This is a genomic window from Nocardia ninae NBRC 108245, assembly GCF_007990755.1.
In the GTDB taxonomy this organism is placed as follows: domain Bacteria; phylum Actinomycetota; class Actinomycetes; order Mycobacteriales; family Mycobacteriaceae; genus Nocardia; species Nocardia ninae.
In genome coordinates, this window is sequence record NZ_BJXA01000014.1 from 113117 (window position 1) to 156233 (window position 43117).

Genomic DNA, 43117 nt, shown 5'->3' on the forward strand with positions numbered 1-43117 from the left:
CGTCAGTCGCGCGTCACGCCAGGGTGATTTGCCCGACGACCCGCTCGTTCAGCGTTCCTCGACACTCGATGCTGACTCGGCTCTCGCTGTGTTGAATACATTCGGCAGTTCCTGGTTCATAGAGCAGCTCGGGGATTGGCTCAATACCCCCCTGCGAATGCTGCGGCCACCGACGCCCTACCGCATGGACGTCGGGGACTACGTCGAACCACACGATGACCACCCTTCACCGGAATTCCGGCTATCGGTGACCTACAACCTGACCGCCAACTGGCAACCAGGCGATGGCGGTGAAACCGTTGTCGGCCTTGTCGAGGCGGTCACCGAGTTCGATCACCCCGATTTCCCATTCCCACTCAAGACATGGACCCTCGGCACTGGTGCGCAGTCACTTGAACCCGTCTTCAATTCCGTGTTGCTGCTCCCACTGTCAGACGAGCAGGCCCATGCCGTCCGCCCGGTTCGCCGAGCATCGCGGTACTCGATCACCACCCTCTACGGCGACAGGACCTCCCATTGACTGCGTCTCTGCTGACCGAGGACGAGCGACACCACTGGGACACCTTCGGCTACCTGCATTTCCGCAACGTGCTTGCACCGAACGAGACACATCAGCTGCATCGTTCATTGACAGCGGTGCACACCCGCTCCACCGACACTGCGGACCGGCACCAGCACTGGGAGGATCTGTTCGACGCTGGCAACGATCGGGATCTGAGTATCGCCAACGCCGTCTCACATTGTGACGAGATCGGTTCTCTCCTAGACCATCCCGGCGTCTTCGGGAAGATCCTCGGTCTCATGGGACCGTATGTGCAGGTTCTGGGATCCGAAGCGTTCTTCCGTTACCCCTACTCCGAGCCGTTGGTCGACTTCCACACCGACCAGGGGCCATCGCTACGCCAAGCCGCGCCCGCCGCAGGCAAAGAGATCCAGCTCAAGATCCAATTCTTCCTGACCGATCTAACCCAACCGGACCACGGAAACTTCACTGTCGCACCAGGTTCACACCGCGCAGACTTTCCCGGCAAAGTCGCCTACACCCAAGTGAACGACCCAGTCCAGATCCTGGCCAACGCCGGGGATGCGGTGATCTTCCCTTTATCGCTGGGTCACGGCGTCGCCCGGAACCATTGCCCGGCCACCCGAGTCAGCGTGGTGCTCAGATATGGCCAAATCTTCTGCCGCCCAGTCGATTACTGGAAGATGCCAGCCGAGGTTTTGAACCGGCTGTCGCCGCGCCAGCGACGACTACTCGGCGACCTCGGGGCACGTCAACGCCCCGGAGACGTCTACGGCCAGATACCTGACCAGCTGAAGCTGATCTACGGGCAGGAGTGGTTAGCCACCAGGGATGCGCAACTAGATCTTCACGCGGGCCACCATGACCAAGCTGCGTACGAGGACCTGTCGCGAGGAGCAAGTCAGCATGCCTGAAGTCGTACTGGGAGTGAATCTCACCCGGACCAGCGACGGCATTCCCCTCGACGATGGTGCCGCGGCACTACTCGAAGACGGCGTGGTGACGGTGGCGATCGCCGAGGAGCGCCTCGTGCGACGCAAACACGCAGGCGGCGTCGTCAACGCCGTGCGCTACTGCCTTGCCACTCGCGGACTGGAACTGCACGACGTCGATCGTGTCGCTGTCAGCCTGTGTTGTGACCTACCGCCCGAGCCTGCGATGGCGTTGTCTCAGCTGAGATCCGAAGGACTTGCCGTCCGCGAAGACCAACTGGTCGTCGTTCCCTCGCATCATCTTTCTCACGCAGCCAGCGCGTTCTACCCGAGCCCGTTCGAAGACGCCGTGGTGATCGTGGCCGACAACGAAGGCACCATCATCGGCGATCGAACACGAACCCACTACTGGCACAACCGACTCGAACGCACCAGCGTCTTCATCGGGCGCGGAACCGAACTACAACTCTTGCGCCGCTATGGTGACGAGCCCGGACAGCTCAGCCTCGGTGCAACCTACAACCACTTCATCAAGTGGCTAGGGTTCCGGACTCACCATGAGGCTGGCCAAGTCATGGCGCTGGCCGCGTACGGGAGCGGCAAGCTCAGCAGCGTCGAGATATTCACCTCGATCAACGATGGCTTTCGTTGCCTTCTACAGCCAGCCCTGCTTACCAACCAGGTCGAGGAGCATAAGACCGGTCCGCCTGACGAATTCGATATCGAGGCCGCACGACTCCTGCAGGCTGACGCAGTCCGAGCCCTGATCATGGAGCAGTCCGGCATCGATATCGGCGCCGGTCGCAGTTCCTGCTACGAGCCCGATCAGACCCAATGTGACGTCGCGGAGCTGATCCAATCCGAACTACAGCATGCCCTCGTCGAGCTCGTGCGGTCCACCATCGACGAGACCGGCATCCAGCGAGTCTGTCTGGCAGGAGGCGTCGCTCTGAACTGTGTGGCAAACACGATGATCGCCCAGTTGAATGAGATCGAGGAGCTCTACATCCAACCGGCCGCAGGCGATGTCGGGCAACCACTCGGAAACGCGCTGTTGGCATATCACCACACGAAAAGGCGTCCTCGGCACTGGACGATGCCGACATGCGCGCTGGGCCGCTCTTACCCCACATCAGAGGTCGACGCTGTCCTAGAGCGATGCTCAGACCGGATCGCTACCGAGACGATCGACGATCCAGCAGCGACCGCCGCCCTGCTTCTCACGCAGCAGTTGACTATCGGATGGTTCAGCGGAGGAAGCGAGTTCGGCCCCCGTGGGCTCGGACGCCGCAGCGTGCTGGGCGATCCCCGATCCGCCGAGACAAAAACCCGGCTCGACAACCTTCACAAACTTCGGGCACCGTTTCGTCCCTATGCACCGAGCGTCCTAGCTGAGGAAGTTTCCGCCTGGTTCGACGTCGACGATCGGTTCACCCGAACTGCGGCGCAACCAATGTCGGCCATGCTGGTGGCACCCAAGCTGCGGGAAGACAGATCCCATCTGGTTCCAGCAGTTGCCTTTACCGACGGCACCGCACGACTACAGGCCGTGACCGCCCATGAAAACCCGCTCTACTACAGACTCATTCGCCACTTCGCCAGGCTCACCGGTATCCCGATGGTCCTCAACACCTCTTTCAACGCCAGCGGTGATCCTGTTGTCGAGACCCCGGAAGATGCCATAGAAAGCATGCTCAAAATGCGGTTGGACGCGCTGATCATCGACCGTCGACTGGTGCGCGCGAAGGGATGACGATGTTCGATGCCGAGAACATCGCCGCGCAACGCGAGGCTGAGTACTACGACCTCGTCACCGACTGGCGCCACGATGCCGACTTCTTCACAGCTCTCGCCAAAGAACACGGCGGCCCCATCCTGGAACTCGGATGCGGGACCGGCCGAATCACCCTGCAGATTGCCCGGACAGGAATCACGATCGAGGGCCTCGACCTGGGAGTGGAACGACTCCGCATCGCAGAGGCCGCCAACAGCGCACTGCCTCCGCAGATGCAAGCCCGGTTCCATCACGCCGACATGCGGACCTTTGTCCTCGATCACACATTTCGCATGGCAATGTTTCCCTACCGAGTGCTGCAGGAGCTGACCACGGTCGCCGACAAGATGGATTGCCTTCGGCAGGTCCACGCTCACCTCGACCACGACGGGCTCCTTCTCATCGACAACTACTCTCCCTCCATCCCGTACCTAGCTGCCGACCCAAGTCACTGCACAACCAGTTGCGAGAAGCTCGGACCGGCCGGCGAAACGATCCGATACACGCAACTCGTGCTCTCCCGCGACTACAGCAACCAGACTCAACAACTGCAGGTCGTCTACGACATCAGCTATCTGGACGAGTCGACCGAGCACTTCGTCATCCCCTACGAAACGAGTTACATGTTCCGATTCGAGCTTGAGCACCTGCTGTCGCGATGCGGATTCACCGTCTGCTCTGTGTGGGGCGGGTACGGCTTCGAACCGTTCGCAGACGATTCCCCCGGAGAACTGATCGTGCTTGCCCAACGCGCCGACCAGCCGATGTAGGCCACCGCCTACCATCTCCGATGTACCGCGAGCATCCCCGCGGTGAGGAATCGAACGAGCGAAGGACCACTGGTGAAAGCCGACAACAGCCCCGCCCGCGGAATGAGGGACCTGCTCCCCGCCGACGTCGCGACCCGGGACCATGTGCTGGAGGCAATCACGAGGACCTACCGCGATTTCGGTTACCAACGCATCGAGACACCAGCACTGGAAGACATCAATCGGCTGCAAGGCGGCCAAGGCGGCGAAAACGAAAAGCTGATCTACCAGGTGCTCAAGCGCGGCCTGCCCGAGGAACCCGAGCCCGGTACGCAAATCCGGGACATGGTCGACCTCGGTCTGCGGTTCGACCTTACGGTCCCGCTGACTCGGTTCTACGGCAACAATCACGCTCAGCTGCCAACACCGTTCCGATCTCTACAGATCGGACCTGTCTGGCGAGCCGAACGACCACAAAAAGGCCGTTTCCGTCAGTTCTACCAATGCGACATCGACATGATCGGTGAGCCCACCGTCTTGGCAGAAGCCGAGCTCATCGAGGCAACAACCGCAGCCCTGGCCGCAGTCGGACTGGACGACCTCACCGTCCGTCTCTCCGATCGCCGCTTCCTGACCGCCCTCGCAGCCGATGCCGGACTACCCGAGCAGTCCTGGGATCGGTTCTTCATCGTGCTCGACAAACTCGACAAGATCGGCTGGGACGGAGTCCGTGCCGAACTCGATAACGCCGGAATGCCCTCCGACACAACCACAGTCGTTATCGACAAGATCGACAGCCTCAACGACGTCGCTGGCGACAAACTCGCCGATACGCTCACTGACACCCTGCCTGGTCTGTCGAGCGAAGTGATCGCCGACATCGCGACCACCACCGCGAGTCTGGATCGGCTCTCAGCACACCGATCACTGAAATGGCAGTTCGACCCCACACTCGTCCGCGGCATGGGCTACTACACCGGGCAGATCTTCGAGATCACCCACCCGGAGATGTCCAGCTCGGTTGCCGGCGGTGGCCGATACGACAAGCTGATCGGCCGTTCTCTCGGCAAGGACGTCCCGGCCTGCGGGTTTTCGATCGGATTCGAGCGCATCGTCGGCCTGCTGAGTAACGAGGCCCAGCGACATGCAACAGCCGTCCTCGCTGATCCCGACATTGCCGTCGCCGACGTCCTCGCGGTCGCGCGTGATCTGAGGTCTCAAGACCGCGTGGTCGAAGTCGTACGTCGAAGCGGCAAGCTTGGTGCGCAACTGAAGCGACTTCAAACTGCCGGGTTCGAAACATTCGTGACGATTGAGAGCGACGGAGGAACGATCGTCGTCAGCGAGGAACGAACCGTCTGAAGCAGGAAAGCGCAAAGTAGATAGGCCGGTTCCGAACGGACCGCCTATCTGTACTGTCTTCGGTCAGCGCGCGTCGAACTCGCCATCCGCGACGCCCTTCGTCCACGCTTCCATCTCGTCAACGTCGAACTCGAACTTGACCGGGTGGCCACGGGCGTCGACTCCATGGAAGGTCGCTGCGCTATCGGCGTGCAGTTCGATGGCGACCGCGTCCTGGACCTCGCCAGAAGCGGCGCTGAGGGCCAGATGCCGGACGGCAGGCCAATGCGAATCCGCGAAGGAGATGGTGGGCTGCCCCGCTGGGTTATCTGCGTACTCGGCGTCCTGCTTGCTGTCTTGGATGAGCACGAGGTTGCCTTCGCAGGCGATCGCTACACAGGTCTGCTCTCCACCGCTGTACGAACTGATCCGCCTCTTGATTGTGCTCACACTATTCACCCTATCTGACGTGCTATTTGCCCGATTAGATCCAAGGATCCCTCACGGTCGAGAGCAATCGCCTGCACCTGCTTGTACTTGTAAGCCAGCTTGTTCACGTCCTCTGGGTCTTCGACGATCTCACCCCAGATTGCAGACTCAATCCAGCCGAGGGTCGGCAATCGCCCGGACTCGAAGTCAAGCAGGTGATAGGTCGCCGAGTTGAGGCTCGCTACCGCTCCTCCGGCCTTGAACGGGACGATCCGCAGGTCCAGTCGATCAGGATGTTCGTCCACCAAGTCATGCAGATGACGCAGCTGTCCGCGATGAATTTCGGGGCCACCGACTTCTTGCATCAAGGCTGCCTGACCCATCACTACCAGCAACTTGTCGATCGGGTCTGGGCCGGTGAGTAGGTGTCCCCGTTCAGTACGAACAGCAACGCGCTGATCCACCTCGGTCGGGAGGCTGATCGTGACGGTCGAGCTGACCAGGTCTCGGGCGTAGTCCTCAGTCTGTAACAGACCAGGCACAACGTTGTTCTCGAATGTGCGGATGCTCTGTGCTCCAGCCTCCAGGCCGTAGAACCGCATGAGAGTGTCGGGGAACAGCCCCGAGTACTTCGCGTAAGGGCGCGGTCCTTTCGCGATCTCACGCAGCTCAAGCATCTCTGCCCGCTCGGCCTGGTCGAACTCCAGATACCTGATCGCAGTCTCAAGCTTGTCCTTCGCGAGAACGCCCCTGCCGTTCATGACCAGCGAGACGTACTGCGGAGTGAAGCCGAGCTCGCCTGCGAGGGATTTCGCGGTGACGCCTCGGAGCGCGGCCTGATCGCGGATGCGCTTCATCAGATCCCAGTTGGCGACCGTGGGAGATGTCGTTCGCATCCCGCTCCTTCTCGTCTTGGGCCGACCCCACCGTACAGCAAAAACACTTCCAGTCAGTTCAGCTGTATGTATTGGATACTTGAATCAAGCGTCGTATTCTCATGGTACGCAATATCACGATTTCGACCTTGCTTCGGCAGTTACTGCAATGGATCGGGGAACGATGGCGGTACACGTAATCGGCCATTCGATGAGCAGCGACCAGACCGACCACCAGGCGCGGAGCGTCGGGGACGGGGGATGGGTGGTCAGCTTTCTGCCCGGACGAACGCTCACCGCAGCTCAGGCGGTAGCCGCATTAAGAGGCGCTGAAGAGCTGGCCGCTCTCCGCGAATACGCCCAGGACCTCAGCCTGACCGCGCTGGAGCTCGCGGGGATGGCGGAAGCGCCGTGTTCCTGGCCAACTTGCCCGCCTACGCAGGCCAAATCAAACGCTCGCCGTTGGATGCGAGCCAGCCGATGATGCACGGCCGAGCGTTGCTGCGTGGTAGGCGGATTCAGGGTTTCAGCGCGGGTGCGGCGAAGGGGCGGCAGGACGCTGCTGAGTGTGCGTGGGAACCGATCGAGTTGCGACCGCTGCTGACGGTCGTCAGCAATCAGGATGGACGCCACGCGAAGGCGGTGCAGTGATGTTCGAGAGCTGTCACACGCCCAACGAGGTGGCTGATGTCTACCGCCGCAAGTTCGGGCTGCCGGTCGAGCTGTTCGATCGGCGGGCGTTCATCGCAACTGGTGACACGGTTGGCGCGGTCTTGATGCCGCCGCCGTTGGGGCTGCGGGTGAAGAAGGCTTTCAGTGATGAGGTGTCGGTGCCGATCATCCGGCATTTCCCACGAGGCGGCCACTGGATCTTCCTTGCTAGCCGCCGTGGGCGTGTGCGCAACCGCGCGATAACTGCGTTGATGCGCCATGACGGAACAGTGCTGTCACCCCGTACACGCGTGTGGTTGCCGATGACCGATGCTGGGATCGAGTGGACGTGGTTTTCACCGCCGCATCCGGGTGCGGTTCTGCCGACGCTCCCGTTGGTGATGCATACGGCATTGGCCGTGATTGACCAGGACGAAATGTCGTCTAGTCCAGCGCTGAAGCGGTGATCCCGCTGCGCGCTTGCGCATCCGCGCGGTCGGACAGGTGGTGACCTGTGTTGTCTCTCCCGTCCGATGACGAGTTGTTCCTGGCGATCCGGGGCCAACTCTCCGATGAGCATCGGCTCTGCCAGCTCGCCAATGAACTGGGCCAGCTGCACTGGCAACAGTTGGTCGGCGAGCCTACAGCTTCCGAAATCCACTGCAAGAGAGCGGAACTCATCCATGACGTTGACTCGTGGGTGTCGGCTCGGCTGCCGATCCCGCACCGGTCCGCAACTCTGCACACCGAGACTCTCGGCCAGGTGGTCGACAGATTCGCGGGCGCTGTCGTGCATGCCTATCACCTGTTGATGACGCTCGAACCCGACGACGTGAAAGTCCACGCCGCTTGGTATCGGCTGGCCGAGCTCGCAGACGGCTACACCGACCTGTGCACCGAAGTCAGCAACCGGGCGCGGCGGCTTCCTGCTCTCGGGGACCGCCATTGACCACGAGCAGACCGGGCGAACCTTCCTCGAAGCGCTCAGGGGGCGTCGGTCACCGACCCGCTGTGTCCGCTCGGCACCGAACTTTCCTTCCGAAATCCGCAACATCACAGTGAAAAGGAGTGCGATAGAACATGTTCGATGACCCACCACCGATGACCGGCCATCCGATGGCGGCAGCGTATACCCGTGCGATGACAGGCTGGTTGGACAAGGTGATGATCCTGGATACAGACGTGTTTTACGATCCGGATGACCTTGCGGCGTTGGTCCTTGCCGCCGGGACTGTGCCGAATCTCGTGGTGATCACCGCTGATGAGACTGGCGGTCGGCGGGCTCGGCTTGCCCGCCACGCGCTGGATCTGCTGGATCGTGCCGACGTGCCGGTGATCGCCGGCCTCGAACTCCCGGGCGGCGAGCGGCGGTTCCTGATGGACGATTACCTCGATGGCCTGAAGCCGCAGCCCGATGATCTGGTCGACTCGGTGGCCCGGATCTGCGCCACCACGACCGGCCTGATCGACTGGGTCGGCATGGGGCCGATGACCAACTACGCCGCTGTCGTGACCGCTGCCCCGGAGCTGGCCGAGCGGTTCGTCTTGACCCAAATGGGCGGTTGGATCGACAAATATCGAGACAAGAGCCGTGCCAGCCACAACCTACGCACGGACACCGTCTCTGCGGGATTGGGTTTGCGGGTCGCGCACAAGCCGAGGTTGATGCTGTCCGATTTCACCAACGCGCCAGCGATTCACATCACCCCTGAATGGGCGTTGATGGGAAGCCTGCGGTCATCGGTTCATCCGGCGGCGAAGCTCCTGGTGGCGAACTTCGACGTCTGGTTCGAAAGGCGGGGCGGTAGTTGGATGCATGACCCGCTGGCACTCAGCCTCGGCCTCAACTTGCCGTTCGTGAGGTTGCGCAGCGAGTGGCTTCGGATTGCACCTGATGCCCGGCTCTACCGCGATCTGGATGGTCGCGTGATGGAGGTATCGAGTGCGGTTGACTACTCGGGCTTCCTCGATTGGTTCCATGAGGGGCTGCTAGCCGGGGTATGCCGATGAGGTGGGGACGTTGGCTGCATGCCCATCCGCAGAACACCTCTTACCCGAATCCGGCGGTCGAGGACTCTGACTGCTCCTCGATCCCGCCTGGCGTCGCGGCGGGTGGGGCTGGCTACGTTCGGCTCCACGCTGATTGCGGCAGAGCCGAATTCGACGCGAACCACGACCTGGCCCGGGTCGCCTGCCCGGCGGTGTGGTGCGGGTCGGTGTCGGTGGACGACAACACGATCCGGCCACATCAGACGTGGGACAAACTCCCGTGCTGGTGGAGCGGATGGCGCATCGTCGATGACGGCGTCGCGGTCGAGCGGGCGGTGTCGTGAACGCAGCAAACCCCGATAACGGCAGCGCCATCACACGTTTCGGCGATTGCCTCGTCGATCCGGGGAAACTCACCAGCACTAAGGCGATTGCTGTGATGAGCGAGCATTACGCCTGCCCGCCCGAGTGCTTGCCGCTCAGACGGGCCGACACGGCTCTGAACACCGAAGATGGCGCGGTGCCGGTCCTCGCCGAGCAGGACGCAGAGCGGAAGTGGGATACCGAAATGGCGGGGTTGTGCCGGGAGGCGATACGACTGGTCACCCGAGCCCAACAACGCGAGGAGCCCGACCCGCCACCCTCGGCCGATGGCGATTCGGGAGCTTCAGAGGTCGATGAGTGTCCCGCACGTACCGCTGGCTAGCCCGCATGAGACTCCCGCCTTGATTGCCAGGGCTGAACATTTCTGCCCGACAACATTTTCCGTCCACACTGCTAGGAGAACACCATGGGTCGCTTGTACACCGCCGTCGCGACGCTGACCTACGCGATCACGGCGATAGTCATCTACGACACGATCGTCACCTACGCGCGCCATCAAGTATTCGCAGAACTTCGTGGCAGCAGCTTCGGCAGAGACTAATCCGCAGGTTAACGGTGAGCCGTTGAACCGTCACGGCCCGGTCGCCCCGCGCGGGGCGACCGGGCCGTGCCCGTCAGGTCGGCAACCAGTAGTGGCAGATTCCGTCGTCGGTGATGGTGTCGAGGTCGCCGCCGCAGGCGGTGATCACTCGCCGGGAGGCGGTGTTGTCGCTGCGGCAGGTCAGCAGGGCGCGCGCAATACCGAGATCCTTTGCCAGTGGCAGGGTTTGGCGCAGGATCTGGGTGCCGTATCCGCGCCCGCGATGCTCCGGCATGACGACGTAGCCGATGTGGCCGCCCCAATGGCTGAGCCGTCTGGTGAGGCGGTGCCGAATATCGCTGCTGCCGATGATCTGCCCGGCGGCGTCCTCGGCCATGAGGAAGGTACTCGGCACTGTCTCCGGAGCCAGATCGATGCCTTGCCGCGCCCTGTCGAGCTGGTCGAGATAGGCCGCCCAGGGGCCTCGGTAGTCCTTGGCGAAGTCGAACCCGTCGGCGTGTAACCGGGCACGGACGGCGAGGAATTGGGCCTCGTCGTGTGGACCGAGCAGCCGCAGCCCTAGGCCAAGGTGCGAACGTGACGGTGACGCGGTGCGCGAGCCCGACGTCAGCGGCAGTGCCATCTCGATCTCGGCGACGGCCGGAGCGTCGAGAGCGTGCCGATTCCGGCCGGTGGCGGTGAAGCCGAGGCGGGTATACAGCGTTCGCGCGTGGGCGTTGGAGTCGGTGAACCACAGCCGCAGCCGGTCGTGTCCGTCGGCGCGTGCCCAGTCGGCCACCGCGCCGACGAGCAGGTCGGAGATTCCGGTGCCGCGGGCTGGTGGACTCACCCATACCGACTCCACCGAGGGACCTTCGGCGCCGGGGACGCCCCCGGCCGAGCCGAGGAGCTCGCCGTCGCCCGCGGCGACGAACAGTGCCTGGCCATCCATCCAGCGTCTCCACTGCCCCTCGTCCCACGCCGAGGCGACTTCGAATGCCGAGCCGAACACGCCATCGCGCGCTTCGGTCAATGCCGCGAGGCGCACCGTTCGTACGAGCTGCCAGGCGTCGCTATCCACTCGGCGTATGGTCATCGCTCGATCGTGCGCAGGTCAGATGATCACCGCAACGCAATATCGCGGCCAGTCTCTCGGAGTTGTCGGCCTTGCCGCCGCCGGGCCGTTGGGCTTCGTCGATGGCCGCGATGTGGTAGGCAGACCAGAACAAGGTCGTCGGGTGGGAGGCAGGCATGGATCACGCAGCGGCGGAGGCGTCACTGGCCTCGGTCAAGCTCGATATCCTCAGCAACGACCGCGAGTGTGATCGCGTTGCCCGGCTCTACCTTGCCGCGGGCGAGGTCCCGCGCTTCGATGTCAGTACAGGCAATTTCACCAGAGATCCGTTTCTCCTGTGCGCGAGTCAGTACTGGGGCCAGCGGCTACTCGACGAGCCGACCGTCACCGTGGCCGCCGAGTGTGCCAGCTGGCTGGCCGACCGCGTCGCCCTCGAGCTTCGCGAGGCCGTGGCCGAGCGGTGGAGTGTCGAATTCGCGGTCAGAACAAGGCATCTGGTCCAACCTGCCGATGAAGTCCTCACGACTCTGTCCGAATTCGCCGACGATGTCCTCGACCGATCTGGCCTGCGGATGATCTGTCTCTACCAGGCGAGCAAACTGCGCTCGAACTATCACTTCGAGGAGCTGGTGAGCTTCCTCGATGCCGTGGAGACCGCAGGCATCCTCGACTCCGAAGACAGCCCGGTGTTCACAGCCCTGCGGGCAGCAGGGCTATTGGGCGGCAGGGCGCGCCGCACCGAGGTCGCACTGGGACTGGCGGAGCAGGCTTGGGCCTGCCCGGCCCGGACCCACGTATCGATCGACATCATCACCGCCGCACTCGATGACGCGCCACCGTTCGACGGGCAGGGCGAGCTGCTCCGCCGCTATGCCTGCGACGCCGTCGCCGCTCACTCCGAGGACCATGCGTTTCACTACCGTCTGGCCCGGGGGCTGCATCTCTGCGGAGACGACGATGCCGCCCTCGGTGCCGTCGATGAAGCCGTGCAACGGATTCCGTCGCCGATCGACGCCTCGGACTATCTCGTGCTGATGGCCCGCTACCGCGATCTGCGCCACGCGATCTCGGTAAGCCGCGACGCGGCAGCGGCGGCCACGGCCGCCGAGGAAAACACCGACCAACTGCTCAGCGTGGCCCGTAGCCGGATAGAGGAGGCGGACCAACTCACCGAATCGGTCCGCCGCCACGGCACACTATCGGACTCGACGCGGCGATTGGTGGGTTTCCTGGCGCTATTCGGCTGCGCCGTAGCGTTCTTCGCAAGCTCTTCTGCTGTCCAGGCAGATCAGCAACTCGGGCTCGCCGATCGCCAAGCACAGGTCATCCTGCTCGGCAGCAGCCTCGCGTTGTTCATCGTGATCCTCTTCGGCGCCACAAGCCTTATCCACAGGCTCGGTCGGAATCGACGCCGATAGAGGTCTCGCCCACGTCCGGGAACGGCTCGCAACTCCGTAGGGGCGGGGGTTCCTCCAGCCGAGGCCGGCGAGCGCTGTGGGCCTCGATAATCGGCGGGTGGCAACCCTCTGCGCCTGATTCGCGGTCGCGACCAGGCTCGGACTCCGGATACCGGTGGTGTGGTGCGCGGATCCGCCAGCTCAGCGGCGATGCACGCGCAGGGCGTCGTGCACGGCGCGACGTGCGCGGCGATGGGCTTTCGCCGTCAGCCGTGCGTGGCGGCGACGCGAAGCACGCGAGCTGTAGCCCGCCGGGTATCGGCTGTGGCCCCAGCAACATTGTTGATCGGCTCGGGCAACCCCGTAGGCGCGCATGAACCTGTCCTGTCTGTCGGTGGCTTGTGATAAGGGCCAGTGGATCGGCCTGTCCATGAACGCTCTGAACCCGGCGAGAAGTCAACCCCATGTCCGTCCGACCACATCCAAAGCGATTGTCGTAGGCAATGTTTCGCGTACCCAGGGCAGCCGGATCGCTCCCCGGTCGCTACTGGAATTGCACCGGCAGCGCGCCGGAGCCGATCGGCCCTCACCGAGGCGCGGCCGTCGGCTGTCGCCGAAGACGGGACGCGGGTGACGGGATGGGCGGGTAGAGCGTGATGTCGCTCTACCCGCCGTGTCGGTACTCGCTCAGCGGACGCGGGTTCCGTAGCGGGGACTGGGGAAGGTCTCGGGGTCGGTACCGGGCCAGCGCTCCTCGGCGCGCAGGCGGTCGCGCAGTTCGCGCAGGTACTTGTGGTGGGCCAGATAGCCGTTCTCGCCTTCGAAGAACTCGGCCCGCACCTTCGCGGCGATCTTGTCGATGGACCGCTTGGTGCTCACCTTGATCCGTTCGGCCCATTTCTCGGCGTTCTTGTCGTAGTAGAGGTCGGGCAGGTCGTAGGTGAGCCCGACCACCTCCACCCGATGCTTGCCGACCGGGGAGACCCGCACCTTCTGGCGCTGCGGTCCGTTGAGGTACGCCTCGTGCGTGCCGTTCATGTACGGGTACAGCGTCCAGCCCGGCCCCCAATGTTCGGCCAGGCGCTCGGCGAAGTCGGCCAGGTCCATACCGGTCAAGACCTCGGGCAGTGCGGTGGGGTTGGTGTCGCTGGTCATCGCGAATCCTCTCGTGCTGGTTGATTGCTGCGACACCATGAACGCTCTGCACCCCGCCACGAGTCAAGTCCGTCGTGCATCGAAAACTGTTGCTAGACAACTGATTTCATCCACACCCGGCTTGACTTCGGTAGCGACGAGAGCGTTCATGGTGTCGTAGCCCGAACACACCGGCAGCACACCGGGGGCTACCGCCCCGACCGGGGCACGACCAACCGATCAACACCGAGGAGCTGTCATGGCCCACAAGACTTTCCCCGAACGCACCACAGCCGAAATGCTCTGGGCGGCACTGCATCACACACCCGGCGGCACTTCGGCGAAGCTGGCCGAGATCGCCGGAATCGGCGGCTCCACCGCCCGCAAGCTCCTGGTCGCCTTGGAGCGCACCGGCGGCGCGTACCGCACCGAAGGCGAATCCGACGGCAGCGCCCGCCGCCCCGCCGACCGCTGGTGGCCCAAGACCACCTCCAGCGACATCGACGGCGAGAGCGAGACCCTCGCCGAGGAGACCGCCGAAGTCCCCGCTGAATCGGCCGACACCGCCACACCGGCGCAAGACCCGGCCACGCCTACCACCGGCGAGGACGACGCGACAGCGGGCGAGAACGAGGCCGATACCGCAGACGCCGGGATCGACTCCGCCGGAACCGATCTCGACGACGCCACCGACACCAGCGCCGAGCCTGTCACCGAGGCCGACGACGCAATCGAAATGGCGACGGACGAGCCCGACACCGACGCCGAAGCGGCCACGGACGAGGCCGACGCTGACGCCGGACCGGCCACGGTCGAGACCGAGGCGACCCCGGACGCCGAGGAATCGGCCAAGCCGAAACGACTGGGCAAGGGGGCACTAAGGGGGATGATCGAGGACTTCCTGACCGACTGCAAGGGCCGGGAATTCACCCCTAGCCAGCTCGCCAAGGAACTGGATCGCTCCGCCGGGGCCATCCACAACGCCCTGGAAAAGCTGGTCGCCGAAGGCACCGCGATCCGGACCTGCGAAGCGCCCAAGCGCTACACCCTCGCCACCGAGGAGTAGCGGATCCAACGCCCAGCCTCGGGCACCGGCCCACCGGCCGGTGCACCTGGCTGGCCGTTGGAACCCACATCGAAAGGGGCGCAAAACCCATGCCCGACAGCGATATCCGATACCAGACCTATGACGAGGTCCTCGTCAAGCTCGCCGCCGACCCCGGCGCGCGGATCACCCACGCCGAGGCCCGGACCATCGCATGGCGCTGGTTCACCGACTACTACGGCGGCACGCCCTGGAACGGCGAGGAATTCTTCAGCCTCGCCCACTGGTGCGACGGCGGCCCGCACGCCGAGCAGATCGCCCGCAGCCAGCTGGCCGCCGAAGCCGCGCGCCTGCTGGCTGAAGTCCGCGATCCGGCCATCGCCACGCGATGGCACACCTGGGATCCCGCAGGCGACCCGCACACCGCCGCCCTGGCCGTCGCGGCCATGGCCGAGTTCCTACACGCCGGGGCAGGCCAGCATGGCTAAGCCGACCTACAACTCCATCGCCCGCCGCGCCTACCGCGACGACGGGACGGGCATCGTGCTCACCGAGGATGAAGCCAGAGTCGTGGCCGCCGGATGGGTCGGCCAGTACTACTGCCTCGAGTTGTATCGATGGGTCTGCGGCGTCACCGCGATCGACCCGACAACCCTCCTCAGCGAAGCACACAAGCTCCTCGATGACCTCGCCCTCCATCGCGATGATTGGCCACACGCCGGAGCGGCCGAGCCCAGCATCGCCGCCGCCTCCGCCCTGGTGCGGTATCTGCAGGCTCTGCGCGACAAGGGGATAGGGGCATGAGCGGGCACATCGACATCCGGGTCGTGCTCACCGTCATCGAGACCGACTCCGAGGGGCCCGCACTCTATGAGGTCCGGGTCAACGAATGGCCGTGCGGGCGCGTCGCCCGCGTACCGACCGGCTGGCGCAAGGTCAGCGAGGCCACCGGCCGCACGCGCGGCCCATTCTTCGACACCGCCGAGACCGCCGCGCTGGCGCTGGCCGGTGAATGGGGCTGACCCGAGACGAGCGATGCCGCCCGGCGTACCGGGCGGCATCGCTCGTCTCTCGGGGCTACCCGACCTTGAGCAGCTTCCACGCCCCGCCGCGCGCGGTGGCGGCCTCCCAGGCGGCGAGGGCCGCAGGCTCGGCGTCGCCACCGAAGTCTGCGTCATCGAAATACTCGGTATCGGCGAGGGACTCGTCGAACGCCATCCCATTGTCGTCGTACTCCTGCACGATGTAGAGGTTGTTCGCCATCGTCACGTCCCTTTCTCGCCGTGGGTGTTTCGTCCACACCATGAACCCTCTGTAGGCCCGGAAAGTCAACCGTCGTGATGGGTAATCGATTGTCCGACAACGTCTTACACGTCGTCGTCGGAATCGCCTCGTGGCGCAGGCCGGAGTCCGCCTGCGCGGACCTCGTCGAACGAAAGAACCGACCGTCCCTCCCTGGTGCGGGAGCGGGCGGTCGGCCGTGTGGTTCGACGATAGCGTGCCGGGCACCGATCCATCCACCGGATTAGCTCTCGGGGTATTCGCGCTCGGCACGGCGTAGCTCGCCGGCCGGACACCGCCGCGACGGTAGCGTGCGTGGGTCGAAGGTCATCGGGGCGATCGGGGAGGGAGATCAGTGTGCGGGACTGGTTGAGCACATGGCGGCGGCGTCGCACATCGCGGGCCCGGGTAGCTGATGCGGGCCGACAGCGCGGGGCCGCCCCGGCGCGAAGGGGCGCAGGCGTGGCGGTGCTCATCGACGCGGACAACGTGGCGCCGGGAAAGATCGGTGCTGTGCTCACCGCTGTCGCGGCCGAACATGGCGGTGTCGGAATCAGACGTGCCTACGGCGACTGGGACCGTCCACACCTGTCGGGTTGGCGGCCCGCGGTTTTGGCGCACTCGATCCGGCGCATCGACGCGATCGCGTTCTCGCCCCGCAAGCAGTGCACCGACCACGCGATGGTCGCCGATGCCATCCACCTTGCCCTGATGACCGACCTGTCGGTCATCGTGCTGGTCACCAGCGACGGCGACTTCACCGACCTGGCGATGCGGCTACGCGAATACGGTCTGCGAGTCGAGGGATTCGGCAAACAGAACACTCCCGCACCGTTCGTGCGCGCCTGCGACCGGTTCACCGTCCTCGACGACCTGACCGGGCACCCCCGCCCCGAGCCTGCGGCTGCTCCCGGCCAACCGGCTCCGGACACGACGAAAAAGGCCACCAAGAACGGCAGAGCCAAGGCCCCGGCGAAGTCGTCGACGGCCTCTACCGGACTGGCACCGGAGGTGGCCGACAGCTTGCGCGCCATGGTGGACAAGATCGCAGACAAAGAAGGTTTGGCGAACCTGGCTACGGCATGCCACCGCCTGAACCAGCAGCGCGATCTCAAAGCCAAGCTCAACGGGCATCTATCCGGCAAGACGGGACGATTCCTCAAACGGTGCGGCCTCTTCGACGTGATCGAACGTCCAGGAAAGAACGGCACACCGACGACCTACCTGCGTAGTAAGTCTCGTTCGGCCTAGAGCTCGGCGGCGAGTGGGGTGCCCTGGTCATTCGACTGTGCGGACCGATACAGCAGTTCAGCTGGTCCAGCCTCGGTTGAGACGTTCGAAGTAGGCGTCGTCGGCGGCGGCTTGGACCTCGTCCTCCGACATCGATCGTCGTCGTGGTGGCGTGGCTGGCTCCTCGATGGCTTCGGTGACCGCGGCGAGTCCGGCTTGGACACGGTGGTCGTCGGTGAGCGGGCGGGTGGCCTGCTGAGCTTTGGTGGCGGCGTCGGTTTCAGCTTCGGCGGCTCTCGCGGCGATCGAGCCCGAGGACGACGGCAGCGACGCCGGGCTGCTCGAAGCGGCGTACTACCAGATGGTCGCCACCCACCTGTGCGCCAGCCTGGTCTATGAGTTGGTGGCCTCGATCTGACGATCACGACGACCGATGCCCGGCGGGCCATTCGCTCGCCGGGCGTCGGCCCGTGCGGGGGTCTGTCGCCGGGCATCTCTCCTATGGTCCGCGTTGATTCGAAAACCTTTGTTATAGAAGAGTTTTCGCCAACAATGGTGTTGTAATCACTACTGCATCGTTGTAATATCGGTGTCGTTGGGTGGGGTCGGAACCCGCCCGGCGCGACAGATCACCACGCAACGAAAGGGATCGAGATGAACCTCGACCAGTACGACAACAACGCCGAGAAGATCGGCGCGCTCGCCATGCAGACCTACGACGAGATCGCCGGGTTCCTGGACACCCTCCCGAAGCCGATCCCGATGCCGACGATGATGGAGGTGAGCATCGACGACGCGCTTGACGCGATGGTCGCGGCCCGCCGAAAGCTCAGTAGCGAGCCAATATCCGAGGACGCCCGTAGCGCCGCCCTCATGGCGATCTTGACCTGGGCCAGCGGGGTGAACCTGGTGATGATCCAGCGAGCACCCGACGGTAGCGAGAACTACCTGCTCGAGTTGGCGGCGTTCCAGCTGCTGGAGACCGCGCACCACGCGCAGAAGGTCCACCGCCTGCTGACCCCGCACTGATCACGAATTGCCCTGGGCGAGGTGCACACCCGCCCAGGGCAATGCGCCCTCGGCAACCCCGATACCCGGCACCACACCGCACCCTCGCGTCGGGCATCCACTTTCATGACGTGCACTGCCCTGGATCATGATTGACCCAGGGCAGTGCACCTTCAGTCGTCGGCTGCGAGTTCGGGTATCTCGATCCGGCGCACGGTGAAGCACAGGTCATCGGTGCCGGGGTCCTGGGTGACGGCCACGATGGTGTCGCCGGGGCGCAGCTCGCCGGCCGGAGTCCGCACCAGATCCGGCAGCGCGGTGTCGGTTTCGTCCGGCACCCAGCCCAGCGATCGCAGGGCTGTTTCGAGGGTGAGGCCGTGGCTGTCCATCCGTTGGGTGATGACGCCCGTCGGGATCTGGGACAGCCGTGCCCAGTCCTCGATGCCCATACGGCGTCCGAAGGCGTCGAGCGGGAGGCCGGTACCGAGCGTGCTGCGGGAGTCGGGCTCCTGGGTGATCGCCTGTTCGGGATCCCAGCCCCGCCGTATCCGCCTCCCGATGGTCTGCGCGGTGCAATTGGCCCGCTCGTCGACTCCCCATTGGTGCAGCGGTTTCGTCTCGCCGAACGCGCTCACCGGGATGGTGAAGTGTGGCCCGTCGGGTCCTTTGGCGAGCGCGTCGGGGAATGCCATGTTGCCCTTGGTGATTCGCCGGTAGAGGGTGTGGTAGTTGATCCCGCTCTGCTCGGCCCAGCCACGCAGGGTCCGGGTGTGGCCGTTGTGGGTGAATTCGAGGACAGGCCGCTCGTATTTAGGCCGTGTGATCGCGACTGCCGGTTCCCAGCCGAGGGCGAGCCGATTGCGTAACGCCTCGCGCTTCACCGCGCACCGGGGGTCGGCAGCCCATTGATTCACGGTCTTGGCCTCGCCGAACGCGCTGATCATGCCGCGCGTCCTTTCCCACTCGTAGCGATCCTCGCGCGGCTTCTCGTGCCTGCTCATGCGCATGCACCCCCATGGCGGCGAGAAAGCCGAACGATGCTGCGGTGGTCCGATATTCGCGATTCCCGGAATCCCTTGCCGTGAATGTGGGTGCTGTCGAGGTTCATCGCGAACCCTTTCCGTCGTCGGTGATCTGTCGTGCCGGGCGGGTCCGACCCCGTCCGGCGACATCGACACTACAAATGGAATGGCGATCACGGAAGCATCGTGGCAATGAAAACTCTTGTGGGACAATGGCTTTAGTCCGGATATCGGCCGAGGGCGGTCTGATCGTGACGTTCTCGACGAGGCGATGCCCGGCGCGCTGGAGTGCGCGCCGGGCATCGTCGTGATGGATCGTCAGATCGAGGTCACCATGTCCAAGGCGAGGTGGGCACGCAGTTCGACGGCCATCATCTGGTAGTAGGCCGCTTCGAGAATCCAGTCGTCGCTGCCGTCGTCGTCGGGCTCGACCGCCGCGATCGTCACGGCGGTGAGCCAACCGAGCAGCACCGCCACGACCGCGTCGCCGATCGCCGCGCCGATCGGCATGTCGCGCATCGCTGTACGCGCGCTGGCGAACTCGTCGAGCGCGTCATTGGGATCGGCGATCGGGAGCGGGGTCACCGTGATCGGGATCGGCAGTGCGGCAAGGATCTCCGCGATGACACCGTGGGCGTGCCTGGTCAGTGCGCCGAACTTGTCCAGATTGAATTCCTGGGGGCGCTCGTCGTCGTAGATGTAGCTCATGGGGAGCCCTTCCTGGTTGTCGGTGATTTGTCCGCCGGGCGGATCCGACCCCGCCCGACGGCACCAACACTACGATGGAAGAGTAGTGATTACAACGACGTGATCAATGAAATCTACTGTCCCTCAAGAGGTTTCATGGTTTCGGCGAAGGTAACCCCGGCGTCCGGCGAGATCGGTGTCGACGGTGGCGCGACGCCAGCGCTTGACGCCGTCGGCGTCCTCGTCTGGGTCGGGGTACTGGCCTCGCGAGACGTAGGCGGCGATCGTGCCTCGGGCCTTGCCGGTGTAGACCGCGATCTGGGAGATGGTCAGCAGTTCATCCGGATCGCCGGATGCACCCGGGATCTCGGTGGCAGCCGGTGCTGGCCCGATCGCGGCTTCGACATCGGCGGCGAGGTACTCGTTCCAGTGCCCGCGCCGCCCGACAGGCTCGGGCCAGTTCGCCTTGACCATCCAGACCTTCTGCACCGTGGTCAGGGCGCGACCGTAGCGCTGGGCGATTTCGGGCGCGATCCACCGTGGCGCGGCGGGGCCGTCTGGGCTTACCATCGTGTGTTGACCCCCTTTCTTGGGTTGGTCGATTTGTCTGGCCAGCGGGGTTCCGACTCAGAGGTTCGCCTCGCCCCGCTGGCCACCCAAAACCGTCAACGGGCAGATGCCCGGCGCGCTGCGCGCCGGGCATCCGCTGTCGTTCAGTCCATCGGGCCGTCGAGCTCCTCGATCGAAATCCGGCCGGTGAGCAGGCCGTAGGCGATGCTCACCTGCTCGTTGACCCGGTACATGCTCAGCAGCGCCGCGCGCAGCAGCCACTCCGCGTCACCGGGGTTGTCGAAGGCGGTGTTGGTCAAGGTCAACCCGCCCAGGAAATCGAGTATCGCCGTGTTCAGCACGCCCTCGTGCACCGGGTGCGTCGGCAGTTCGCGCATGAGCTGGCGGGCGTTGAGCAGGGCGTCGATGGCTGCGGCGTCCTGCGCGTCCTCGGATACCTCGATCTTGATCGGGATGTCCAGCAGTAGCAGGACCTTGGCGATCCGGGCGTGGTTGCGGTCGGTGACCACGCTGAGCGTGGCCACCAGGTCGTCGTGTTCGTTGCTCATGTGAGCCCCTTTCGGGTTGTTGGTGATTTGCCTGCCGGGCGGGTCCGACCCCGTCCAGCAACACCCACATTACAACGAAAGAGTAGTTATTACAACGCTATTGGCGGGGGTCGTTCACCAGCTCGAACCCGTCGAGTCCGCCCGCGTCACCGGTCGCCCAGAAGTGCCGGCCGGGCAACTCGCCCGCGGGCAGCCCCGCCTGCGCGGCGATCACCGACGCCGCCACCAGCAAAGGCGCACGCCCCTGATGCCACGGCGTCGCCAACTGCGCCACCGCCTCCGCGCCCTCGCCGTACACCAGGATGCAGCGCACCTGCACCCGCTCCACTGTCATGATCGTCATTCTCGTCCATCTCCCTCTCGATCGGAGGGCGTGGCGCCACGGCGTCGGCCCACGACAGCGGGGCGACCCGGATCTCGCCGAGCCGCCCCGTTGGATTGCTGCGGCTGGGTCTACTGTTCGCCCGCCGCCGTGGCCAGCACCTGCGTTTGCGCCCGCAGGAACCCGGAGGTCCGGCGGAAGCCCAGGTGCGCCGCGCTCAGCGGCCACGGCACGCCCGCCTCGGCCATCCACTGCGCGCACGTCACCCGCAGCACCTCCACGCCGGGGCGCGCCCCGCCGAGCATCTCCTCTGACACCGCCGCGACTGCCGGAGTCCAGACCCGGCGCACGTAACGCCGGAGCAACCCCGGCCCGCTCGCCCCGTCGATGCGGAACAGCTCCTCGCCGGTCCCGGCCAGCTCCAGCCGCGCCACCAACCCCTCGGGCAGCCAGATCTGGCGTGGCGCAGGCGAATCCACCAGCACCCACCGATCGCCGAGCCACCGCCAGTAGCGGGCGACTTCACACGCCCCGCTGCCGGGGTCGATGTCGGTGTCGGCATGGGCGAACGCCTCGGCCAATCGCTCGCCGGAGCAGGCCAGATAGTCGGTCAACAGCCGCCACTGGTGCGCGGGCATCCGCTCAAGGATCGCGGCGTACTGCGCGCGCTGCAGCGGCGTCGGTGGCCGCAGCGGCGAGCGGCGGGCGGCACCAGCAGCGCCGCCGATGGTGTTGTGCGCCATGGTGATCACGCCACCTTCGCGAACGCCGGGGTGTCATAGACCGGCGCGGGCAGCGAGATCACCTTCGCCAGCGCGGGCGACAGCGGAGTGAGCTCGGGCGGCAGCGGCGCGGGCTCACTCGGCTGGGGAGCGAGTTTCGCGCCGATCACCGCCGCCGCGTCGGCGGCAGCCCTGCGATCGAGATGACCGTAGGTGTCGACCGTGGTCTTGATCGACTCGTGCCCGAGATGGGCCTGCACCACATGGATCGGCACCCCGGCCGAGAGCATCCACGCCGCGCAGGTGTGGCGCAGATCGTGGATGCGCGGGTGCTTGCCGCTGAGGGGGTCGTTGGCGGCAAGGGAGAGGGCGTCGCGGGTGGGCACCCACACGTCCTTGTAGAAGTGTGAGATGCTCACCGGCTCACCGTCTCCGGTGCAGAACAACCACTCGTCGAGATCGCGCCCGTCGAGGGGGAGCTTGGCGACCAGGCCGACGGGCAGGTTGAGCGTGCGGGTGGACTTCTTGGTCTTGGGCGGGCCGAGGCGGCGTTTGCCGCCGGTGTACTTCCACGCCTGGTGAATTCGCGCGGTGCAGGCGCGGCGGTTGATGTCGCGCACTCGCAGTGCGGTCACCTCGCCCCAGCGCGCGCCCGAGGCGACCATGAACTCCACGAGTAGTCGCCACCGCTCGGGTAGCGCGCGCAGCAGGGCGGCGAACTCCTCGGGTTCGAGGTGATCCATCTCCGCGCGCACCACGCGCGGCAGCTCGGTCTGCTCGCACGGGTTCGATGGGATCACGCCCCGGCGGGCGAGCTTCTTGAGGATCCCGAAGAGCACACCGTGTTTGTTCGCAATGGTTTTCGCGGCGTTGCCGACATTCTCGGCGAGATGGTTGATCCAGCGCCCGATCACCGTCTCGCAGAACACGGTTACCGGGGAGAGGGCTCCGAAGAACGGCTCGATGTCGTTGACCAGCACACGCCGGTAGCGATGCCGGGTGCCCGGCTCCACACCGGTCATGCTGTCGATGATCTCGGTGAAGGCGTCGTGGATGTTGGGCACTGCCGAGGCGTCGTCGGCTTTTTCGGCTTCGGCGTAGAGGAAGTTCAGCGCCTCGGCTGGACCGTAGAGGTTGAGGACGGCCTGCCAGCGCTCGGCCTCGTCGAGAGTGTCGAAGCGTTCGGAGCACTGACGTTTGTTGTGCCGGAACAGAACCTGGAAATAAGAGGGGCCGCGCTTGGTCGTGCGCTCGCGGATGCTGGGCATCGGGTCACCTTCGTTTGCACCTACAGGGATGTGTCGGTGCGCCGAATCGAGCCTCAGATGCCACGGTCGTGTTGACCGCATGTTGACCGCAACCCGGGGGCTATCCGAAAATAGCCCCCGACCTGCGTCTTCTCTGCGGAGGATAGGGGATTTGAACCCCTGAGGGCGTTAACCCAACCCGCGTTCCAGGCGAGCGCCATAGGCCACTAGGCGAATCCTCCGTGGAGCAGCATACCGGGTGGGGGAGGGTGGACGCCAAACGGGTCCGTTCGGAGCAGGAAAGTCCCTGTTCGGCCCGGTTTTGGGCTTGGTGTGGGTACCCGGAGGAGGGGGATCGGCGGGGGAGCCGCTACACTTGCTGACGGATCCCGCGCGGCGCGCATCCTGTGAACTCCCCCAGGGCCGGAAGGCAGCAAGGGTCAATGGGCTCTGCCGGGTGCGCGGGGTCCCCTTAATTTTCGAGGGGCCCGCACGGACCGAAGTCCGGCTGTCGAATAACGCCTCCAAATCCGAGCAACACACGGGTAACGTGAACTATGGTCCGTCGACGCCCGATGCGCTCGGTGGGCTGAACGTCCGGCCGCCGCACATCGGTCTGGCCACAACCCACGTCCCCGCTGCTTCGAAAGGCTGCCCAGGATGCCCCGGCAAACGCAGATCGGTTTGATGAGCCACGAGGAACTCGTGTTCGAACACGAGACTCAGCACGCGAACTATGCGACGCTCAAGACCGAGAAGCTCACGCTGGACCTGACGCGGGGGAAACCCTCGCCGGAACAACTCGACCTGTCCCTCGGCCTGCTCTCGCTGCCCGGTGACGGCGACTACCGCGACGGCACCGGCACCGACTGCCGCAATTACGGTGGCCAGCACGGACTTCCGGAGCTGCGCGCGATCTTCGGCGAGCTGCTCGGCATCCCGGTGGACAACCTGATCGCGGGCAACAACGCCAGCCTCGAGCTGATGCACGACGTGCTGGCCTTCGCGATGCTGTACGGCACCAACGACTCCGCGCGCCGATGGGCCGCCGAGGAGAAGTTGAAGTTCCTGTGTCCGAGCCCCGGCTACGACCGGCACTTCTCGATCACCGAGGTGCTCGGCTTCGAGATGATCCCGGTGCCGATGCACCACGACGGCCCGGACGCCCATGCGATCGCCGAGCTGGTGGCGAACGACCCGCAGATCAAGGGCATGTGGGTGGTGCCGAACTACTCCAACCCGTCCGGTGTCACCTTCTCCGAAGAGGTTGTGCGGGAACTGGTTTCGATGCCGGCCGCCGCGCCGGACTTCCGCATCATCTGGGACAACGCCTACGCCGTGCACCCGCTGACCGACACCGCAGCCCCGGTGTACGACGTGCTGGGCATGGCCGCCGCGGCCGGAAACCCCAACCGACCCTTGGTATTCGCCTCCACCTCGAAGATCACCTTCGCGGGTTCGGGCGTCAGCTTCCTCGGCGGTTCCACCGAGAACCTGAACTGGTACCTGGGCCACGCGGGGAAGAAGAGCATCGGCCCGGACAAGATCAACCAGTTGCGCCATCTGCGGTTCTTCAAAGATGCCGACGGCGTGCGCGCGCACATGCAGAAGCACCGCGCCATCCTGGAGCCGAAATTCGCCCTGGTGCTGCGGATTCTGGAGGACCGGCTGGGTGCGTCCAAGGTCGCGTCCTGGACCGAGCCGAAGGGCGGCTACTTCATCAGCCTGGATGTCCTGGAGGGCACCGCGGGACGGGTGATCGCCCTGGCCAAGGACGCGGGCATCGCGCTCACCGCGGCCGGCTCGGCCTTCCCGTACCGGAATGACCCGGAGGACAAGAACATTCGGATCGCGCCGAGCTTCCCGAAGCTGCCCGAGCTGGAGAAGGCGATGGACGGCCTGGCCACCTGCGTGCTGCTCGCGGCCACCGAGAAGCTGCTCGGCACGTAGTCACGCGACAGCGGGCGCGTACCCGGAGGTACGCGCCCGCTGTGCTGCGTAAGGATCAGTCGGGCTTGTGCGCCAACACGGCGAACATCGTCACCGAGAGGTGGATGTCGCCGCTGGCCGCGCCCGCCTCGAGGTCGTCGACCAGCTGCGCGCGCTCCTGCTCGGTGATCACCCCGCGCGCCACCGCCATCGCCGAGATACGGGTGACCAGCGAGCCGACGCCGACGGTGCGATCCTGCACCAGCGCGTGCGAGCCGATGTCGTCGATCACCAAGCCCGCCTTGGTCAGTTGGCCGGGCAGCTTGCGGCCGGAGAACGGGTTGGTGGTCGCGGAGATCAACGTGTCGACCACCTCGCGGACCACCCGCCGCTCGCCGGGATGCACGATCGCGGTGCCCCAGTCGCTGTCCACCACCACGACCCGGCCGCCGGGTCGCAGCACGCGCGCGATCTCGTTGGCGGCGCGGGCGGGCGCGGTCAGATGCTGGAAGACCCGCTCGCACAGCGCGGCATCGAAACTGCCCGCGCCGAACGGCAGGCCGTAGGCGTCGCCGGAGTGGAACTTGGCCGTCGAACCGGACTGTGCGGCCCGGCGTTCCGCGGAGGCGAGCAGGTTCGGGTCGGGTTCGACCCCGACCGCCACTCCGTCGGGTCCGACCACGTCGGCGAAGGCCATGACCTCCGTGCCGGTGCCGGAGCCGATGTCGACCGCGCGTTCGCCGGGGCGCAGCGCGAGCGCGTCGTGCGCCCAGTCCCGCAACCTGCGGATACCGGGCAGCGCGGCCTGTAAGTCGCGCACGTCGACGAGTTGATCCTGACCTGCTCGATCGAACCGATCGGGGCGCAAAGTGTAGGTGTCCATGGGCCCGTGTCCATCCCTAGCCGTGGCCACCTCGTGGGGTGCCGATGTAGGTACTGCCGTCTGCTGAGGCATGCGCAGGAGCCTACGCGCGGCGTCATAGCCACGCACGTCAGGTCTGTGAGGCGGGTCACCGGGTGTGCGGCAGGTCAGGAGGCGAGCAGATACGCGCCGGCGGCCAGTGCCGCGCCGAGCAGCGCGCCGACGACTACCTGACCGCGGGTGTGATCGCCGAGCCAGACGCGCGACCAGCCGATCACACCGGTGAGCGGCAGCGCGAGCAGAAACCACGGGGAACCGATGATCGCAAGCAGCACCGTGGTGCCCGCGCCGACGGCCGTGTGCACGCTGACCTTCCATCCGCCGAGCATGGTCACGATGCCGATCCCGATCAGCACGACCAGCGCGGCGACCGTCCAGGCGATCAGCTCGCGCGGCGCGCCCTGCACGATCTCGACGATCAGTCCGACGCACACGATCGCCAGAATCGCCGGAATCACCCAGTGGCGGTCACCGATCTCGGTCACGTGATGATCGCTGGCTATCCCGCGCCGCACCCCCAGCAGAATGACCAGCATCGGAATTACTCCCGAGATCGTCGCGATGAACACTCCCCACCCGGGCGCGTCCACCAAGAATCCGGCGAGCACCGACGTGACGATATTGATCATCCACGGTGCTCCGAGCTCGGTGATCACCCGCGCGGCCCGCGCCTGCACCACAGCTGTCTCCGTCACGCCACAACCTCTCGTTGCTTTTTCCGATATGCCTGCGCCAGCGTGACGGCCCAGCGGCGGTCCAAGCCCGCCGCCAGCGCCGCCGATCGGACGCTTTCCCCGTTCAGCGCCGCGCAGCGGTGGCCACTGATCAACCAATCCGCCACCGCCGCAGCCACTTCCCGCTGCTCGGTGACCGAGCCGTCCGATCCGCCTGCTTGCTCGATCTCCATGCTCAGCGCGTCGAGCAGCTCGGTCACCCGGTCGCTGGCCTTTTCGTCGGCGCTGCTGCCCCGGCGGGACGGGCGCCGGACACCCGGCCAGCGTCCGACCAACTCGTCGTACATCGGCCCGATCGCGCGCAGTACGCGCCGGGCGCGGGCCCAGGACACCATGGGCGACAGCATCATTCCGATGAAGATGACCAACACCCCTGCCGCGGAGACCGCACGGGTCACCTCGAATACGACGGGCATCGGCGCGGCCCCGCCGTATCGCACCGCCCCGAAGTACACCAGCCGGATCCACGCCCAGGCGGTCGCCGCCGCCAGACCCGCCGACAGCAGCGCGAGACTCCAACCGGTCACCGTCCGCAGATCCGCGGGGCGGGCGGCCATCACCATCAACGCCGGACACAGCAGTGCTGGGAACAACGCGCCCGCGATCCCCGCCTCGGCATAGCCGGGCAGGTGACTGTAGGCCTGATCGAATTCGAATCCACCGGCCGCCTGCGGCACCGGCGGTGTGCCGACGAAGATCGCCAACGCGACCACCGACCCGGCCACCGCGATCGCCGCGAGGATGCGCACGCCGCGGGCCAGCCGCGCCGGGTCGATCGTCACGGCCAGGGTGAGTGCACCGGTCGATGCCGCGATCAAGTTGAACAGCACCATGCGCAGCCCGGTCGAGAAGTTCGGCATCGGCGCGACGGCCTGCAGAAAACGTTCCGCCGCAGGAATATTCAGACTCAGATGCACGGCGACAACACCCAGCGCGACGGTGATACACCCCAGCACCCAGCCGCGCGACCACCACCAGCGCCACGCCCGGGTCAGCGCCGCTACCCACATCAGCGGCGCCAGCACCATCGCGATCATCCGAGCGCCTCACCCCAGCGTGACCGCAGCCGCGGCTCCCGGCCGCCGATGCTGCGCAGCCGATTCAGCAGCAGGCTGGCGAATTGTTCCGCGGCCAGCTCCTCCGCGGCGGCGGCCGCGTCCGCGCAGTCCCGGCGCAGGATCAGCGCCGCCAAGTCGTGCATGTCCGTCGGCAGCACCGCCTGCGCCACCTCTAATACCGGTCGACCCTGATGGCCGAGCACGATGTGGCCCAGCTCGTGCGCGATGGTCCGGTCCCTGGTCTGCGTCCAGGACGCGTAGGACACCTCGTCGCGATCGGCGAAGCGAATCCAATGCCCGAACACCCCGGCCGGCATGTGCGGATCCTCGGTCACCGTCAACGGGCGGCCCCGATCCCGTGCTACAGCTTGCAGAAGTCCGTCGAGGGACAGCGACTCCTCGGCGGTCGCCATGGCGAAGACGCGATCGACCGCGGGACCGACCGCATACCCCCCTTGCATGCCGCCATCCAACCACGCGCCGCCGTGCCACGCCCAGCCGCCGCAGCGCCTACTGGGACAGCTCACAGCGCGGGCACGACGCGGCCGAATATGCGATGACCAGGACGCCATCATGGTGTGTTGACAAGTGAGATGATCGAATCCGTCCGAGCATGTTTGTCACGGTGGGAAGGAATGGCGATGAGTCGCAAGCTTTGCCTGGCGCAAGACGTCGAGGCGGACGAGCTATTGACCGAGGACCACTTCGCCACCTTGCTCGGCATGCTGCTCGACCAGCAGTATCCGATGGAGCACGCTTTTCGCGGCCCGAAGAAGATCGCCGACCGCATGGGCGGCTTCGATATCCACCGCATCGCCGAGGCGGACCCGCAAGAATTCGAAGACCTCTGCTCCACCCCACCAGCCATCCACCGCTACGGTCGCTCGATGGCCCGGCGCGCGCAGGAACTCGCCCGCTACATCATCGAGAATTACGACGGGAAAACCGAGAACCTGTGGAAGCGGGACAAACCCGATGGAAAAGAAGTTCTGCGCCGATTGAAAGCCCTGCCCGGTTTCGGCGAACAGAAGGCCAAGATCTTCCTGTCGCTGCTCGGTAAGCAGCGCGGCGTGCAGCCCGCGGGTTGGCGGGAGGTCGCGGGCGCCTACGGTGACGAAGGCTCGCGCCGCTCGGTCGCCGACGTGACCGACGCCGAATCGCTCGCGCAGGTGCGGGAATTCAAGAAGCAGGCGAAGGCGGCGGCGAAGCAGAGCTGACAGACTGCGCCGAAGTGGCGGGGGACTGGCAGCGGGTGGGCGTTGTTGCGGACGGCTCTGTACCGGGATCGTTGTCTCGGAAGGGAGTGGTCTGATGAGGCGACGTCCAGCGGCAGTCGGTTATTTGCGTCGAGATGTTTCCGGGGCTCGGCAGCAGTGGGATGAGGTGCTGATCCGGAGTTTGGCCCAGCGGTTCGGGTACGACCTAGCCAAGACGGTGGTGTTCGGCGCGGAGACCGAGGACGTCATCGGCCGGCTGGCCACGGTGGCCCGGCGGCTCGAGACGGACGCCGTGATTGTGCCCAGCACAGCGCATTTCGGCGGGGATGTGCCGGACGAGCTGGTGCAGGTGTGCGATGTGATCACCGTGTCGCCGGAGAACACCTACGCGCGCCGAGCGAGCTCCCCTTTTGCCGACGGGGCGTGAAGCCGCCCGCCCCGTTGAACCTCGCGGAATTGATTGGTGTGGTGCACATTCGACGACTTGTGCGCCGGTGTGTGCAGCGGACACACCGGCGCCTGGGACCGTTCGCAAAGTCCTATTCGGCGCCGCCGGGCGGGCTGTGCGACAGGCCCTAGCTCACGGCGCCGGATGAGGCGGTGAAGGTGTTGCATTGGGCGGCACGGTTTTTGTCCAACCCGATCTCGAACCACTGGCCGCCGTTCTCGGAGGTGCCGTGGTCGCGCATGTCGCCCGCCTGGTCGCCGCGGCCGTAGGCGTCTTTGCGGGCGAGGTTGAGTTGGGAGTCGGACAGCGAACCGCCGCCGGAGGCGGAGTTGAGGTACATGCCGTCGAAACAGTTGGCCTGCAACTCGACTCGGCGGGACAGCTCGAGGCCGCGGGAGCTGCGCGGGCCCGCGTCGGCACGGTCGCTGTTGGCTTTGCGCAGGATGCCGGACATGGCTTGGATGTGGTGGCCGTACTCGTGGGCGAAGACGGACAGGTAGACGACCCAGTTGTCTTTGAAGAAGTCCGTTTGCAACTGACTGATCGGCATGTAGATGGTCTTGTTGGCCGGGCAGTAGAAGGCGGCGAAGTTGCTGGTGGAGCCGGTGCACGGGGTGGTGATGCCGGTGGTGGTCGCGCTGATGTTGAGCGCGGGCTTCTGGAACGGCAGATTCGCCTTCTGCATCACCGGTTTCCAAGCCGCCTCGAGGCAGTCGGCGGCGCTCTCGAAGAACTTGCGTGCGGCGTCCACCTGGGTGCCCCACGGCGAGTACGCGCAGCGCGCGGGGATCAGCGTCGCGTTCGGGTCGGCGAGTAGCGGATTGGCGCCGGTCTCGGCGGGACCCGTCTTGCCGTCGGGGGCGAAGGTGAGGCTGGGCGCGGGGCCGGATGCGTCGGCGTCGCCCTTGCCGGTTGTTATCGCGTTGCGGACCAGGCCGCCGGCGACCAGGAATACGACGACGACGACCAGGATGGCGATCCAGCCGCCGCCACCGGACCTGCGGCGTGGCTGGTGTGGGGGGCGTCCGGGTGGGCCGTACGGCATCGGCGGGGGTGCGCGATGACCGGGCGGGGGGCCGTAGCCGGGCGAATAGCCAGGTGGCGGACCGTATCCCGGCTGCTGGCCGTAATTCGGCTGCTGACCGTAGGCGGCGGGTTGGCCGTAACCCGGTTGTTGGCCGTAGCCGGGGGGCTGGCCGTAGCCAGGTTGTTGGCCGTAGCCGGGGGGTTGGCCGTAGCCAGGTTGTTGACCATGGCCAGCTTGTTGGCCGTAGCCAGGTTGTTGACCATGGCCAGCTTGTTGGCCGTAGCCAGGAGGCTGGCCGTAGCCAGGTTGTTGACCATAGCCAGGAGGCTGGCCGTAACCCGGCTGTTGGCCGTAACCCGGTTGCTGACTTGGCTGTTGGCCGTATCCGGGCTGCTGATTCAGCGGCTGCCCGTATCCCGGCTGGCCTGGTCCGGGCTGCTGGCCGTGATCGGGTTGTTGACCGTAACCGGGCTGCTGACCATGACTCTGCTCGCTGTGCGCCGGCGGCTGGCTCTGCCCCGGCTGCTGACCGTGCGTTGGCGGCTGGCCTTGCCCCGGCGGGGGTCCATACCCCGAGCCGACCGGCTGACCGTATCCGGGCGAAGGCGGAACAGCTCGCCCACCAGGCGGAACCGGTCCGTTTCCGTACGGTGGTTGTGTCACGCCCCCGTACCCCCTCGTCTCAATGATCACCGACAGCCGATGACGCAGAATAGCAAGCTGTCTAAAGTAGGCAGCCATGCTGACTTTTCGGTGGGGCGCCCTGGGCGCGCTGCTGCTCGCCACCGCGGGATTGCTCGCGACCGCCCCGATTGCCCACACCCAGCCCGCGCCGACCGGTGTGTCCATCATTGCCGATCTGAAGCTCAGCCGCGAGGGTGTGCTCGAGGTGGTCGAGCAGGTGACGGTGCCGCAGGACGGCACGTTCCGGATGTCGCTGCCGTTGCGGCTGAAGGTGAGCGACGACGTCGAGCGCCATTTCAAGGTCACCGATGTGGACACCAAGGGCGCGGGCACCGCGACGGTGGCGAACGATCAATTCACCATCGAGGCGAAACCGGGTGAGTCGACCTTCACCTACTCGGTGCACAACCTCGTCAACGATGCGCCCGGCAGTCAGGTGTTCAACTGGCTCGGCGTGATGGGCACCGATATCGCCTCGATCAGCGCCACCTTGATCAGCCCGAGCTTCGAAATGGGCATCGTGGACTGCAAACTCGGCCAGCCCGGCAACACCAGGCCGTGCGCCGATGTGATGACCGAGGTCGACGGCGTGCTCCATCTGGAGCAGACCGATCTGAAGAAGGGCGAGGCGATCGACCTCACCCTGCAACTGCCGCCGGGCAGTGTGCCGAGCAACGCCGACGTGCGCGACACCAGCGACTCCGGTCCGTTCGCGATCACCACACCGGTGCTCATCGCGTTCGGCGTGCTGTTGCTGGCGCTGGCCGGGCTGGCCGCCTTCGTCCTCCGTGCGCGGCGCGAGAATGCCGCTGCCGGAACTGGATCGGAGACGCTTGACCCGCTGGTGCGCGATGGCGAACGGGTGCAGTTCACCTCGCCGGACGGGGTACTGCCCGGCGAGGCGGGGCTGCTGCTCGACGAGCATGTCGACCCTGTCGATATCGCCGCCACCGTGGTGGATCTCGCTGTGCGCCGGTACATCTGGATCACGCCGCTCGGTGAGACGGATTGGCGGATCACCCGGGTCAACGCGCCCGACGACCAGTTGCGTGCCTATGAGAAGGCCGTCTACGCGGCGCTGCTGCCCGATGGCACCGACGCCGTCACCATCACCGAACTGCGTGCGCCCGGCCGGGTGCAGTCCGGACCGGTGCGGGCTGCGCTCGTCGCCGACGCGGTCACCCGCGGCACCTTCAGCAATCGCCGCGGCCTGGGCCCGGCGACCTGGTTGGGCGGTGCCTTGCTCGTCGGCGGTGTCGCCGCGACGATCGCGCTTGCGTTGACCTCGGGTCATGCGCTGGTCGGCGTCGCGATCGCGCTCGCCGGTATTGCCACCCTGCTGCTGCCGAAGTACCTGCCGGTGCGCACCGCGCACGGCCTCACCTTGACCAGACAGATCCGCGCACTCCAGCGCGGCCTGGAATCGACCCGGCGCGAACAGGTTCCGCCGCTCGACCAGGAGACCGTGTTCTCCCGTGCCCTGCCCTTCATGGTGATCGGCGGCCGCGCCGACAACTGGATTCGCGCCTTCCGCGACCTGAACCCCTCCGCCGACTCCCAACCTGGCCTCTACTGGTTCGGCAGCTTCGACCGCGACCGCAACCTCCAGCGCTTCGCAGGCCACTTCCCGTTCTTCATCACGGCATTGGAAGGACTGTTCGCCACGGCAGGCGACCCGCACCGATAGTACGGCGGCTTACGCGCCCACTATCGATGCACGAGAACCGAATCCGGCCTGACCGACACGAAAAGTGTCCGCTCAGGCCGGCTCCCGGAGGTACCGCTCAGTCGCCGAGGGCGGTCCGGCGGATGGCCGCGAGCGGGTCCGCGTAGAGCACGCTCAGCGAGGTGACCACTGCGGCGAATTCCTGGACCTTGCCGCCGAATCCGCTGATCCGGATGTCGGTGGGCGGGAGGGTGGAGCCCTGGTTGAAGGCGCGGGCCACGTGGGCGACGGCGGGGCGGTAGCCGGTGAAGGCCTGACCGCCGAGGATTACCCGGTCGGGGTTGAGCATGTCCCGGACCATGGCCACGGTGTGGCCGAGGATGGTGGCGCGTTCGGCGAGCAGTTCCCTGGCCGGTTCCGAACCGGATTCCGCCGCCCGGTAGAGGTCGACGATGGTGGAGCCCGCGTTGCCGTGGTACGCCGGGATGATGCCGCGCCCGACGGCCCGCGAATGCAGCGAACGGTCGCCGACGGTTACCTCGAGGCAACCCCGCCTGCCGCAGGTGCACTCGACATCGGAGCCGGTCGGCAAGTGCGCGATCGAGCCGGGTCCGTTGCTCGGCGTGTGTACGCGGCCATCCAAAGTGACCGCGACACCGGCGGTTTCGCGGACGTAGAAGTACAGGCTGCTGCCGCGTTCCGGACCGGCGACCCGGCCGTTGGCGGTGTCGCGCGCCTCGATGGTCGGCAGCAACAACTCCGACGCCGCCATCGCCTCGACGTGCGGGGCCACCGAGACGGGCAGCTCGAGCACCTCGCCGAGCACGGCGCCGATCTGCGCGCCCTGCCAGTCCAGCTTGGGATGGTCGACCACGCCGGTGAGCGGATCGACCCGCCCGCCGATGGCGACGCCCGCCCACAGCGGCTTGCGCCGATGCCAGCGCTGCAGGAACGCCTTGGCGCTGCGTGCGACGGTGGTGGTGGCGAATTCCTGGCCGGTTTGCGGGGTGGCGATGGCCAGGCCGCCGAGGATGCGGCCGCGCAGGTCGGCCGCCACGATCTTGGTGACTGCGGCGCCGATGTGGATGCCGAGGGTCAGGTACGCCTCGTGGTCGATCTCGAAGGGCACCCGAGGTCGTCCGACCGCACCGGAGGCCGTCAGGTCGGGCCGTTCCCGCAGCAGGCCGGCGGCGAGCAGCGCGGAGACCTGGCGGTTGACCGTCGCGATGCTCAAACCTGTTGAGCGCGCGGCATTGTCGCGCGAGACGGGGCCGCCGGTGGCGGAGCGGAGCACCGCGGCCGCGGGGTTGTCGGCGATGCGCAGTTCCGGGGCGACCACGGGACGCTGGACGCGAACGCGGCCGCCGCCGACCCTGGCGACGGATCGTTCGAGGGTAGGGAGGGACATAGTGCAGATTCCTTGCCGAGGTCCCGCGACTGGCGGGACGTGCCTACATGGGCGACTAGGCAGCAAACGAGCCGGAAAAGCAGCTCAGCTGCAGCAAGGGCGACAACACAGTTCGCGGGTCAATGGCAGCCGCAGACCAAGCGCGGCGGTCACATAGGTGACGCGCAGGGCGCTCGATCGGTTGGCAGACATGTAGATGAAATTAACACCGCTGCCCACGACTCACCAAGCCTCAATCCGCCGCTGTGTTGTCGCACACACCGTTTCCGCAGGTCGCCGCCGAGCCGCGGCAGCCATGTCGGCGGCTTCAGGTGCCGGTCGAGCGAGGAAAGCAGTCGAAAACGAAAGGTCCCGCCCAGCGAGCGGATGCTGGGCGGGACCTAGTCGCGGCAGTGGCGACCGCGAGCTACTTCGGCGGGTTGAACGGCTGGTTGATCGTGGTGAAGTACTGGATCGCCGCACCGATCGCGACCGGCGCCGTGATGAAGATCTGGCCTGCGACAGTGCCGAGGGCACCCACGGCGATGATGCCGCCGAGGCAACCGATGGCCGCAGCGGGGAGGAACGGACCGAACAGGCCGATGATGGTGGCCGAAGCGGCGGTGGCGCCGAGGATGCCGCCGAGCACGCAACCGACGGCCGCGCCGCCCAGCCCGCCGACCAGGGTTCCGATGGTCGCGCCCGCACTGATCGTGCTGGTCAGCCGACTCCACGCGGCCTGCTCACGGTCGTACTCGGACTTCCACGGCGCCTTGTCCTCGAAGGGCAGCGCGACCGGCTTGTAGGTGGCGTGCTGCTCGTCGATCTGCGGGGTGAGCGTGGCGGTGCGCTGGGAAATCTGGGCGGCGATCGGGAATTCGAAGTCGTCGATGCGCAGCCGCAACGGCGTCCCGGCGATCACGGTGCCGTCGGCGGACTTGATCTTCAAGGCGTCGTCCTCGACGACCAGCGACCCCGAATCGGTCGTGATGATCGATGACTTGTCGGTGGCGCGCGCGGTGAAGTTCACCGGGCCCTCGGTGGTCTGCGGTGTGGCGACGGAAGTGCCTGCGGCGACTCCGGTCGCCATGGTCACCAGCGCCGCGACCACGGCAAGCTTCCTCATCCTCATGTACTGCGATCCCTCGTTAGACGGTGCTGTCGAGGCAAAGCATCGAGCAGAAAGCCCAGGAGAACGAGGGAAAAACGCAGCCAGATTCCAATGCGGGGCGCGAAAGTTCAGAGCTTGCGGCGCAGCTCGCCGAGCCAGTCGGCGGCCTCGTCCGGCGCCGCATCGCTACCGATCATGTCGACCACCACGTGGCCGACGCACGCCGCGCGCAGCACTCGGCCCGCCGCCACCTCGGTATCGCCCCACGGGATGAACGGTTTGGCGATCAGCAGCGACGCGATGCCGTGCGCGGCCGCCCACAGGTCGAGCACGATCGGCATCGGGTCACCCGGGGTGAACACGCCCGCGTCCATACATTCCTGCACCGATTGCGAGAAGCGTTGGAACGCACCGCTACCGAGCACCTGATCCACCGCGCCGCCGGCCGTGGTCGGCGTGGTCGCCAGCCGATACTGCTCGGGATGCGCCCTGGCGAACCGGACATACGACAGCCCCTGCTGATACAGCCGGGTGATCGGGGACACCGTCAGATCGGTCTCGGCCGCTATCGCGGCGTCCAGGTCCTCGAAGACCTGCACGACCACCGCCTCGATGAGCTCGTCCTTATCGGCGAAGTGCCGATAGATCGAGGGCGCGCTCACCCCGACCCGCTTGCCGATCTCCCGGATCGACACCGCGTCGGCATGGCCGGTGCGGGCCAGCAATTCCCTTGCCACATCGAGTATTTCGGTGCGCAGCTGGGCGCCGCTGCCGCGCGCCGAGCGGGATCGGCCGGTACGGATCATTCGCGACCGGCCGACACGCGCTCGGCGGGAACGGCATCGGCGTGCTCGCGCAACCCGATGCGGGCATGCAGGCGGGCCAGCGGCGCGGGCGCCCACCAGTTCGCGGTGCCCATCAGCTTCATCAGGGCGGGCGCGAGCATGGTGCGGACGAGGGTGGCGTCGGCGAGCACGGTCAGCGTGAGGCCGAGGCCCATCAGCTGAATGAACGACACCTTGGAGGTCACCATCGCGCCGATCACGATAGCCATGAGAACGGCTGCGGCGGTAAAGATTCGGCCGGTTCTGGCGACGCCGACCGCCAGCGCGTGCTCGTTGTCCTTCGCGGTGCGCACCACGACGCCGTCCACCACCCGGCCGGAGGCGAGCCATTCCTCACGCACCCGGGAGAGCAGGAACACCTCGTAGTCCATCGACATCCCGAACGCGAGGCAGAACATCAGGATCGGCATCGTCGGCGTCATGTAACCCACCGCGGTGAAGCCGAGCAGTCCGGACAGGTGGCCGTCCTGGAATATCCACACCATCGCGCCGAACGCCGCCGTCAGCGAAAGAGTATTGAGCACAATGGCTTTGAGCGGTAACAGCAGACTACCGGTGAACAGGAACAGCACCACGAAGGTGGCGAGCGCGATCAGCGCGATGGCCAGCGGCATGCGCTTGCCGAGCGAGTCGAGGGCATCGGCATTGACCGCCGCGGCCCCGCCGAACAGCGCGGGCGAGGGCGCGGGCACCGCCCGCAGGTCCCGCAACTGTGCCTCGCCGGTAGGCGAGAACGGGTCGACGCGGGTGGCGACAGTGAGGTATTCGCCGGTGCCGTTGGCCATTCCGGGCGGGCCACCGGCCACTCGCGCGCCCTTGACGAAGACACCGGCGCTGGACAGCACCGCCGACACCCCGTCGGTGCGGGACAGTCCCTTGGCGTACTCGCCGACCGGCCCGGGCCCGCCGTGATAGCCGTCCAGGACGACGGTGGTGTTGTTGCCCGAGTTGGCCGCCGGGAACTCGGCCCGCAGCACGTCACCGACCTGGCGGCTGGCGGCACTCGTCGGCAGCACCCGGTCGTCGGGGTAGCCGAATTTCACCGAGAGGAACGGTGATCCGAGCGCGAGGAACAGTGCGACGAGCACCAGCGCGACCGGTACGGAATGCCCCATCACCCAGGTCACTATGCGATACCAGCGGCTCTGTTCCGGCACCAGCGGTGCCATCGGATCGGGAGCCGAGCGGCCGAACATGCGGCGCAACGGAACTCGGATGTCGAGCGCGTTCACCCGGTGCCCGAGCAGCGCCAGCGCGGCGGGCAGGATCACGATCGCCGCCGCCGCGGCCGTGGCGACCACCGCGACGCCGGCGTAGGCGAACGAGCGCAGGAAGTAGATGTCGAAGATGCTCAGCACCGCCAGCGAAAGCGCCACGGTCAGTGCGGAATACAGCACCGTGCGCCCTGCGGTCTGCACCGCGCGAATGGTGGCGGGCACCGGATCGAGGCCGTTGGCGAGCTCCTCGCGGTACCGGCTGACGATGAACAGGCTGTAGTCGATCGCCAGCGCGAGACCCAGTGCGGTGGTCATGTTCAGCGCGTAGATGGACACGTCGGTGACCAGCGTGAACATCCGCAGAATGGCCAGCGTGACCAGGATGGCGAAGATACCGACCGTCAGCGGCAGCGCGGCCGCGATCAGACTGCCGAACACCAGCACGAGCACGACCAGCGATATCGGTATCGCCACGCCCTCCGCGACGGCGAGGTCGTGGGTGATCTGTTCGTTCACATCGTGATAGACGGCGGCGACGCCGCTCTGCCGGACGGTGATGCCGTCGGTGGTTCCGGTGAGCTGCTCGGTGAGCTCGCCCGCGGTCCGCTGCGCGTCGGTCTCGTCGCCGGTCAGGTACGCCAGCACCAGCGCGTCCTTGCCGCTGGTGCTGCGCAGCGCGGAGGCCACCGCGGGCTGGGCGGTCCAATACGACTGCACACCCTTGACATCGGCGCGGGCGCGCAGCGTGTCCACCAGATGGGTGCCCGCCGCGCGGGTGGCCGGTGCGTCGGCGCCCGCCGCCGAGCTGACCAGCAGCACGTAGTTGGGCGAGGCACCCTCGAAATTGTCCGCGAGGAGCCGCTCGACCTCGGACGACTCCGCATCGGGCGAGGTGAAACCCGCCGACTTCAGATGCGACGCCGCCGTCGCGCCGAACACCCCGCACAGGATCGCCAGGGCGGCCGCGGCGAGCAGGATCGCCCGTGGATATCGGGTGGCGATCTGAGCAATCCGAATCAGCACGCGCGGCTCCCTTGCTCGGCGCAGTAGGTTAACGGCGTTAGCGTAACGCCGTTAACGACTCGCCGATAGAGCGAACTCTCGCTCGTTCAGTGATCCCGATCACCCACATTTCCCTGGCCGAAGTGGCCTTCACCGAACCGGCGCGGCGAGTGTCCGTGCACGCCCTCGGCGTAGGCGGTCTCGGCGTGCAGGGCGAAGTCGATGCCCGCCGTCTCGTCCTCGGGACTCACCCGGAAGCCGATGGTGCGATCGATCAGCTTGCCGAGCGCGAAGCTCACCGCGAACGCGTACGCCGCGACGACGAGCACGCCGACCACCTGCTTGCCGAGCTGCGCCAGCCCGCCGCCGAAGAACAGCCCGTCGACGCCACCGGTCATCACCTGGGTGGCGAGCAGGCCGATCAAGACCGTGCCGACGATGCCACCGACGAAGTGCACGCCGACCACGTCGAGCGAATCGTCATAGCCCGCTTTGAATTTCCAACCCACCGCGAACGAACACACCACGCCGGCGGCGAGCCCGACGATCAGCGCGCCGAGCGTATTCACCGACCCGCAGGACGGGGTAATGGCGACCAGACCGGCCACCACGCCTGACGCCGCACCGAAGGTGGTGGGCCTGCCGTCGCGGATCTGCTCGACCGCGAGCCAGCCGAGCATACCGAGGCAGCCTGCCACCAGCGTGTTCAAAAAGACCGCCGCCGCAACACCATTCGCGGACAGCGCGGATCCGGCATTGAAGCCGAACCAGCCGAACCACAGCAGGCCCGCACCGAGCAGCACGAAGGGCAGATTGTGCGGGCGCATCGCGTCGATCTTGAATCCGATGCGCGGGCCGAGCACCAGTGCGAGCGCGAGTGCCGAAGCGCCGGAAGCGATCTCGACGACGAGGCCACCCGCGTAGTCCAGCGCGCCGAACGAGGCGAGCCAGCCGTCCGGTCCCCACACCCAGTGCGCGATCGGCGCGTAGACCGCCAGCGCCCAGAGCGGCACGAAGATCATCCAGGCGGCGAATTTCGCGCGGTCCGCGATGGCGCCGCTGACCAGGGCCGCGGTCAGGATCGCGAAGGTCAGCTGGAAGGTGGCGAACAGTAGCTCCGGTACCGCGCCGCGCAGCGTGGTCGGATCGATGCCCGCCATGCCGACATGGTCGAGGTTGCCGATCAACCCGCCGCCTGCGTCGTCGCTGAAGGCCAGGCTGTAGCCGAACAGCAGCCAGGCGACGGTCACCAGCGGGATCGCGATGAAGTTCATCATCAGCATGTTGAGCACGCCGGTCGAGCGCACCATCCCGCCGTAGAACAGCGCGAGCGCCGGGGTCATCAGCAGCACCAGGGCTGTGCTGATGAGCAGCCAGGCGGTGGCCGCGGGATCCAGGGGTGTGGACAAGGTAACTCCTTCCACGCGGGGTGCGTTGCAAGGAAATTACCGAATGCTCATTCCCGGATTTGCGCTGGTCTAGGAGTTGCGCGCCACTTCGGACATGGGATGTTTGTCGTCGGGCTCCGTGAAAACGGGTGCGATCAGACGCGGGATTTGCGGGCTATCGCGCGCTGACCGCGCTTGCCGGGCACCGGGAGATCGTCCTGGATGGCGACCCATTCGGCGGTGGTCAGCCACCGTTCCTGAACGCGGGCGTCGGCGGTGTTGTGGAAGACCCGGCGGCCTCGATCGTCACGCAGCTCCTGGGCGACGGTGGACCAGCGCGGGGCGCGGCCGTGCTCGGCCTGGTAGTCGGCGAGGTAGGCGGCCACCGCGGTGCCGATCGTGTTCACCGGACGCAGCGAGACGCGGTTGCCGTACTGGTCGGAGTAGAACCGCCGCCCGGCGCACAACGATCCGGCGTTGGCGTTGGAGGCGATCCAGCCCGCGCGCTGGGCGCGTTCGATCAGCCAGAGGTGTTTCACCGCGGACGGGGCGATGTCGCCGATGCGGGTTCGGATCAGGGACATGACCTCGTCGGAGGACAGCACGTCGCGCCGGGTCGGGCCGATGCCGTGTGCGGTCCAGTGCGCGTCGGCCAGGGTGGCGAGCGCGCGGCCGAAGTCGTCGATGCTGCGCTGGGCGCGGCGGCCGAGGCGCTCGATGCGTTCGGCCTCGCGGCGCATCTCGTTCTGCGCGGTGAGCGTGCGGATCGCGGCCATGGTGGGCACCTGGCCGCGCTCGAGCAGCTCGAGGATGGCGGCGGAGGTGGCGGGATCGGCCGCGGCGGCCACCGGGAGCGAGTCGCGTTTGATCGCGAAGTCCTGGGGGCTGATCGCGCGGCTCAGCAGATCGACCGCGGAGCGGTCGCCGGCGAAGTCGGTGCTGGAAAGCAACGCGGCGGCGATGTCATCAGGCGACGGCACGGTGAGAAGTTCCTCCGATGGAAGTGGCACTCGGCTGCGCTGGAACTTTGGTTGTGCGGGAACTTTGGTTGTGCCCCGGTCGGGATGAGGGACCGGCCGGGGCAACCAACCTGATGAAGGTTTGGCTACCGAAGTTGCCGTTTGCCACGGTAGCCAGCGGATTGCGTCGGTGTCACGTGTGTTGACGCTTTCGTTATCTCCACAAACCTGCGGTAAATCAGGGCGTGAGTACATATTTTCCGGTCTACAAGGGGGAATTGGGCGGTATTTTCCCGCGTTCGACCGGTTCTTCGTCAGCGATAGCTCACGCGTTGCCGCTGTTGTTATCGGTCAGCGGGCGTTAAGAAGGCCTGTGGAATCCTGTGATTTGGATCACACGGTGATGGCCGCCAGTGGTGCGGTTTCGCCGCGCCTGGCCCGGCGGTCAGCGCGAGTGTTCTTTGTCGGTGCGCGCCGGTAACCTCTGGCCGTGGCTCTGTACCGGAAGTACCGACCGGCAACGTTCGCTGAGGTAGTGGGTCAGGAGCACGTCACCGACCCACTGAGCATCGCCCTGGACACCGGCCGGATCAGTCATGCCTACCTGTTCTCCGGCCCGCGTGGCTGCGGCAAGACCTCCTCGGCGCGCATCCTCGCGCGGTCGCTGAACTGTGTGCAGGGGCCCACCTCGACGCCGTGTGGTGTCTGCCCCTCCTGCATCGCGCTCGGCCCGGGCGGGCCGGGCAATCTGGACGTGATCGAGCTCGATGCCGCAAGTCACGGCGGCGTCGACGACACCCGCGAACTGCGCGACCGCGCCTTCTACGCCCCCGCCGAATCCCGCTACCGGGTGTTCATCGTCGACGAGGCGCACATGGTCACCACGGCGGGCTTCAACGCGCTGCTGAAGATCGTCGAGGAGCCGCCGGCGCACCTGATCTTCATCTTCGCCACCACCGAGCCGGACAAGGTGCTGCCGACCATTCGTTCGCGCACCCACCACTACCCGTTCCGGCTGTTGCCGCCCGCCACCATGCGCGGACTGCTCGGCAAGATCTGCGACCAGGAGCAGGTGACCGTCGAAGAGGCGGTGTACCCCTTGGTGATTCGCGCGGGCGGTGGTTCGCCGCGCGACAGCCTCAGCGTGCTCGACCAGCTGCTGGCCGGTGCCGGTCCGGAGGGCGTCACTTACTCCCGAGCGGTCTCGCTGCTCGGTGTCACCGATGTCGCGCTGATCGATGACGCGGTCCTCGCGCTGGCCGACAACGACGGCGCCGCGCTGTTCGGCACCGTCGACCGCGTGATGGAGGCGGGTCACGATCCGCGCCGCTTCGCCGTCGACCTGCTCGAGCGGTTGCGCGACCTCATCCTGATGCGCGCGGTCCCCGACGCCATCGACCGCGGCCTGGTCTCCGGTCCCGGCGACGTTCTCGACCGCATGCGCGATCAAGCCGGGCGCATCGGCCCGGCCACGCTGGCTCGCTACGCCGAACTGCTGCACGCGGCACTCGGCGAGATGCGCGGCGCCACGTCGCCACGCCTGCTGCTGGAAGTCGTCTGCGCGCGCATGCTGCTGCCGTCGGTGTCCGATGCGGAGTCCGCCACGCTGCAGCGATTGGAACGCCTCGAGCGCGGATTCGCCGGTGGCGCGGTTCCCGCCGCGCCCGCCGCAGCAGCGAGTTCGGCGCCTGCTACCCCCGCTGCGCGCCCCGCGCCCGTCAGTGCTTCCCCTGCCGAATCGAACCGCCGACGCGGTGCCGAGGCGCTCGCCGCCATTCGCCGCGAGACGGCGGGTGCGCCCGCGTCGGACAGCGCGAGCGCCGCGCCGAGATCAGACCGAGATGGGTCCGCCGGGTCCGGGTCCGGGCTGGGTGCGAGTTCAGCTGCCCGTGGTCAGGAGACCGGCGGGGCAGGTCCTGTCAACAACACGGCTGTCGGTGCCGAGGCCGGCTCGGTGGCCGAGTCGGGCCCGGCTGCCGACCGAGTTCCGGTGGATTCGGATGGACAGCTCTCTTCCGCAGCGCAACACCAAGGCGGACAGGCGGTCTCGCCGACGGATGCCGGTGGT

At 66.4% G+C, this 43117-nt stretch carries 48 protein-coding genes, 1 tRNA gene and 1 other RNA gene (1 of these 50 only partly in view); 26 read left to right on the forward strand and 24 right to left on the reverse strand.

All coding sequences use genetic code 11. The features are described 5' to 3' along the window. The 5 genes from NN4_RS13460 to hisS all read left to right on the forward strand — a co-directional run. Positions 1-520 carry the 3' portion of a 2OG-Fe(II) oxygenase gene (locus NN4_RS13460; protein WP_147130299.1) on the forward strand. 200 nt of this gene lie to the left of the window's left edge, so only the last 520 of its 720 coding nucleotides appear in the window; its start codon lies off the left edge, out of view; its stop codon occupies positions 518-520. After that, positions 517-1437 (forward strand): phytanoyl-CoA dioxygenase family protein, encoded by a 921-nt coding sequence (locus tag NN4_RS13465; RefSeq protein ID WP_186818395.1) that lies wholly within the window; start codon positions 517-519, stop codon positions 1435-1437. The genes NN4_RS13460 and NN4_RS13465 overlap by 4 nt, the downstream gene beginning before the upstream one ends. Then, on the forward strand, positions 1430-3208 hold the full coding sequence (locus tag NN4_RS13470) for a carbamoyltransferase C-terminal domain-containing protein (RefSeq protein WP_186818396.1): 1779 nt from the start codon (positions 1430-1432) through the stop codon (positions 3206-3208). The genes NN4_RS13465 and NN4_RS13470 overlap by 8 nt, the downstream gene beginning before the upstream one ends. A gap of 2 nt (positions 3209-3210) precedes the next feature. Further along, the gene (locus NN4_RS13475) at positions 3211-3999 is read left to right on the forward strand and encodes a class I SAM-dependent methyltransferase (RefSeq protein WP_186818397.1); all 789 of its coding nucleotides are present in this window, start codon (positions 3211-3213) and stop codon (positions 3997-3999) included. 72 nt (positions 4000-4071) lie between these two features. Continuing rightward, on the forward strand, positions 4072-5340 hold the full coding sequence (gene hisS, locus NN4_RS13480) for a histidine--tRNA ligase (protein WP_186818398.1): 1269 nt from the start codon (positions 4072-4074) through the stop codon (positions 5338-5340). A 63-nt stretch (positions 5341-5403) separates the two neighbouring features. Here hisS and NN4_RS13485 read toward each other — a convergent pair whose 3' ends face one another. Then, positions 5404-5769 carry a DUF397 domain-containing protein gene (locus tag NN4_RS13485; RefSeq protein ID WP_186818399.1) on the reverse strand — a complete coding sequence of 122 codons (366 nt, stop codon included), beginning with the start codon at positions 5767-5769 and terminating at the stop codon, positions 5404-5406. 5 nt (positions 5770-5774) lie between these two features. Further along, positions 5775-6644, reverse strand: a complete 870-nt coding sequence (locus NN4_RS13490) for a helix-turn-helix domain-containing protein (protein WP_147130309.1) — start codon at positions 6642-6644, stop codon at positions 5775-5777. Between the two features lie 390 nt (positions 6645-7034). On the opposite strand from NN4_RS13490, the gene NN4_RS44940 reads away from it, so the two are divergent. The 7 genes from NN4_RS44940 to NN4_RS46590 all read left to right on the forward strand — a co-directional run bounded on the left by NN4_RS44940 (position 7035) and on the right by NN4_RS46590 (position 10188). Continuing rightward, complete coding sequence (locus NN4_RS44940) at positions 7035-7274, forward strand: hypothetical protein (protein ID WP_186818400.1); 240 nt, start codon at positions 7035-7037, stop codon at positions 7272-7274. Continuing rightward, the gene (locus tag NN4_RS13500; RefSeq protein ID WP_147130313.1) at positions 7271-7741 is read left to right on the forward strand and encodes a hypothetical protein; all 471 of its coding nucleotides are present in this window, start codon (positions 7271-7273) and stop codon (positions 7739-7741) included. Before NN4_RS44940 ends, NN4_RS13500 begins: the two co-directional genes overlap by 4 nt. Positions 7742-7788: 47 nt before the next feature. Further along, positions 7789-8223: a DUF4254 domain-containing protein gene (locus tag NN4_RS13505; protein WP_147130315.1), complete on the forward strand. Its 435-nt coding sequence runs from the start codon at positions 7789-7791 to the stop codon at positions 8221-8223. 131 nt (positions 8224-8354) lie between these two features. Then, the gene (locus NN4_RS13510) at positions 8355-9284 is read left to right on the forward strand and encodes a nucleoside hydrolase (protein ID WP_147130318.1); all 930 of its coding nucleotides are present in this window, start codon (positions 8355-8357) and stop codon (positions 9282-9284) included. Further along, complete coding sequence (locus NN4_RS13515) at positions 9281-9607, forward strand: hypothetical protein (protein WP_147130320.1); 327 nt, start codon at positions 9281-9283, stop codon at positions 9605-9607. The genes NN4_RS13510 and NN4_RS13515 overlap by 4 nt, the downstream gene beginning before the upstream one ends. Further along, the gene (locus NN4_RS13520) at positions 9604-9969 is read left to right on the forward strand and encodes a hypothetical protein (RefSeq protein ID WP_147130323.1); all 366 of its coding nucleotides are present in this window, start codon (positions 9604-9606) and stop codon (positions 9967-9969) included. Before NN4_RS13515 ends, NN4_RS13520 begins: the two co-directional genes overlap by 4 nt. Before the next feature lie 84 nt (positions 9970-10053). Further along, positions 10054-10188, forward strand: a complete 135-nt coding sequence (locus tag NN4_RS46590) for a hypothetical protein (RefSeq protein ID WP_281289346.1) — start codon at positions 10054-10056, stop codon at positions 10186-10188. A gap of 73 nt (positions 10189-10261) precedes the next feature. Here NN4_RS46590 and NN4_RS13525 read toward each other — a convergent pair whose 3' ends face one another. After that, on the reverse strand, positions 10262-11263 hold the full coding sequence (locus tag NN4_RS13525) for a GNAT family N-acetyltransferase (RefSeq protein WP_147130325.1): 1002 nt from the start codon (positions 11261-11263) through the stop codon (positions 10262-10264). 155 nt (positions 11264-11418) lie between these two features. Here NN4_RS13525 and NN4_RS13530 point away from each other — a divergent pair, with 155 nt between their 5' ends. Beyond that, positions 11419-12660: a hypothetical protein gene (locus NN4_RS13530; RefSeq protein ID WP_147130327.1), complete on the forward strand. Its 1242-nt coding sequence runs from the start codon at positions 11419-11421 to the stop codon at positions 12658-12660. Positions 12661-13326: 666 nt separating this feature from the next. Here NN4_RS13530 and NN4_RS13535 read toward each other — a convergent pair. Then, positions 13327-13794 carry a hypothetical protein gene (locus NN4_RS13535; RefSeq protein WP_147130329.1) on the reverse strand — a complete coding sequence of 156 codons (468 nt, stop codon included), beginning with the start codon at positions 13792-13794 and terminating at the stop codon, positions 13327-13329. Between the two features lie 238 nt (positions 13795-14032). On the opposite strand from NN4_RS13535, the gene NN4_RS13540 reads away from it, so the two are divergent. The 4 genes from NN4_RS13540 (at position 14033) to NN4_RS13555 (ending at position 15840) form a co-directional block, all read left to right on the forward strand. Then, the gene (locus tag NN4_RS13540; protein ID WP_147130331.1) at positions 14033-14839 is read left to right on the forward strand and encodes a helix-turn-helix domain-containing protein; all 807 of its coding nucleotides are present in this window, start codon (positions 14033-14035) and stop codon (positions 14837-14839) included. 89 nt (positions 14840-14928) lie between these two features. Next, the gene (locus NN4_RS13545) at positions 14929-15306 is read left to right on the forward strand and encodes a hypothetical protein (RefSeq protein WP_147130333.1); all 378 of its coding nucleotides are present in this window, start codon (positions 14929-14931) and stop codon (positions 15304-15306) included. Next, a complete protein-coding gene (locus NN4_RS13550; protein WP_147130335.1) occupies positions 15299-15622 on the forward strand; it encodes a hypothetical protein in 324 nt (107 codons plus the stop codon). The genes NN4_RS13545 and NN4_RS13550 overlap by 8 nt, the downstream gene beginning before the upstream one ends. Then, positions 15619-15840 (forward strand): hypothetical protein, encoded by a 222-nt coding sequence (locus NN4_RS13555; protein WP_147130337.1) that lies wholly within the window; start codon positions 15619-15621, stop codon positions 15838-15840. Before NN4_RS13550 ends, NN4_RS13555 begins: the two co-directional genes overlap by 4 nt. Positions 15841-15895: 55 nt before the next feature. On the opposite strand, the gene NN4_RS13560 is transcribed toward NN4_RS13555, so the two are convergent. Next, positions 15896-16081, reverse strand: a complete 186-nt coding sequence (locus tag NN4_RS13560; protein ID WP_147130339.1) for a hypothetical protein — start codon at positions 16079-16081, stop codon at positions 15896-15898. A gap of 480 nt (positions 16082-16561) precedes the next feature. On the opposite strand from NN4_RS13560, the gene NN4_RS13565 reads away from it, so the two are divergent. The 3 genes from NN4_RS13565 (at position 16562) to NN4_RS13570 (ending at position 18358) form a co-directional block, all read left to right on the forward strand. Next, positions 16562-17350, forward strand: a complete 789-nt coding sequence (locus NN4_RS13565; RefSeq protein ID WP_186818401.1) for an NYN domain-containing protein — start codon at positions 16562-16564, stop codon at positions 17348-17350. A 244-nt stretch (positions 17351-17594) separates the two neighbouring features. Beyond that, complete coding sequence (locus tag NN4_RS44945; RefSeq protein ID WP_186818402.1) at positions 17595-17747, forward strand: hypothetical protein; 153 nt, start codon at positions 17595-17597, stop codon at positions 17745-17747. Positions 17748-17983: 236 nt separating this feature from the next. Further along, on the forward strand, positions 17984-18358 hold the full coding sequence (locus NN4_RS13570; RefSeq protein WP_147130343.1) for a hypothetical protein: 375 nt from the start codon (positions 17984-17986) through the stop codon (positions 18356-18358). A 152-nt stretch (positions 18359-18510) separates the two neighbouring features. On the opposite strand, the gene NN4_RS13575 is transcribed toward NN4_RS13570, so the two are convergent. From NN4_RS13575 to NN4_RS13610, 8 genes are all read right to left on the reverse strand, one after another. Beyond that, entirely contained in the window at positions 18511-19338 is an 828-nt protein-coding gene (locus tag NN4_RS13575; protein ID WP_147130345.1) for a hypothetical protein, read from the reverse strand. A gap of 339 nt (positions 19339-19677) precedes the next feature. Further along, positions 19678-20067 (reverse strand): hypothetical protein, encoded by a 390-nt coding sequence (locus tag NN4_RS13580; RefSeq protein ID WP_147130348.1) that lies wholly within the window; start codon positions 20065-20067, stop codon positions 19678-19680. Between the two features lie 123 nt (positions 20068-20190). After that, positions 20191-20616 (reverse strand): helix-turn-helix transcriptional regulator, encoded by a 426-nt coding sequence (locus tag NN4_RS13585; RefSeq protein WP_147130350.1) that lies wholly within the window; start codon positions 20614-20616, stop codon positions 20191-20193. A gap of 143 nt (positions 20617-20759) precedes the next feature. Then, entirely contained in the window at positions 20760-21164 is a 405-nt protein-coding gene (locus NN4_RS13590; protein ID WP_147130352.1) for a hypothetical protein, read from the reverse strand. Between the two features lie 97 nt (positions 21165-21261). Continuing rightward, positions 21262-21507 (reverse strand): hypothetical protein, encoded by a 246-nt coding sequence (locus tag NN4_RS13595; protein ID WP_147130354.1) that lies wholly within the window; start codon positions 21505-21507, stop codon positions 21262-21264. A 110-nt stretch (positions 21508-21617) separates the two neighbouring features. Next, a complete protein-coding gene (locus NN4_RS13600; RefSeq protein ID WP_147130356.1) occupies positions 21618-22229 on the reverse strand; it encodes a hypothetical protein in 612 nt (203 codons plus the stop codon). Between the two features lie 5 nt (positions 22230-22234). After that, positions 22235-23476, reverse strand: a complete 1242-nt coding sequence (locus NN4_RS13605) for a tyrosine-type recombinase/integrase (RefSeq protein ID WP_186818403.1) — start codon at positions 23474-23476, stop codon at positions 22235-22237. Positions 23477-23612: 136 nt separating this feature from the next. Next, a tRNA-Ser gene (locus NN4_RS13610) sits at positions 23613-23697 on the reverse strand. A 139-nt stretch (positions 23698-23836) separates the two neighbouring features. On the opposite strand from NN4_RS13610, the gene ffs reads away from it, so the two are divergent. Together ffs and NN4_RS13620 are read left to right on the forward strand one after the other, a co-directional pair. Further along, an RNA gene (ffs, locus tag NN4_RS13615) (signal recognition particle sRNA small type) lies at positions 23837-23931 on the forward strand. Between the two features lie 184 nt (positions 23932-24115). Further along, positions 24116-25405: an aspartate aminotransferase type Ic gene (locus NN4_RS13620; RefSeq protein WP_147130360.1), complete on the forward strand. Its 1290-nt coding sequence runs from the start codon at positions 24116-24118 to the stop codon at positions 25403-25405. Positions 25406-25460: 55 nt separating this feature from the next. On the opposite strand, the gene NN4_RS13625 is transcribed toward NN4_RS13620, so the two are convergent. From NN4_RS13625 to NN4_RS13640, 4 genes are all read right to left on the reverse strand, one after another. Then, a complete protein-coding gene (locus tag NN4_RS13625) occupies positions 25461-26267 on the reverse strand; it encodes a methyltransferase domain-containing protein (RefSeq protein ID WP_147130362.1) in 807 nt (268 codons plus the stop codon). Between the two features lie 146 nt (positions 26268-26413). Next, a complete protein-coding gene (locus tag NN4_RS13630) occupies positions 26414-27001 on the reverse strand; it encodes a phosphatase PAP2 family protein (RefSeq protein ID WP_246180853.1) in 588 nt (195 codons plus the stop codon). Then, a complete protein-coding gene (locus tag NN4_RS13635; RefSeq protein ID WP_147130364.1) occupies positions 26998-28077 on the reverse strand; it encodes a hypothetical protein in 1080 nt (359 codons plus the stop codon). Before NN4_RS13635 ends, NN4_RS13630 begins: the two co-directional genes overlap by 4 nt. Next, positions 28074-28559, reverse strand: a complete 486-nt coding sequence (locus tag NN4_RS13640; RefSeq protein ID WP_246180854.1) for an ImmA/IrrE family metallo-endopeptidase — start codon at positions 28557-28559, stop codon at positions 28074-28076. The genes NN4_RS13635 and NN4_RS13640 overlap by 4 nt, the downstream gene beginning before the upstream one ends. A gap of 180 nt (positions 28560-28739) precedes the next feature. Here NN4_RS13640 and NN4_RS13645 point away from each other — a divergent pair, with 180 nt between their 5' ends. Next, the gene (locus tag NN4_RS13645; RefSeq protein ID WP_147130366.1) at positions 28740-29315 is read left to right on the forward strand and encodes an HhH-GPD-type base excision DNA repair protein; all 576 of its coding nucleotides are present in this window, start codon (positions 28740-28742) and stop codon (positions 29313-29315) included. 94 nt (positions 29316-29409) lie between these two features. Then, a complete protein-coding gene (locus tag NN4_RS13650; protein WP_147130368.1) occupies positions 29410-29742 on the forward strand; it encodes a hypothetical protein in 333 nt (110 codons plus the stop codon). Positions 29743-29890: 148 nt separating this feature from the next. On the opposite strand, the gene NN4_RS13655 is transcribed toward NN4_RS13650, so the two are convergent. Then, positions 29891-30808 carry a neutral zinc metallopeptidase gene (locus NN4_RS13655; protein WP_147130370.1) on the reverse strand — a complete coding sequence of 306 codons (918 nt, stop codon included), beginning with the start codon at positions 30806-30808 and terminating at the stop codon, positions 29891-29893. 721 nt (positions 30809-31529) lie between these two features. On the opposite strand from NN4_RS13655, the gene NN4_RS13660 reads away from it, so the two are divergent. Next, on the forward strand, positions 31530-33161 hold the full coding sequence (locus tag NN4_RS13660; protein ID WP_147130373.1) for a DUF2207 family protein: 1632 nt from the start codon (positions 31530-31532) through the stop codon (positions 33159-33161). A gap of 97 nt (positions 33162-33258) precedes the next feature. Here NN4_RS13660 and NN4_RS13665 read toward each other — a convergent pair whose 3' ends face one another. The 6 genes from NN4_RS13665 to NN4_RS13690 all read right to left on the reverse strand — a co-directional run bounded on the left by NN4_RS13665 (position 33259) and on the right by NN4_RS13690 (position 41070). Then, positions 33259-34548, reverse strand: a complete 1290-nt coding sequence (locus NN4_RS13665; protein WP_147130375.1) for an ROK family transcriptional regulator — start codon at positions 34546-34548, stop codon at positions 33259-33261. A gap of 406 nt (positions 34549-34954) precedes the next feature. Then, complete coding sequence (locus tag NN4_RS13670) at positions 34955-35659, reverse strand: DUF8020 domain-containing protein (protein WP_147130377.1); 705 nt, start codon at positions 35657-35659, stop codon at positions 34955-34957. Between the two features lie 107 nt (positions 35660-35766). Continuing rightward, entirely contained in the window at positions 35767-36444 is a 678-nt protein-coding gene (locus tag NN4_RS13675) for a TetR/AcrR family transcriptional regulator (RefSeq protein WP_147130379.1), read from the reverse strand. After that, entirely contained in the window at positions 36441-38723 is a 2283-nt protein-coding gene (locus NN4_RS13680) for an MMPL family transporter (protein ID WP_147130382.1), read from the reverse strand. The genes NN4_RS13675 and NN4_RS13680 overlap by 4 nt, the downstream gene beginning before the upstream one ends. 86 nt (positions 38724-38809) lie before the next feature. Continuing rightward, complete coding sequence (locus tag NN4_RS13685; protein WP_147130385.1) at positions 38810-40111, reverse strand: ammonium transporter; 1302 nt, start codon at positions 40109-40111, stop codon at positions 38810-38812. A gap of 134 nt (positions 40112-40245) precedes the next feature. After that, a complete protein-coding gene (locus NN4_RS13690; protein WP_147130387.1) occupies positions 40246-41070 on the reverse strand; it encodes a hypothetical protein in 825 nt (274 codons plus the stop codon). Between the two features lie 469 nt (positions 41071-41539). On the opposite strand from NN4_RS13690, the gene NN4_RS13695 reads away from it, so the two are divergent. Next, positions 41540-43117, forward strand: a 1578-nt coding sequence (locus tag NN4_RS13695; RefSeq protein ID WP_246180855.1) for a DNA polymerase III subunit gamma and tau, incomplete at its 3' end; no start/stop codon positions are given.

Excerpts from the sequence above, each read along its gene's own strand:
- NN4_RS13470 (WP_186818396.1), top strand. The coding sequence starts at position 1,430 with ATGCCTGAAGTCGTACTGGGAGTGAATCTCACCCGGACCAGCGACGGC.
- NN4_RS13475 (WP_186818397.1), top strand. The coding sequence starts at position 3,211 with ATGTTCGATGCCGAGAACATCGCCGCGCAACGCGAGGCTGAGTACTAC.
- NN4_RS13490 (WP_147130309.1), bottom strand. The coding sequence starts at position 6,644 with ATGCGAACGACATCTCCCACGGTCGCCAACTGGGATCTGATGAAGCGC.
- NN4_RS13510 (WP_147130318.1), top strand. The coding sequence starts at position 8,355 with ATGTTCGATGACCCACCACCGATGACCGGCCATCCGATGGCGGCAGCG.
- NN4_RS13515 (WP_147130320.1), top strand. The coding sequence starts at position 9,281 with ATGAGGTGGGGACGTTGGCTGCATGCCCATCCGCAGAACACCTCTTAC.
- NN4_RS46590 (WP_281289346.1), top strand. The coding sequence starts at position 10,054 with ATGGGTCGCTTGTACACCGCCGTCGCGACGCTGACCTACGCGATCACG.
- NN4_RS13525 (WP_147130325.1), bottom strand. The coding sequence starts at position 11,263 with ATGACCATACGCCGAGTGGATAGCGACGCCTGGCAGCTCGTACGAACG.
- NN4_RS13530 (WP_147130327.1), top strand. The coding sequence starts at position 11,419 with ATGGATCACGCAGCGGCGGAGGCGTCACTGGCCTCGGTCAAGCTCGAT.
- NN4_RS13535 (WP_147130329.1), bottom strand. The coding sequence starts at position 13,794 with ATGACCAGCGACACCAACCCCACCGCACTGCCCGAGGTCTTGACCGGT.
- NN4_RS13540 (WP_147130331.1), top strand. The coding sequence starts at position 14,033 with ATGGCCCACAAGACTTTCCCCGAACGCACCACAGCCGAAATGCTCTGG.
- NN4_RS13545 (WP_147130333.1), top strand. The coding sequence starts at position 14,929 with ATGCCCGACAGCGATATCCGATACCAGACCTATGACGAGGTCCTCGTC.
- NN4_RS13550 (WP_147130335.1), top strand. The coding sequence starts at position 15,299 with ATGGCTAAGCCGACCTACAACTCCATCGCCCGCCGCGCCTACCGCGAC.
- NN4_RS13555 (WP_147130337.1), top strand. The coding sequence starts at position 15,619 with ATGAGCGGGCACATCGACATCCGGGTCGTGCTCACCGTCATCGAGACC.
- NN4_RS13560 (WP_147130339.1), bottom strand. The coding sequence starts at position 16,081 with ATGGCGAACAACCTCTACATCGTGCAGGAGTACGACGACAATGGGATG.
- NN4_RS13570 (WP_147130343.1), top strand. The coding sequence starts at position 17,984 with ATGAACCTCGACCAGTACGACAACAACGCCGAGAAGATCGGCGCGCTC.
- NN4_RS13575 (WP_147130345.1), bottom strand. The coding sequence starts at position 19,338 with ATGAGCAGGCACGAGAAGCCGCGCGAGGATCGCTACGAGTGGGAAAGG.
- NN4_RS13580 (WP_147130348.1), bottom strand. The coding sequence starts at position 20,067 with ATGAGCTACATCTACGACGACGAGCGCCCCCAGGAATTCAATCTGGAC.
- NN4_RS13585 (WP_147130350.1), bottom strand. The coding sequence starts at position 20,616 with ATGGTAAGCCCAGACGGCCCCGCCGCGCCACGGTGGATCGCGCCCGAA.
- NN4_RS13590 (WP_147130352.1), bottom strand. The coding sequence starts at position 21,164 with ATGAGCAACGAACACGACGACCTGGTGGCCACGCTCAGCGTGGTCACC.
- NN4_RS13595 (WP_147130354.1), bottom strand. The coding sequence starts at position 21,507 with ATGACGATCATGACAGTGGAGCGGGTGCAGGTGCGCTGCATCCTGGTG.
- NN4_RS13600 (WP_147130356.1), bottom strand. The coding sequence starts at position 22,229 with ATGGCGCACAACACCATCGGCGGCGCTGCTGGTGCCGCCCGCCGCTCG.
- NN4_RS13605 (WP_186818403.1), bottom strand. The coding sequence starts at position 23,476 with ATGCCCAGCATCCGCGAGCGCACGACCAAGCGCGGCCCCTCTTATTTC.
- NN4_RS13620 (WP_147130360.1), top strand. The coding sequence starts at position 24,116 with ATGCCCCGGCAAACGCAGATCGGTTTGATGAGCCACGAGGAACTCGTG.
- NN4_RS13625 (WP_147130362.1), bottom strand. The coding sequence starts at position 26,267 with ATGGACACCTACACTTTGCGCCCCGATCGGTTCGATCGAGCAGGTCAG.
- NN4_RS13635 (WP_147130364.1), bottom strand. The coding sequence starts at position 28,077 with ATGATCGCGATGGTGCTGGCGCCGCTGATGTGGGTAGCGGCGCTGACC.
- NN4_RS13640 (WP_246180854.1), bottom strand. The coding sequence starts at position 28,559 with ATGCAAGGGGGGTATGCGGTCGGTCCCGCGGTCGATCGCGTCTTCGCC.
- NN4_RS13645 (WP_147130366.1), top strand. The coding sequence starts at position 28,740 with ATGAGTCGCAAGCTTTGCCTGGCGCAAGACGTCGAGGCGGACGAGCTA.
- NN4_RS13650 (WP_147130368.1), top strand. The coding sequence starts at position 29,410 with ATGAGGCGACGTCCAGCGGCAGTCGGTTATTTGCGTCGAGATGTTTCC.
- NN4_RS13655 (WP_147130370.1), bottom strand. The coding sequence starts at position 30,808 with ATGCCGTACGGCCCACCCGGACGCCCCCCACACCAGCCACGCCGCAGG.
- NN4_RS13660 (WP_147130373.1), top strand. The coding sequence starts at position 31,530 with ATGCTGACTTTTCGGTGGGGCGCCCTGGGCGCGCTGCTGCTCGCCACC.
- NN4_RS13665 (WP_147130375.1), bottom strand. The coding sequence starts at position 34,548 with ATGTCCCTCCCTACCCTCGAACGATCCGTCGCCAGGGTCGGCGGCGGC.
- NN4_RS13670 (WP_147130377.1), bottom strand. The coding sequence starts at position 35,659 with ATGAGGATGAGGAAGCTTGCCGTGGTCGCGGCGCTGGTGACCATGGCG.
- NN4_RS13675 (WP_147130379.1), bottom strand. The coding sequence starts at position 36,444 with ATGATCCGTACCGGCCGATCCCGCTCGGCGCGCGGCAGCGGCGCCCAG.